54 protein-coding genes (1 of these 54 running past the window's edge) are annotated in these 54,818 nt (G+C 68.1%); 32 read left to right on the top strand and 22 right to left on the bottom strand.

Annotation, left to right across the window (positions count from 1 at the left end):
• Positions 1-507, top strand: the 3' portion of a protein-coding gene (locus tag BLV60_RS28600) for a Bug family tripartite tricarboxylate transporter substrate binding protein (protein ID WP_093058686.1). 501 nt of this gene lie to the left of the window's left edge; the window shows 507 of its 1,008 coding nt (coding positions 502-1,008); its start codon lies beyond the left edge, outside the window; it ends in the stop codon at positions 505-507.
• A 12-nt stretch (positions 508-519) separates the two neighbouring features.
• Here BLV60_RS28600 and BLV60_RS28595 read toward each other — a convergent pair whose 3' ends face one another.
• Complete coding sequence (locus BLV60_RS28595) at positions 520-1,212, bottom strand: ArsR/SmtB family transcription factor (RefSeq protein ID WP_093058685.1); 693 nt, start codon at positions 1,210-1,212, stop codon at positions 520-522.
• An 82-nt stretch (positions 1,213-1,294) separates the two neighbouring features.
• Between BLV60_RS28595 and BLV60_RS28590 the strand changes: the two genes are divergently transcribed.
• Complete coding sequence (locus BLV60_RS28590) at positions 1,295-2,473, top strand: cytochrome P450 (protein ID WP_256329621.1); 1,179 nt, start codon at positions 1,295-1,297, stop codon at positions 2,471-2,473.
• Here the strand turns inward: BLV60_RS28590 and BLV60_RS28585 are convergent.
• Positions 2,431-3,423 carry a pyridoxamine 5'-phosphate oxidase family protein gene (locus BLV60_RS28585; protein ID WP_093058684.1) on the bottom strand — a complete coding sequence of 331 codons (993 nt, stop codon included), beginning with the start codon at positions 3,421-3,423 and terminating at the stop codon, positions 2,431-2,433. The two genes, BLV60_RS28590 and BLV60_RS28585, sit on opposite strands and share 43 nt — an antisense overlap.
• Entirely contained in the window at positions 3,420-4,079 is a 660-nt protein-coding gene (locus BLV60_RS28580) for a glutathione S-transferase family protein (protein ID WP_093058683.1), read from the bottom strand. Before BLV60_RS28580 ends, BLV60_RS28585 begins: the two co-directional genes overlap by 4 nt.
• 117 nt (positions 4,080-4,196) lie before the next feature.
• Between BLV60_RS28580 and BLV60_RS28575 the strand changes: the two genes are divergently transcribed.
• The gene (locus tag BLV60_RS28575) at positions 4,197-5,087 is read left to right on the top strand and encodes a LysR family transcriptional regulator (protein WP_093058682.1); all 891 of its coding nucleotides are present in this window, start codon (positions 4,197-4,199) and stop codon (positions 5,085-5,087) included.
• A 2-nt stretch (positions 5,088-5,089) separates the two neighbouring features.
• Here the strand turns inward: BLV60_RS28575 and BLV60_RS28570 are convergent, their stop codons facing one another.
• From BLV60_RS28570 to BLV60_RS28560, 3 genes are read right to left on the bottom strand one after another with little or no spacing between them, the layout of a single operon-like run.
• Positions 5,090-5,689, bottom strand: coding sequence for a hypothetical protein (locus tag BLV60_RS28570; protein ID WP_256329620.1), 600 nt, complete (start codon positions 5,687-5,689; stop codon positions 5,090-5,092).
• Positions 5,686-6,309, bottom strand: a complete 624-nt coding sequence (locus BLV60_RS28565) for a hypothetical protein (protein WP_256216967.1) — start codon at positions 6,307-6,309, stop codon at positions 5,686-5,688. Before BLV60_RS28565 ends, BLV60_RS28570 begins: the two co-directional genes overlap by 4 nt.
• A gap of 50 nt (positions 6,310-6,359) precedes the next feature.
• Entirely contained in the window at positions 6,360-7,202 is an 843-nt protein-coding gene (locus BLV60_RS28560; RefSeq protein WP_093058680.1) for a hypothetical protein, read from the bottom strand.
• A 126-nt stretch (positions 7,203-7,328) separates the two neighbouring features.
• Between BLV60_RS28560 and BLV60_RS28555 the strand changes: the two genes are divergently transcribed.
• Positions 7,329-8,276 (top strand): ATP-binding cassette domain-containing protein, encoded by a 948-nt coding sequence (locus BLV60_RS28555; protein WP_176928985.1) that lies wholly within the window; start codon positions 7,329-7,331, stop codon positions 8,274-8,276.
• A 3-nt stretch (positions 8,277-8,279) separates the two neighbouring features.
• Positions 8,280-9,125, top strand: coding sequence for an ABC transporter permease (locus BLV60_RS28550; RefSeq protein WP_093058678.1), 846 nt, complete (start codon positions 8,280-8,282; stop codon positions 9,123-9,125).
• Here BLV60_RS28550 and BLV60_RS28545 read toward each other — a convergent pair.
• Positions 9,115-10,167, bottom strand: coding sequence for a MerR family transcriptional regulator (locus tag BLV60_RS28545; protein WP_093058677.1), 1,053 nt, complete (start codon positions 10,165-10,167; stop codon positions 9,115-9,117). The genes BLV60_RS28550 and BLV60_RS28545 overlap by 11 nt on opposite strands.
• A gap of 194 nt (positions 10,168-10,361) precedes the next feature.
• Between BLV60_RS28545 and BLV60_RS28540 the strand changes: the two genes are divergently transcribed.
• The 4 genes from BLV60_RS28540 (at position 10,362) to BLV60_RS28525 (ending at position 13,687) form a co-directional block, all read left to right on the top strand.
• The gene (locus BLV60_RS28540) at positions 10,362-10,817 is read left to right on the top strand and encodes a MarR family winged helix-turn-helix transcriptional regulator (protein ID WP_093058676.1); all 456 of its coding nucleotides are present in this window, start codon (positions 10,362-10,364) and stop codon (positions 10,815-10,817) included.
• Between the two features lie 100 nt (positions 10,818-10,917).
• Positions 10,918-11,343, top strand: a complete 426-nt coding sequence (locus BLV60_RS28535; RefSeq protein ID WP_093058675.1) for an organic hydroperoxide resistance protein — start codon at positions 10,918-10,920, stop codon at positions 11,341-11,343.
• A 160-nt stretch (positions 11,344-11,503) separates the two neighbouring features.
• Entirely contained in the window at positions 11,504-12,619 is a 1,116-nt protein-coding gene (locus BLV60_RS28530) for a DUF2855 family protein (RefSeq protein WP_176928983.1), read from the top strand.
• 33 nt (positions 12,620-12,652) lie between these two features.
• A complete protein-coding gene (locus BLV60_RS28525; RefSeq protein ID WP_093058673.1) occupies positions 12,653-13,687 on the top strand; it encodes a serine/threonine protein kinase in 1,035 nt (344 codons plus the stop codon).
• On the opposite strand, the gene BLV60_RS28520 is transcribed toward BLV60_RS28525, so the two are convergent.
• Positions 13,684-14,664 carry a LysR family transcriptional regulator gene (locus tag BLV60_RS28520; RefSeq protein ID WP_093058672.1) on the bottom strand — a complete coding sequence of 327 codons (981 nt, stop codon included), beginning with the start codon at positions 14,662-14,664 and terminating at the stop codon, positions 13,684-13,686. The two genes, BLV60_RS28525 and BLV60_RS28520, sit on opposite strands and share 4 nt — an antisense overlap.
• 101 nt (positions 14,665-14,765) lie before the next feature.
• Between BLV60_RS28520 and BLV60_RS28515 the strand changes: the two genes are divergently transcribed.
• The 3 genes from BLV60_RS28515 to BLV60_RS28505 all read left to right on the top strand — a co-directional run bounded on the left by BLV60_RS28515 (position 14,766) and on the right by BLV60_RS28505 (position 18,904).
• On the top strand, positions 14,766-16,460 hold the full coding sequence (locus BLV60_RS28515; RefSeq protein ID WP_093058731.1) for an acyl-CoA dehydrogenase family protein: 1,695 nt from the start codon (positions 14,766-14,768) through the stop codon (positions 16,458-16,460).
• Positions 16,461-16,496: 36 nt separating this feature from the next.
• The gene (locus BLV60_RS28510; protein ID WP_093058671.1) at positions 16,497-17,474 is read left to right on the top strand and encodes a Bug family tripartite tricarboxylate transporter substrate binding protein; all 978 of its coding nucleotides are present in this window, start codon (positions 16,497-16,499) and stop codon (positions 17,472-17,474) included.
• A gap of 287 nt (positions 17,475-17,761) precedes the next feature.
• Positions 17,762-18,904 carry a CaiB/BaiF CoA transferase family protein gene (locus BLV60_RS28505; RefSeq protein WP_093058730.1) on the top strand — a complete coding sequence of 381 codons (1,143 nt, stop codon included), beginning with the start codon at positions 17,762-17,764 and terminating at the stop codon, positions 18,902-18,904.
• Here the strand turns inward: BLV60_RS28505 and BLV60_RS28500 are convergent.
• Positions 18,890-20,233, bottom strand: coding sequence for a UDP-glucose dehydrogenase family protein (locus BLV60_RS28500; protein ID WP_093058729.1), 1,344 nt, complete (start codon positions 20,231-20,233; stop codon positions 18,890-18,892). The two genes, BLV60_RS28505 and BLV60_RS28500, sit on opposite strands and share 15 nt — an antisense overlap.
• Positions 20,234-20,329: 96 nt before the next feature.
• On the opposite strand from BLV60_RS28500, the gene BLV60_RS28495 reads away from it, so the two are divergent.
• From BLV60_RS28495 to BLV60_RS28480, 4 genes are read left to right on the top strand one after another with little or no spacing between them, the layout of a single operon-like run.
• A complete protein-coding gene (locus BLV60_RS28495) occupies positions 20,330-21,355 on the top strand; it encodes a glycosyltransferase family 2 protein (protein WP_093058670.1) in 1,026 nt (341 codons plus the stop codon).
• 49 nt (positions 21,356-21,404) lie between these two features.
• A complete protein-coding gene (locus BLV60_RS28490; protein ID WP_093058669.1) occupies positions 21,405-22,418 on the top strand; it encodes a hypothetical protein in 1,014 nt (337 codons plus the stop codon).
• Complete coding sequence (locus tag BLV60_RS28485) at positions 22,408-23,181, top strand: hypothetical protein (protein ID WP_093058668.1); 774 nt, start codon at positions 22,408-22,410, stop codon at positions 23,179-23,181. The genes BLV60_RS28490 and BLV60_RS28485 overlap by 11 nt, the downstream gene beginning before the upstream one ends.
• Positions 23,182-23,184: 3 nt before the next feature.
• Positions 23,185-24,303 (top strand): glycosyltransferase family protein, encoded by a 1,119-nt coding sequence (locus BLV60_RS28480; RefSeq protein WP_093058667.1) that lies wholly within the window; start codon positions 23,185-23,187, stop codon positions 24,301-24,303.
• Here the strand turns inward: BLV60_RS28480 and BLV60_RS28475 are convergent.
• From BLV60_RS28475 to htpG, 4 genes are all read right to left on the bottom strand, one after another.
• Entirely contained in the window at positions 24,293-25,948 is a 1,656-nt protein-coding gene (locus BLV60_RS28475; RefSeq protein ID WP_093058666.1) for a hypothetical protein, read from the bottom strand. The two genes, BLV60_RS28480 and BLV60_RS28475, sit on opposite strands and share 11 nt — an antisense overlap.
• A 138-nt stretch (positions 25,949-26,086) precedes the next feature.
• The gene (locus tag BLV60_RS28470) at positions 26,087-27,073 is read right to left on the bottom strand and encodes a Bug family tripartite tricarboxylate transporter substrate binding protein (protein ID WP_093058665.1); all 987 of its coding nucleotides are present in this window, start codon (positions 27,071-27,073) and stop codon (positions 26,087-26,089) included.
• A gap of 74 nt (positions 27,074-27,147) precedes the next feature.
• Entirely contained in the window at positions 27,148-27,816 is a 669-nt protein-coding gene (locus BLV60_RS28465; protein ID WP_093058664.1) for a hypothetical protein, read from the bottom strand.
• Positions 27,813-29,849 carry a molecular chaperone HtpG gene (gene htpG / locus BLV60_RS28460; protein ID WP_093058728.1) on the bottom strand — a complete coding sequence of 679 codons (2,037 nt, stop codon included), beginning with the start codon at positions 29,847-29,849 and terminating at the stop codon, positions 27,813-27,815. The genes BLV60_RS28465 and htpG overlap by 4 nt, the downstream gene beginning before the upstream one ends.
• A gap of 283 nt (positions 29,850-30,132) precedes the next feature.
• Between htpG and BLV60_RS28455 the strand changes: the two genes are divergently transcribed.
• From BLV60_RS28455 to BLV60_RS28425, 7 genes are all read left to right on the top strand, one after another.
• Positions 30,133-32,400 (top strand): SdrD B-like domain-containing protein, encoded by a 2,268-nt coding sequence (locus BLV60_RS28455; protein ID WP_093058663.1) that lies wholly within the window; start codon positions 30,133-30,135, stop codon positions 32,398-32,400.
• Between the two features lie 59 nt (positions 32,401-32,459).
• Complete coding sequence (locus BLV60_RS28450; protein WP_093058662.1) at positions 32,460-33,065, top strand: hypothetical protein; 606 nt, start codon at positions 32,460-32,462, stop codon at positions 33,063-33,065.
• Positions 33,065-33,709 (top strand): hypothetical protein, encoded by a 645-nt coding sequence (locus BLV60_RS28445; protein ID WP_093058661.1) that lies wholly within the window; start codon positions 33,065-33,067, stop codon positions 33,707-33,709. Before BLV60_RS28450 ends, BLV60_RS28445 begins: the two co-directional genes overlap by 1 nt.
• Positions 33,706-34,200 carry a hypothetical protein gene (locus tag BLV60_RS28440; protein ID WP_093058660.1) on the top strand — a complete coding sequence of 165 codons (495 nt, stop codon included), beginning with the start codon at positions 33,706-33,708 and terminating at the stop codon, positions 34,198-34,200. The genes BLV60_RS28445 and BLV60_RS28440 overlap by 4 nt, the downstream gene beginning before the upstream one ends.
• Positions 34,197-35,009, top strand: coding sequence for a COG1470 family protein (locus BLV60_RS28435; RefSeq protein WP_093058659.1), 813 nt, complete (start codon positions 34,197-34,199; stop codon positions 35,007-35,009). Before BLV60_RS28440 ends, BLV60_RS28435 begins: the two co-directional genes overlap by 4 nt.
• Positions 35,006-35,668 carry a hypothetical protein gene (locus BLV60_RS28430; protein ID WP_256329619.1) on the top strand — a complete coding sequence of 221 codons (663 nt, stop codon included), beginning with the start codon at positions 35,006-35,008 and terminating at the stop codon, positions 35,666-35,668. Before BLV60_RS28435 ends, BLV60_RS28430 begins: the two co-directional genes overlap by 4 nt.
• A 93-nt stretch (positions 35,669-35,761) precedes the next feature.
• On the top strand, positions 35,762-36,301 hold the full coding sequence (locus BLV60_RS28425) for a DUF3761 domain-containing protein (protein ID WP_093058657.1): 540 nt from the start codon (positions 35,762-35,764) through the stop codon (positions 36,299-36,301).
• Between the two features lie 109 nt (positions 36,302-36,410).
• On the opposite strand, the gene BLV60_RS28420 is transcribed toward BLV60_RS28425, so the two are convergent.
• Both BLV60_RS28420 and BLV60_RS28415 read right to left on the bottom strand, forming a co-directional pair.
• Positions 36,411-37,451: an ABC transporter substrate-binding protein gene (locus BLV60_RS28420; RefSeq protein ID WP_093058656.1), complete on the bottom strand. Its 1,041-nt coding sequence runs from the start codon at positions 37,449-37,451 to the stop codon at positions 36,411-36,413.
• A 48-nt stretch (positions 37,452-37,499) separates the two neighbouring features.
• Positions 37,500-38,411 (bottom strand): LysR family transcriptional regulator, encoded by a 912-nt coding sequence (locus BLV60_RS28415; protein WP_093058655.1) that lies wholly within the window; start codon positions 38,409-38,411, stop codon positions 37,500-37,502.
• A 110-nt stretch (positions 38,412-38,521) separates the two neighbouring features.
• Between BLV60_RS28415 and BLV60_RS28410 the strand changes: the two genes are divergently transcribed.
• The gene (locus BLV60_RS28410; RefSeq protein ID WP_093058654.1) at positions 38,522-39,532 is read left to right on the top strand and encodes a zinc-dependent alcohol dehydrogenase family protein; all 1,011 of its coding nucleotides are present in this window, start codon (positions 38,522-38,524) and stop codon (positions 39,530-39,532) included.
• Between the two features lie 164 nt (positions 39,533-39,696).
• Positions 39,697-40,404 (top strand): aquaporin Z, encoded by a 708-nt coding sequence (aqpZ, locus tag BLV60_RS28405; RefSeq protein WP_093058653.1) that lies wholly within the window; start codon positions 39,697-39,699, stop codon positions 40,402-40,404.
• A gap of 38 nt (positions 40,405-40,442) precedes the next feature.
• Here the strand turns inward: aqpZ and BLV60_RS28400 are convergent, their stop codons facing one another.
• The 5 genes from BLV60_RS28400 to BLV60_RS28380 form a co-directional block, all read right to left on the bottom strand.
• Complete coding sequence (locus tag BLV60_RS28400; RefSeq protein ID WP_093058652.1) at positions 40,443-40,781, bottom strand: hypothetical protein; 339 nt, start codon at positions 40,779-40,781, stop codon at positions 40,443-40,445.
• 188 nt (positions 40,782-40,969) lie between these two features.
• Positions 40,970-42,352 carry a sensor histidine kinase gene (locus tag BLV60_RS28395; protein ID WP_093058651.1) on the bottom strand — a complete coding sequence of 461 codons (1,383 nt, stop codon included), beginning with the start codon at positions 42,350-42,352 and terminating at the stop codon, positions 40,970-40,972.
• The gene (locus BLV60_RS28390) at positions 42,349-43,005 is read right to left on the bottom strand and encodes a response regulator (protein ID WP_093058650.1); all 657 of its coding nucleotides are present in this window, start codon (positions 43,003-43,005) and stop codon (positions 42,349-42,351) included. The genes BLV60_RS28395 and BLV60_RS28390 overlap by 4 nt, the downstream gene beginning before the upstream one ends.
• Before the next feature lie 142 nt (positions 43,006-43,147).
• A complete protein-coding gene (locus tag BLV60_RS28385; RefSeq protein ID WP_093058649.1) occupies positions 43,148-44,266 on the bottom strand; it encodes a winged helix DNA-binding domain-containing protein in 1,119 nt (372 codons plus the stop codon).
• A complete protein-coding gene (locus BLV60_RS28380) occupies positions 44,233-45,066 on the bottom strand; it encodes a pseudouridine synthase (RefSeq protein WP_093058648.1) in 834 nt (277 codons plus the stop codon). The genes BLV60_RS28385 and BLV60_RS28380 overlap by 34 nt, the downstream gene beginning before the upstream one ends.
• Before the next feature lie 82 nt (positions 45,067-45,148).
• Here BLV60_RS28380 and BLV60_RS28375 point away from each other — a divergent pair, with 82 nt between their 5' ends.
• From BLV60_RS28375 to BLV60_RS28345, 7 genes are all read left to right on the top strand, one after another.
• Entirely contained in the window at positions 45,149-46,219 is a 1,071-nt protein-coding gene (locus tag BLV60_RS28375; RefSeq protein WP_093058647.1) for a bifunctional nicotinamide-nucleotide adenylyltransferase/Nudix hydroxylase, read from the top strand.
• A 66-nt stretch (positions 46,220-46,285) separates the two neighbouring features.
• Complete coding sequence (locus tag BLV60_RS28370; protein ID WP_093058646.1) at positions 46,286-47,731, top strand: nicotinate phosphoribosyltransferase; 1,446 nt, start codon at positions 46,286-46,288, stop codon at positions 47,729-47,731.
• Positions 47,732-47,987: 256 nt separating this feature from the next.
• The gene (locus tag BLV60_RS28365; RefSeq protein ID WP_093058645.1) at positions 47,988-49,142 is read left to right on the top strand and encodes an MGDG synthase family glycosyltransferase; all 1,155 of its coding nucleotides are present in this window, start codon (positions 47,988-47,990) and stop codon (positions 49,140-49,142) included.
• Complete coding sequence (locus tag BLV60_RS28360) at positions 49,139-49,642, top strand: hypothetical protein (protein WP_093058644.1); 504 nt, start codon at positions 49,139-49,141, stop codon at positions 49,640-49,642. Before BLV60_RS28365 ends, BLV60_RS28360 begins: the two co-directional genes overlap by 4 nt.
• Positions 49,642-50,214: a dual specificity protein phosphatase family protein gene (locus BLV60_RS28355; protein WP_093058643.1), complete on the top strand. Its 573-nt coding sequence runs from the start codon at positions 49,642-49,644 to the stop codon at positions 50,212-50,214. Before BLV60_RS28360 ends, BLV60_RS28355 begins: the two co-directional genes overlap by 1 nt.
• Before the next feature lie 87 nt (positions 50,215-50,301).
• Positions 50,302-51,432, top strand: coding sequence for a zinc-binding dehydrogenase (locus BLV60_RS28350; protein ID WP_093058642.1), 1,131 nt, complete (start codon positions 50,302-50,304; stop codon positions 51,430-51,432).
• 183 nt (positions 51,433-51,615) lie between these two features.
• A complete protein-coding gene (locus BLV60_RS28345; RefSeq protein ID WP_093058641.1) occupies positions 51,616-52,056 on the top strand; it encodes a hypothetical protein in 441 nt (146 codons plus the stop codon).
• A 19-nt stretch (positions 52,057-52,075) separates the two neighbouring features.
• Here BLV60_RS28345 and kdpE read toward each other — a convergent pair whose 3' ends face one another.
• Both kdpE and BLV60_RS28335 read right to left on the bottom strand, forming a co-directional pair.
• A complete protein-coding gene (gene kdpE / locus BLV60_RS28340; RefSeq protein ID WP_093058640.1) occupies positions 52,076-52,777 on the bottom strand; it encodes a two-component system response regulator KdpE in 702 nt (233 codons plus the stop codon).
• 4 nt (positions 52,778-52,781) lie between these two features.
• On the bottom strand, positions 52,782-54,818 hold a 2,037-nt coding region (locus BLV60_RS28335; protein ID WP_093058639.1), incomplete at its 5' end, for a DUF4118 domain-containing protein.

Genomic DNA, 54,818 nt, shown 5'->3' with positions numbered 1-54,818 from the left:
ACGGTCATCGCGGGCGGCTCGGCCGGCGGCGTGGACCACATGTACGCCGGCATGCTGGCGCGTGTGGCCGGCAACGCGGGGGCTCTGGTCTACCTGCCGCACCCCGGCGGCGCACAGGTGGTCGAGGCGCTCGAAACGGGCAAGGCGGCCGCCGGCATCTCGGGCTACAGCGAATTCAGCGATCACCTGGCCAGCGGCAAGCTGCGCGCCATCGGCGTGTCGTCGAAGCGGCCGTTCCTGGGCATTCCGTCGGTGCGCGAACAGGGCGTGGACGCCGACCTCGCCAACTGGCGCGGCGTGCTCACCGGCAAGAAGGTCCCGGCCGAGCGCAAGGCCGTGCTGCTCGAAGCCGTGCGCCGCGCCACCACGGCCGATGTCTGGCAGAAGACCATCAAGCGCAACAACTGGGACGCGTACTGGATGGCGGGCAAGGACTTCGAGAGCTTCCTCGATCTCGATACGGCGATGGCCGGGCCGCTGATCTATCTGCTCAAGCTGAAGGCCTGATCGCTCGAAGCATCACGCGAAAAGCTCGGGCATTTCGCGCTGCGCCTTCGGCGTGAGCGTGAGCGCCCGCCCGTCGAGCTCCTGCCGCACCCATCCGCGGCGCAACGACAGCTGCAGCCATGCAGCGCCCAGCGCGCCGCCCAGGTGCGGACGGCGCTCGCTCCAGTCGAGGCAGGCGCAGGCGAAGCGGCGGCGCGAGCGCCGCACCGCATCGACCTCCACGCCCAGGCTCTCCAGCGCGATCGCGCCTTCGGACGTGAGTTCGTACGAGCCGCTCTGCAGGCCGCTGAGCCAGCCCTGCGCATGCAGCCTGTCGTGCAGCGCGACACCCGCCGTGCCCGCCATGTGGTCGTAGCAGGTGCGCGCGCTGCGCAGGCGGCTCGGCGTGTTCGGCTTGAACTCTGGCGTGCGCGGCGCGCCGGCCACCACCATCAGGCTTTCGAGCGCGGCGGCGACGTCGTCGTTGGCGAGGCGGAAGTAGCGGTGCTTGCCCTGCACCAGCAGATCGACCAGCCGTTCGTCCTTCAGACGCGCGAGGTGCGCGCTGGCGGTCGATGCGGCCACTTCGGCCACGGTGGCGAGCTCGGTGGCAGTGCGCGCGTGGCCATCCATCAGGCAGCTCAGCATGCGGGCGCGCGCCGGTTCGGCGATGGCGCCGGCCAGGCGGGCCAGCTGGAAATCGGCGGATGAAGCAGTGGTGTCCATGCGCCCATCGTAAGACGGAGCAGCATCCGACACTTCGTTCGCGGACGAAGTGTGGCGGCGGTTTCGATCGCACACTGACGCCATGAACGAAAGCAACAGCCCCACCCTCGCCGAGATGCCCGCCGACCCGGTCGCTGCCGTCACGCATGCCGATCCCTATCCGTACTACGCCGCCCTTCGCGACGGGCCGCCGCTCGCTTGGAACGAGAAGCTGCGCCTCTGGGTCGCGAGCCGCGCAGATGTGATCGAAGAGGTGCTGCTCGCGTACGGTGCATTGCGCGTGCGGCCGACCGCCGAGCCGGTGCCCCGCGCCATCGTGGGCAGTGCGGCCGGCGAGGTTTTCGGCCATCTGGTGCGCATGAACGACGGCGTGGCGCACCAGGCGCATCGGCCCGCTCTGCAACGCGCACTGGCCGGGCTCGACCTGAACGCGGTGCACGCGGCAGCCCTGCAGATAGCGCTGCGGGTTCCGCAGCAGCAGCCGCTGTCCGACACGCTGTTCTCGATGCCCGTGCAGGCAGTCGCGCACCTGCTCGGTTTTGCCGACGACGCGCTGCCGCAGGTGGACCGGTGGATGCGCGACTTCGTGGCCTGCCTGTCGCCGTTGTCCACGCCCGAGCAGTTGCGGCGTGCGAGCGCCGCGGCGGGCGAATTGATGACGCGCTTTGAAGTTCTGGTGACAGGCGAGTCGCCACGGCACGGCACGCTGCTCGCCGCCGTGCTCGCCGAAAGTGCGGGCGACGCAACGCTGTCACGCTCGCTGCTGGCGAACGTGGCTGGCCTGCTATCCCAGACCTGCGATGCAACGGCAGGCCTGGTCGGCAACAGCCTGATCGCGTTGATGCGCGAGCCTTCGCTGCGCACGTCGACCCGTACACGCGACGGCCTGCAGGCAATCGTCGAGGAGACCGCGCGGCACGATCCGTCAGTGCACAACACACGGCGCTTTGCCGCCGAAGCCGTCACCATCGCCGGCACACCGCTGGCCTCAGGCGATACGGTGCTGGTGCTGCTGGCCTCGGCCAATCGCGACCCGGTGTTCAACCCCAATCCCGACAACTTCATGCTCGTGCGCGCCCGTCGCCGCATGCTCGGCTTCGGCCACGGCATGCATGCGTGTCCCGGCCAGGCCTTGGCATGCACGCTGGCAGCGGCCAGCCTCGACGCCCTGCTGCGTCGCGCGCCCGACCTCGATGCTCAGCGCCTGCGCAGCTGGAGCTACCGGCCGTCGGTCAACGGGCGCATTCCCGTGTTCCACTGACCCGTGCCCGCCAGGTGGGGCGACAGTTGCGCGTCGCCCCAGCGCAGCGGCAACGCCGCCGGACGGCGCAGTGCATGCGTGACATGGAAACGCATCAGCCGCTCCGCGCCTTCGAATTCAGCCACCTCGGGCCCGTCCCAAACGATCTCTGCCGTGACTGCTACGTGCAGCAAATCGCCGCTGTCGAAGTCGACGAACAGCAGCCCCGCGCGCGGATGCGCCGCCAGGTTGCCGAGCGTGTTGAAGAAGCGGTTGCCGTTGAAGTCCGGCACGGTGAGCACGTCGTCGCCGTCGATGCGCACGAAGCCAGGGCGACCGCCGCGGTGCGACACATCGACGCCGTGCGAACTCGCGTCGGCCTCGTCACCCGCCGCGACCTCGTTCGGATAGGCGGTGGCGATGAACAACGTGTCGGCACTGCCGATAAGGCGATGCGCCGCCAGGTCGAGCTTGTCGAGCCATTGCGCCTGCGGCGCCGCATCGGCACGCGGCGAAACGAACACCGGTTCGCGCGCCTGGATGTAGCGCGGGCAGTTGCCGAAGCTCTGCTGCACCGCGACCATGAAACCCGCGTCATCGCGCGCCTCGACCGTGCCGTTCATGCGATTGCGCCGCCGCGTATGCGGCTGGATGCCGAGCAGGCCCAGTGTGGCGCCCTGCTTCAACTGGCCAACGAGCGGATCGCCCGACGCGGGCAGCGCATCGACGCGCAGGTGCGTGGCATCTGGCGAGTGCACGAAGCCGGCAGGTGCCGCGAGCACGCTGGCCCAGGGCTGCAGCTCCGCATCGAGGCTGCCGACCACGAGGAACGGCAGCAGCCCGAAGAACTCGCGGTGCTGGTCGGGCATGTAGTCGCGAATGACGCGCGGCCCGGCCACCTCCATCTGCTCGCGCGAGCCCGCCAGGGCCTGCAACGCCCGCTCGCCCGCGTGGAACGGCGCGGCGATCATGCGGCCGCCGCAAGCCCGATGGGCGTGCGCACCATTGGTACGAAGCCCGGCAAGGCTTCCACGCGCTCGAGCCAGCCGCGCACGTTCGGGTAGGTATCGAGCGCCACGCTACCTTCGGGCGCATGCGCCACATAGGCGTAGTTCGCGATGTCGGCCAGCGTCGCAGCGGGACCGGCAAGGAAGGGCTGCTGCTGCAGGTGCATCTCCATCACCGAGAGCAACGCATGCGAGCGCTTGACGGTCTCCGTCGGGTCGGTGGTGTGGCCGAACAGCGCCATGATCCGCGCGGCCGCCGGGCCGTACGCCAGCGGCCCCGCCGCCACCGAGAACCAGCGCTGCACGCGCGCCGCACCGACGGCATCGCGCGGCATCCAGCGCGCGGGGTCGGACGCATAACGCTCGTTGAGGTAGACCAGGATGGCGTTGGAGTCGGCCAGCGTAAGGTCGCCGTCCTCGATCACCGGCACCTGGCCGAAGGGGTTGCGCGCCAGGAACTCCGGCGCGCGGTTGTCGCGCTTGCGCATGTCGATCTCGACGTTCTCGAAGGGCAGGCCGAGCATCGTGAGGAACAGCCGCACGCGATGCACGTGGCCGGAGAGCGTGGTGCCGTAGAGCTTGATGGGCTGGGCGGGGCGATTGGCGGCTGCGGCGTTCATGGAGGCGTTCCTTTTTCGAGATGGCTGGGACGGTGCCCCGATTCTTCTCTCTTGCGCCGAATGAATGAATAGCCATTCCTGTATTTGACTGCTGCGTTTTCCGGTTTAATCGCCCCCATGGATCGTTTCAAGGCCATGCAGACCTTCGTGCAGATTGCCGACCAGGGCAGCCTGACCCGCGCCGCCGAGGCGCTCGGCACCTCGCTGCCCGCGGTGGTGCGCTCGCTCGCCGCGCTGGAGGCGCACCTGGGCGTGCGCCTGTTCCACCGCACCACGCGCCGCCTTTCGCTCACCGAGGAAGGCCGCCACTACCTGTCGAGCGCACGCGAGGTGCTGCTCGCAGCCGACGCCGCCGACCTCGCGCTGAAGGCCGAGGCGCGCGAGCCGGCGGGCCAGCTCACCATCACCGCGCCGGTGCTCTTCGGCCACATGTACGTGGCGCCGGCCATCGTGCGCTTCATGCAGCGCTACGAAAAAGTGCGCTGCAGCGTGCGGCTGTACGACCGCACCGTGAACCTGCTCGAAGAAGGCATCGACGTGGGCATTCGCATCAGCCCGCTGGAAGATTCGTCGCTGGTGGCGCAGACGCTGGGCACCATCCGCCGCGTGGTGGCCGTGAGCCCCGACTACCTGGCGCGGCACGGCACGCCAACGCATCCGCGCGACCTGAACGGCGCGCCCTGCGTGCGAGGCCGCGTCGACGCGCCGGCGCAGTGGCTGTTCCACGAAGGCGGCAAGACGATCAGCGTCACGCCGAACAACCGCCTGGAGTTCAATCACCTCGCGCCGGCCATCGAGTCGTGCGCGGCGGGCATGGGCTTCGGCACCTTCTTCTCGTACCAGGTGATGCCGCACGTGGCCCAGGGACGGCTGAAGCTGGTGCTGGAAGACTTCGAGCCGCCGCCGCGGCCGGTGAGCGTGATCTATCCCAATGCGCGGCTGCTGCCCGCGCGCACGCGGGCGTTCATCGAGTGGATGAAGATGGAGTTCAGCGGGCTCAGGCTCTAGCTCTAGGTGCAGTTGCCATTGCAGCTGCAGTTGCGGGGCAATTCGCGGCTGTCGAGCAGGCAGATTTCCGAGTCCTGCTTCAGCACCGGCCAGCCGTCGCGCTCGAGCTGTCCGGTCACGGCCGATACGCGCGACGTGAATTCCTCCAGGGATTCGCAGCTGCGCAGCGTCACGAAGCAGGTGCAGGCTTCCTCACGCAGGCTGTCTCGCGACAACTGCGCGCCGTGCGCCTCGCACAGCTGCTGCAGCGCAGACATGTCGCACTGTTGCTGGCGCAGCTTGCCGCGCCACTCGAAATACTGGCCGTCGCAGTCGAGCTGGTCGGCGTCCTGCACAGGCGCATCGACCTTCACGCCCAGCACTGCCATGCCCGCCCGCGCCAGCCATTGCGCCAGCGCCATCGCTTCGGCCTTGGCTTCTTCGAGATCGGCGCGCAACCAGGCGGTAGCCGAGAGCTGCCGATTTCGCTCGCCGCCGTTGTCGCGGTGATGGTCGATCAGCAGCGGCCGCAGCCCGATCTGCTCGCACACCGCGACAAAGAACGGGATCTGCGATTCGTGCGACACATCGCAGGTCAGGTGAAGTTCCAGCCTGCTCTTCATGGCACGACCACCGGCGCAGGCAAAGGTAGGCCATCGCAGAGCGCGGCGGCATCGCTCGCCATGCCGCGCACCGCCTCTTCGAGGCCGAGATTCAGCACCGACATGAACTCGCCATTGGCGCTGGCCCAGTTGGTGCGCGTCCCCATGCCGTGGTACTGGCGCAAGACAGTCTCGCCGCCGGGCAGGCGGTAGTTCACCTTGAGCACGACGTGCGAAACCAGGTTCAGATCGACCGACCACGCGTGGGCCAGGCGCAGGGCCACGTCCGCAGTCACCTGCCTGGCACCGGCGCTCGCGGGCGGTGCGCCCAGCACTGTCTGGAACCCGTAGCGGCTCGTCGACTGCAGCGCGCCGCGCGTCCATCCGGTGGCATCGCCGCTGCGCAGCGACTGCACGGACCGGGGCGTGGCATGCACCGTCGGCAGCATCACGGTGAGGTTGCCGGCATTGGCCTTGTTGCTGCGCGCATCTTCGATCGATGGCAGGTACAGCGTGCAGCCGCGCGCGAGTCGCAGCGACACGGCCGGCACGCTGTTGGGGCGTTCGGCCGGCTCGGGCGCGGGCTCGAAAACCATGGGGAGCGGCTCGCTCTCGGTGACGGCATGCGAGAGAGTGGGCATGGCGCAGAGTATGGCCAGAGTGGTGGCGATGGCAAGTCCTTGGCGTGGCCTCATGGGGCGGTGTTCCTGACCGAATACATGGCGCCGTCCTGGTCGCGGAACAGCACGCGGCCGGGCTGCTCGTCGAAGCTCTGGCCGGCCAGTGTCACCCACGAACCGTTGACATTGAATCGCGCAGTCTTAACGCCACCTGAACGGGCGCCGGCAATGTCGAGCGCGACCGCATGCAGGGTCTGTGCCATCGACTCGCGCATCACGCCGCGCAGCACCTGCCCGTCGTTCGCGGTGAGCCTGCGCAGCACGGCGGCGCGCGCGGTGCCGCCGATGGGCGTCTGGAAGATGGCCGAGGCGCGGTAGCTCGGCTCGCTGCGGCCGTACTGCCAGAGCAGGGCCGAGGTGCGCGTGGTGAAGGCACCGAGGCCTGGCTCCAGCGCGTATTGCAGCAACAGCACCATGTAGGCGGGGCCAGTTTTCGTGGCAGCGATGCGGGCCTCCTGCTCGGCCTTCAGCGGCATCGCCGCGAGCACCTGCGAGGAGCGGATCTTCAGCGGGAACGAGCTCGGCTCGGCAAGCAGCGTGGTCAGCGCCTTGCCCGCCTCCACGCGGTAGTCGTAGTCGAGCAGCGGGCCGACGATGGCCTGCACTTCGGCGCTCATCTCCTTCTGGCGCGTTTGCTGCACCGACGAGTCGATCAGCGCGCCGATCAGCCCGCCGCCGGTGGCCGCGCTCACGCCCGGGGGCTGCGCGGAGAACATGAAGCTCTCCTGCGCGACGACGACGCGTACGTCGACTTCCTGGACCTTGTTGCGGTCCGCAGCCGCCAGGGGCCGATGAAAAGGCGCGCAGGCGCCGAGCAGCAGCGCAGCCGACAGCACCAACCAGAAACGCAGCATCCTTGGGCCTCCCACCGCGCAATGCAACTGGGCGTCGATTGTGAGGCCGCCGGGGCGTGGTTCGACTCGGGTTATCGAGGGCTTGGAGCGCCCGTGATTTTCAGGTGACTGCGTCAGAATGGTTGTGTGCCGTCCACCACCTCTTCCGCTTCACCCCCTCTGTTCCACGCCAGCCATCTGCACAAGCGCTATGGCAACACCACGGTCGTCGACGACCTGTCGTTCGAGATCGCGCCCGGCGAATGCCTGGGCGTGATCGGCCCGAACGGCGCGGGCAAGACCACCACCATCCGCATGTGCCTGGGCCTCACCGCGCCCGACGGTGGTGACATCTCGGCACTCGGGCTGCAGATGCCGCGCGATGCACTGGCCATCAAGGCGCAGCTGGGCGTGGTCACGCAGTTCGACACGCTCGACCCGGATTTCAGCTGCGCCGAGAACCTCGTGGTGTACGGCCGCTACTTCGGCTTCAGCAAGGCGCATGTGCGCGCACGCGTGCCGCAGCTGCTGGAGTTCGCGGCGCTGTCGCACAAGGCCGATGCGAAGCCGGGCGAGCTCTCGGGCGGCATGCGGCGGCGGCTGTCGCTGGCGCGTGCGCTGGTCAACGACCCGAAGCTGCTGCTGCTCGACGAACCGACCACCGGGCTCGACCCGCAGGCGCGGCACCTGATGTGGGAACGGCTGCAGGTGCTGCTGCAGCAGGGGAAGTCGATCTTGCTGACCACGCACTTCATGGACGAGGCCGAGCGCCTGTGCTCGCGCCTGCTGGTGCTCGACCATGGCCGCAAGATCGCCGAAGGCCGCCCACGCGACCTCATTGCCGAGCACCTGGAGCCCGACGTGGTCGAGGTGTATGGCAACGGCGCGCTGTCGCTGGCGGAATCGCCCGAGCTGAAGGCGATGGCGGCACGCGTGGAAGTCAGCGGGGAGACGGTGTTCTTCTACACGCAGGACGCGCGGCGGCTGCTCGATGCGCTGACGCAGCACAGCGGCCTGCGCACCTTTCATCGGCCGGCGAATCTGGAGGACCTCTTCCTCAAGCTCACCGGCCGCCAGATTCGCGAGGACGGCTAGATCATGAACACGACGACAACGACGACCGCACCGATTGCAGCGACCGCGCCTCCTTCGCCTTCAGTATGGCGCCCGCCCGAAATCTCGCTGCGCTGGTGGCCCGTGTTTTTGCGCAACCTGCTGGTGTGGCGCAAGCTCGCCATCCCCAGCCTGATCGGAAACATCGCCGAACCGCTGATCTGGCTCGTGGCCTTCGGCTACGGCATGGGCGCGCTTGTGGGGCAGGTGTCGGTCGACGGCGTGAAGGTGCCCTACATCCTGTTCCTGGCGAGCGGGTCGATCTGCATGAGCGCGATGAACGCGGCGAGCTTCGAGGCGCTGTATTCGGCGTTCTCGCGCATGCACGTGCAGAAGACATGGGACGGCATCATGAACGCACCCGTCGGGCTCGACGACATCGTGATGGCCGAGATGCTGTGGGCGGCGTTCAAGTCGATCTTCACCGTGACGGCCATCTTGTTCGTGATGCTCGGGCTGGGCATCAGCCACAGCCCGAAGCTCATCGTTGCGTGGATGGTGCTGATCGGGGCGGGCATCACCTTCTCGTCGATCGCGCTGATCTTCAATGCGCTGGCGAAGGGCTACGACTTCTTCACGTACTACTTCACGCTGTTCATGACGCCGATGATGTTCCTGAGTGGCGTGTTCTTTCCGCTCGAGCAACTGCCCTCCGCAGTCAAGGCCGTGGCGGCGTGGCTGCCCCTGACGAATGCGGTGGCGCTGGTGCGGCCGCTTTTCATGGACCAGTGGCCGACCGACTGGTGGCTGCATGCGGCGGTGCTGGCGGTATATGCGGTAGTGGCGTTCTGGATTGCGTTGGCGTTGACGCGCAAGCGGTTCAAGGGGTGAGGCTGGGTCTCTTCATCACCTGCAGCTGCATGACTCCCGCGGTCCGGGCTCGCACTTCAGGCGAAGCCAGGCAAGTGGCAACCGCCTCGTAGCCGGGCGCGCCGGGATAGGGCGTCACCTGGGTCGGCGGGCTGTGGTTGGCTGGGCAGAGGATGATGGTTTCGTCCGGGCCGACGGCAGTCAGGTCGAGGATGGCGCAGGAGCGGGTGAGCATGAAGAGGGGCCGCACGCCGGGCCCGCGGCGGCGCAGCCAGGCAATCAATGCCTCCTGGGTTGCGTGATCAAGGCCTTGTTCGATCATGTCGATGACCAGAACGTCCGGCCCGTCGGCCTGCAGCCCCGCGAGCAATGCGATCAAGGCATCCGACGGCGTGGCGCCGTCTTCCACGAGCCAGACCAGGGCTTCGTCGACGCGGGACTTCAGCAGGAAATCACCATCCAGCCGCGACTTTGCTGCTGCCACCTCGTCATCTTCAAGCCTCTCCAGGCCCAGCATGGCGGCGTTGGGCAGTGCATTGGCGAGGCACTGCGCCAGCCGGGTCTTGCCACTGCCTAGCGGACCAATGATGTAGTTCAGGGCGCGGATGTCGCGAAGCTCGAAGAGCTCCCCGCCCCATGGCCACGGCAGTTCGAATGCGATGCGGACCTCTGCAGCGGGGGCCAGCAGGCCTGTGAGTTCGCCGATGCTCGGCGTCCGGCCTTGCGCCAGTTCGCTTCGCAAACCACGGACCTTGTCGACCGTGCGAGCAAGCTGACGAAGCTGCGCTTCCAGCGCTGTCTGGTGCGCCGCCAGCGTTGGCTCCAGTCCCTGGGAATTGCCTTCCAGCGCCCGCTCCACCTGCGCAAGGCTGAAGCCGAGCGCGCGAAGCGCGACGATCTCGGCGGCCCGGGACATCTCCTTCTGGCCATACGCCCGCCACCCCGCCGCGGTACGACCAGGCGCCACCAACCCGCGCTGCTCATAGAGCCGCAAGGCCTTGGCCGAAACACCGAGCCGCCTCGCGGCTTCGGATGGACTGAAAGAGCGAGCGGTGGATTGCATGAAGAGAACCTTTTTCGACGTTCTTCCCTTTTTAAGGGCTGCCCCAGGGGCCGGGTCAACAGGCGGACATGAAAGTTGGATTCACTGGCCTTGCAGGTTCAGAATGCCCGTTCCCGGCAGACTGTAGCCTCCGTTGAAACCAACGCTTGCAAATTAGATTGCACACAATCTAATTGCTCGCTACAATTCAACCCATGCGCTCCAACCCAGTCCCCGCCGACGAAATGCTCAAGCTGGACAACCAGCTGTGTTTCGCCGTGTACTCCGCCTCCCTGGCCATGACGCGGCTCTACAAGCCGGTGCTGGAAAAGCTGCAGCTCACCTACCCCCAATACCTCGTGATGCTCGCCCTCTGGGAGCAAGACGGCCTCATGGTCTCCGAGCTCGGCGAGAAGCTCTCGCTCGACTCGGGCACGCTCACGCCGCTGCTCAAGCGCCTGGAAGCCAACGGCTACGTGGCCCGTGTGCGCGACGTGGCCGACGAGCGCCGCGTGCACATCACGCTGACAGCCGCCGGCCGCAGGCTCAAGAGCCGCGCATCGAACGTGCCGGCCTGCCTGATGGCCGCCACCGAATGCTCGGTGCCCGAACTGATTTCGCTCACCCAGCAGATCCAGACCCTGCGCGACCGCATCAAGAAAGCAGCCTGACGCAGCGCAACATTTTTCTCCCGCTTCGGTCGATCCCATCAAGAGAGAACGAAGCCTTTCACCACCCTCCCTCCACTTCATCATCACCAAAGGAATCACCATGACCACCAAGCTCGACAAAGTTCTCTACACCGCAGAAGCTCACACTGTCGGCGGCCGTGACGGCGCAGGCAAGTCCAGCGATGGCGCCATCGACGTCAAGCTGAGCTCGCCCGGTTCCGGCAAGCCCGGCACCAACCCCGAGCAGCTGTTCGCGGTCGGCTATGCCGCCTGCTTCATCGGCGCGATGAAGGCCGTCGGCCCGAAGATCGGCGTGAAGGTGCCTGAAGACGTCGCCATCGACTCCAGCGTTTCCCTTGGCCCGACGAACGGCGGCGCGGCTTACGGCATCGCCGTGAAGCTGGCGATCACGCTGCCCGGCCTGGATGCAGATGCCAAGCAGAAGCTGGTCGACACCGCTCACCAGGTTTGCCCCTACTCGAACGCCACCCGCGGCAACATCGACGTGGAACTGACGATCGCCTAAAAGCTCGTTGCGCGCGCGAACAAGCGGTCCGGCCACAAGCCGGGCCGCTTTTTTCATGCCCGCCGATGTCTCACGGGTGACGCCAAAACCCGCCGCGAGATAGCGCCTTTCATCAAGCTTGGCTAACGTAGCTGGACACCAACTGCCAGGAGCCTCGCTCATGAGCACCACCAGCTTCCTCATCCGCAAAGACCAGCTCGCCACCACGCGCCTGCACACCGCCACCGACGAAGCGCTCGCCGACGGCCAGGTGCGCGTGCGCATCGACAGCTTTGCGCTCACTTCCAACAACATCACGTATGCCGCCTTCGGCGACGCGATGAGCTACTGGCAGTTCTTCCCGAGCGGCGAAGAGGGCTGGGGCAGCATTCCCGTGTGGGGTTTTGCGAGCGTGGTGCAGTCGCTGCACCCGGGCGTGGCGGTGGGCGAACGGCTCTACGGCTACTGGCCAATGGCTTCAGCCGCGGTGCTGAGCCCCGGGCGGCTCTCGCCCGAGCGCTTCACCGACGTGGCGCCGCACCGCGCAGAGCTGCCCGCCGTCTACAACCAGTACTTCCGCTGCGCGAGCGACGCGCTCTACACGGCCGACACCGAAGACACCCAGGCCCTGCTGCGCCCGCTGTTCATCACCTCGTGGCTGATCGACGACTTCATGGCCGACAACGATTTCTTCGGCGCGAAGACCATGCTGCTGTCGAGCGCATCGAGCAAGACGGCCTACGGCACCGCCTTCCAGCTGCACCAGCGCGAGGGCATCGAGGTGATCGGCCTGACCTCGCCCTCCAACGTGGCCTTCTGCGAAAGCCTCGGCTGCTACGACCGCGTGGTGACCTACGACGCACTCGACACCATCGCGGCCGACACGCCCTGCGTGTACGTCGACTTCGCCGGCAACGGCGCGCTGCGCAACGCCATCCACGAGCGCTTCGCGAACCTCGCGTACAGCAGCTCCATCGGCGGCACGCACGTCGAGCAGCTTGCGACCAAGGGCGCGGGCAAGGACTTGTCGGGCCCGCGCGCCACGCTGTTCTTCGCACCGGCGCAGATCAAGAAGCGCACCACCGAATGGGGCCCCGACGAATTCGGGCGCCGCATGGTCGCAGCCTGGCACAACTTCCTGGCCACCGTCACCGATGCGAAGGCCCCCTGGCTGCACGCCGAACACCACGATGGCGGCGAGGCAGTGCAGGCCGCCTACGCGCAGGTGCTCGCGGGCAAGGGCGACCCGCGCACGGGCCATATCCTTTCTCTTTACAAACAACCTGCAAGCGCGTGAGCCCGCGGGGCGCCGTGTGGCGACAATCGCCGCATGACCCTTTCTTCCGCGGCGCCCGCGAACACACATCCTTACGAGAGCCTCACGCCAGACGTGGTGCTCGACGCGCTCGCGACGCTCGGCCTGTACGGCGACGGCCGGCTCACAGGCCTGAACTCCTATGAAAACCGGGTCTACCAGGTCTACCTGGAGGATCGCAGTGCCGTGGTGGTCAAGTTCTACCGCCCCGGCCGCTGGAGCGAGGCCGAGATCCTCGAAGAGCACGGCTTCTCGCTCGAACTGGCCGCCGGCGAAGTGCCGGCCGTGCCGCCGCTGGCCTTCGAAGGCAAGACGCTGCATCACCACGCCGGCTTCGCCTTCAGCGTGAGCCCCTACCGCGGCGGCCGCGCACCAGAGCTCGACAACTTCGAGGTGCTCGAATGGGTGGGCCGCTTTCTGGCGCGCATCCATACTGTGGGCAGCGCCAAGCCTTTCGAGGCCCGCCCCGCGCTCGACCTGCAGACCTTCGGCCTCGACTCGCGCGACTGGCTGCTGGAGAACGACAAGATTCCGCTCGACATGCAGCGCGACTGGGAAAAGATCTGCAACGAGGCGCTGGACATGGTTCGCGCGACCGCCCTCGCGCTGCAGCCACCGGCCTCCGACTTCAAGCCGCGCAAGCTGCGCCTGCATGGCGACGTGCATCCCGGCAACATCCTGTGGACGCCCACCGACCGCCCCGGCGGCGGCCCGCACTTCGTTGACCTGGACGACGCGCGCACCGGCTTCGCGGTGCAAGACCTGTGGATGCTGCTGTCGGGCGACCGCGCACAGCGCACGTCGCAACTGTCGGGCCTGCTCGACGGCTACGAGCAGTTCCGCGAATTCGACCGCCGCGAGCTGGCGCTGATCGAACCGCTGCGCACGCTGCGGCTCATCCACTACAGCGCCTGGCTGGCGCGGCGCTGGGAAGACCCGATCTTCCCGATCAACTTTCCGTGGTTCGGCTCCAGCGACTACTGGAAGGGGCAGATCCTCGTGCTGGAAGACCAGTGCGAGCAGATGGCCGAAGAGCCCCTTTACGCCTAGAAATGTCGGCCCCCCGGCTTTTCACTCCGCTTCGCTGCGTGTAATTCTCCACCCCCCAAGGAGGAGGCCCGGCCGCCTTGGGGCGGCACGGCGGCGGCCGGCTGCGCGTCGACCACGCCCTGCAGCAGCCGCTCGACCAGCACATTGGCCGGTCCGTTGCGCCAGATGCCATAGGCCTCCGATTGCGCCACCACCCGATCGAGCGGCCTGAACACCGCGCCGCGCAGGGCCGAATGCCGCATCGCCTGCGGTACCAGCGCCACGCCCATGCCCTGCGACACCAGCGAGACCACGGCCAGCCAATGCCGCACCTCGTGCCGCACCTCGGGCAGAAAGCCGGCGTCGGCGCAGATCGACAGGATGCGCTCGTGGTAGTCGGGTGAGGCCTCGCGCGAGAACAGCACGAAGGGCTGCTCGCGCAGGTCGGCCGGGGCCAGCACCCGCTTGCGCGCCAGCGCATGCCCCGCCGGCAGGCAGGCCACGAAGGGTTCCGACAGCAGCAGCCGGTGCTGCAGTTCGAGCGGCACGCGGCGCGTGTGGGCAAAGCCGATGTCCAGCCGGTCGTTCAGCAGCTCGGTGATCTGCACGCCGGAGTTGAGTTCGCTCAGCGTGATGCGCACCGCCGGGTGCTTCGCCTGGAAGGCACGCAGCGCCTGCGGCAGGCCCCGGTACAGCATCGCGCCCACGAAGCCGATGCGCAGCCGCCCTGCCGAGCCCAGCGCCACGTCGCGCGCCTCGATGGCGGCTTCTTCCGCCTGCAGCAGCACGCGCCGCGCCGAGATGCGCAGCGCCTCGCCGGCGGGCGTGAGCCGCACCTCCTTGCTGTTGCGCTCGAACAGCCGCGCGCCCACGTTGTCTTCCAGCTGCCGGATCGCCACCGACAGCGGCGGCTGCGAGATCGACAGGCGCCGCGCCGCCCGCCCGAAGTGCAGTTCTTCGGCGAGCACGGAGAAGTAGCGCAAGTGCCGCAGTTCCATGGATAGTCAGATCGAATCGAACAAGACCAAATCGATATTAGACACGGATCGTCACGGCTTCAACAATGCGCCAAACCAAGGAAACCATGGAGACAAAGCGCATGTCCGCAGAGCACGCCCATCCGATCCCCGATCGCCACGGCCAGAACCTGTTCACCACCGACGCCGAGCTGCACGCGCTGCTCGCGCTCTACCTGCCCGACGACCTGCGCCACCACATGCAGCCGCACTTCGAGCGCCTGGGCGGCCTCGCGGGCGGCCTGCTCGACGAGCTGGCCGGCACCGCCGACCGCAACCCGCCCGTGCTGAAGCAACGCACGCGCACTGGCCTCGACGAGCAGAAGGTCGTGAAGCACCCCGCGTACGTCGAAATGGAACGCCTCGCGCTCAGCGAATTCGGCCTGGCCGCCATCTCGCATCGCGACGACACGCTGGGCTGGAAGGGCAAGATGCCGCCGCTGGTCAAGTACGTGCTGACCTACCTGTTCGTGCAGGCCGAGTTCGGCCTGTGCTGCCCGGTGTCGATGACCGACTCCCTCACGCGCACGCTGAAGAAGTTCGGCAGCCCGGAGCTGCTCGCAAAGTACCTGCCGCGCCTGAGGTCGCTCGACTTCGACGAGTTGGCGCAAGGCGCGATGTTCATGACCGAGCAGGCCGCCGGCTCCGACATTGCCGCCACCGCCACGATGGCGCACCAGGAAGCCGACGGCAGCTGGCGCCTTGCCGGCGACAAGTGGTTCTGCTCCAACCCCGATGCCGACTTCGCGATGGTGCTGGCACGCGCCGACGACGGCTTGCCCGGCATGAAGGGCGTGTCGCTGTTCCTGCTGCCGCGCCGGCTCGAAGATGGCAGCCTCAACCACTACCGAATCATCCGGCTGAAGGACAAGCTGGGCACGCGCTCGATGGCCAGCGGCGAGATCCGCCTCGAAGGCGCGGTCGCGTACCTTGTGGGCGAAGCGTGCCGCGGCTTCGTGCAGATGGCCGACATGGTCAACAACTCGCGCCTGTCGAACGGCGTGCGCGCTGCCGGCCTGATGCGCCGTGCGGTGGCCGAGGCCGAGTTCATTGCATCCGAGCGCCGCGCCTTCGGCCGCACGCTCGACCAGATGCCGCTGATGCAGCGCCAGCTCGACAAGCTGCGCTTGCCGGCCGAACAGGCGCGCACGATGGTGTGCCAGACGGCGCTGGCGCTGGCCCGCTCCGACGCAGCCGAGCCCGACGCGTATGCGCTGCTGCGCATCCTCACGCCGCTCATCAAGTTCCGCGCCTGCCGCGATGCGCGCAAGGTCACGGGCGACGCGATGGAAGTGCGCGGCGGCTGCGGCTACATCGAGGAATGGAGCGATGCGCGCCTCGTGCGCGACGCGCACCTGGGCTCGATCTGGGAAGGCACGAGCAACATCGTGGCGCTGGACGTGATTCGCGCGGTGAAGCGCGAAGGCTCGCTGCCGGTGCTGCGCGCGCACTGCGCGAAGCTGCTGGGCGATGCGGCGCTCGCTCCTGGCTTCGCGAAGGCCTTGCGCGATGCGCTCGACCGCGCCGCCGCGCTGACCGAAACCGCCGCGCGCGAAGGCGGCGACGTGCTCGCGCGGCAGGCCGCATCGGCGCTTTATCACTGCACCAGCGCCATCGCGATGGCCTGGGAGGCCGCACACAGCGGCTCCGCACCGCGCATGCGCTGGGCGCAACTGGTGCTGCTGCATCGCGTGCTGCCGCGCGATCCGCTCTCGCCCGATGCCATGCCCGCGGACTGGAATGCCGCCACCGGTCAATCCGCGACAGTGCCGGCCTGAGCTTCTTTTCCCCTCATACAAAAACGGAGACATCCCTTGAAACGCCTCACCTTCCTGCTGGCCGCCTGCGCCACGCTGCTGACCGCGATGCCCGCAGCACATGCGGCCGACGCCTTCCCCACCAAGCCCCTGATGCTGGTCGTGCCCTTCCCGCCCGGCGGCCCCACCGACGCGATGGCTCGCACGCTGACCGCCGAGATGAAGGACCGCCTCGGCCAGCCCATGATCGTGGAGAACCGCGCAGGCGCCGGCGGCAACATCGGCGCCGAATACGTGGCGCGCGCCGAGGCCGACGGCCACACGCTGCTGTTCGGCACCTCGGGCCCGTTGGCCATCAACGCGAGCCTGTACCGCAAGATCAACTACGACCCGGTGAAGAGCTTCGCGCCGGTGATCCAGGTCGGCTACCTGCCCAACATCCTGGTGGTGAACCCCGCCCTGCCCGTGAAGACCGTGCCGGAACTCGTGGCCTACGCCAAGGCCAACCCCGGCAAGCTCAGCTATGCATCATCGGGCAATGGCGCGTCGTCGCACCTCGCGGGCGTGCTCTTCAACTCGGTGGCCGGCACCGACCTGCAGCACATTCCCTACAAGGGCACCGGCCCTGCGCTCAACGACCTGCTGGGCAACCAGGTCAGTATGACCTTCACCGACATCCTCACCGCGCTGCCCTACGTCAAGGCCGGCAAGCTGCGCCCACTGGGCGTGGCCACCGTCGCGCGCTCGCAAGCGCTGCCCGACGTACCGACGATTTCGGAGCAGGGCTACAAGGGCTACGACGTGAGCGTGTTCTTCGGCATCGTCGCGCCGGCCGGCACGCCAGCCGACCGCGTTAGCAAGCTCAACCATGCCTTCGCCGAAGTGCTGAACTCGCCCAAGGTGAAGCAGATGTTCGCGGCGCAGGGTCTGGAAACACCCACCGATACGTCGCCGCAGAGGCTTGGCCAGTTCATTGGCACGGAGTCTGTGAAGTGGAAGGACGTGGTGAAGAAGTCGGGGGCACAGCTCGATTGATGCCGTCATTCGGGGCGCGCTCACGCCGACGGGGTACCTTGCTCCGCGAATGTCCCCCGGGCTTCGCCCTCCTCCTTTATTTCGCTGCGCAAGGCACCCCATCGACGTGATCGTTCAGGCCACTTGTTGATCGGCCAACACTACAGCCGCGTCCATGTGCGAATGGCATCGGGTGCTCCCCGCAGCGAAATAAAGGAGGAGGCCGCAGGCCGGGGGACATTCGCGGAGGGGAGTACCCGGTGTCATTCGCACGCACCCCGAAAGAACGAACAACCGAAAGCACCGAAATGACACAAGCCCCAAAAGGCGCCCTGGCAGGCATCCGAGTACTAGACATCTCCCGCATCCTCGGCGGCCCCTACTGCGGCCAGATCCTCGGCGATCACGGAGCCGACGTGCTCAAGGTCGAGCCGCCACAGGGCGACGACACGCGCACATGGGGCCCGCCCTTCAGGGAAGGCGTGGCCTCGTACTACCACGGGCTCAACCGCAACAAGCGCGTGCAGCACCTCGACTTCTCGACGGAAGAAGGCCGCACTGCACTGCTCGCGCTGGTGGCCGAAGCCGACGTGCTGATCGAGAACTTCAAGACCGGCACGATGGAACGCTGGGGCATCGGCTACGAGACGCTGTCGCAGCGCTTTCCGCGCCTCGTGTGGTGCCGCGTGTCGGGCTTCGGCGCCGATGGTCCGCTAGGTGCGCTGCCGGGCTATGACGCCGCCGTGCAGGCCATGACCGGCATCATGAGCATCAACGGCGAGGCCGACGGCGGTCCGCTGCGCGTGGGCCTGCCAGTGGTCGACATGGTGACCGGGCTGAACGCGGTCATCGGCGTGCTGCTCGCTCTGCAGGAGCGCCAGCGCAGCGGGCGTGGGCAGTTCGTGGAGGCAGCGCTGTACGACAGCGGCCTGTCGCTGCTGCATCCGCACGCGGCCAACTGGTTCATGGACGGCACCGAGCCGCGCCGCACCGGCAATGCGCATCCGAACATCTATCCGTACGACGCGCTGGCCACCGGCACCGACCCGGTGTTCGTGGCCGTGGGCAACGACCGGCAGTTCGCCAGCCTGTGCCGCTGCATCGGGCTGCCCGATCTGGCGGACGATCCGCTCTACCGCACGGCCGGCGCGCGCTCGGTGCATCGCGACGGACTCAAGCAGCAACTCGAGGCGGCGATGGCGGCCTTCGATGGCCGCGCGCTGGTCGAGCAACTGATGGCGGCCGGCGTGCCCGCCGCGCCAGTGCTGCCAGTCGATGCCGCGCTGCAGCATCCGCACACGCTGCACCGCGAGATGGTGGTGGAGATGCCCGGCGGATATCGCGGCATCGGCGCGCCGGTGAAGCTGAGTCGCACGCCGGCAAGCTACCGGCATGCGCCACTCACGCCGGGCGATGCCTTCCTGCCGCTGGACAACTCAATGGAGCAGTGACGATCGGCCGCGGCCGATACCGTAGTACGCAATGCCCGCGGACTCGACCTCCACGGCGTCGTAGACATTGCGGCCATCGAAGATCGCCGGCGTGCGCAGTGCCTTCGCGATGCCCGCGAAATCGGGCCGCCGGAACTCCTCCCACTCGGTAACGAGCGCCAGCACATCGGCGCCCTGCAGCGCCTCTTGCGCCGTGTCGCACCAGCGCACGTCATCGCGCTCACCGATGAGGCCGCGTGCGTTCGGCATTGCCGCCGGGTCATAGACCTGCACGCGCGCACCGGCGGCCCACAGCCGCCCCAGCAGCACGAGGCTCGGCGCATCGCGCATGTCGTCGGTATCTGGCTTGAAGGCCAGGCCCCACACGGCGATGGTCTTGCCCGCGATGCGGCCTTCGAAGTGGTGCGTCATCAGGTCGAACAGCCGGCTCTTCTGCTCGTGGTTCGTGGCCTCGACCGCCGAGAGGATGCGAAGCGCATGGCCGTCGCGGTCGGCCGCGTACCTCAGCGCCCGCACGTCCTTCGCGAGGCACGAGCCACCATAGCCCGCACCGGCTTGCAGAAAGTCGGGCCCGATGCGCCGGTCAGCGCCGATGCCGCGCCGCACCATCTCGATGTCGGCGCCCGCATGCTCGGCCAGGCGGGCCATCTCGTTCATGAAGCTGATGCGGGTGGCGAGCATGGCGTTGGCCGCGTACTTGGTGAGCTCGGCCGAGCGGCGGTCCATCACCAGCAACTGCCTTGTCGGGTCCTCGATGAAGGGTTCGTAGAGCCGGGTCAGCAGATCGATGGCCCACGGGTTTTCGCTGCCAATCACCACGCGGTCGGGCCGCCGGCAGTCGCGCACGGCCGAGCCTTCGCGCAGGAACTCGGGGTTCGCCGCCACCGCGATGCGAAGCCGCGCGCCGCGTTGCGAAAGCTCGCCGCTCAATACCGCCTCGACCTGGTCGGCAGTGCCCACCGGCGCGGTCGACTTGCACACGACCACCGCCTCGCGGTCGCGGTGCCGCCCGATGCCGGCGGCCACGGCCATCACATGGCGCAGGTCGACGCGGCCTTCGGCGTCGGCGGGCGTGTTCACCACGATGAAGAGCACGTCGCCATGCAGGCAGGCCGTGCGCTCGTCGGCGGTGAACTGCAGCGTTCCGGCGGCCAGGCCAGCGACCACCAGCGCCTCCAGGTCCGGTTCATGCAAGGGCATCAGGCCGCGCTGCAGCCCTTCGATGCGCGCCAAATCCGCGTCCGCGCACAGCACTTCGTGGCCCGCTTCGGCCAGGCAGGCGGCAAAGCTCAGGCCCACGTAGCCGGCGCCGAAGATGCTGACTTTCATGGGCGAGCCCATGGCGCACGGCACTGGTGGCGGGCGCGGTTGTGCGATAAAAGCAGGATGCAAGCCTTCAAAACAATGTCCGGACAGGAAAATTCGATGATGCCCGATCAAGTTGCCGCGCGTTGCGCGCTGGTCCTGGAGACCAACAACCTGCGCGGCGGAGCCGATGCCGAGGCCAAAGCGGGGACCAGCCTGCAGCGCCTCGTCGCCCTGCTGGCGAAGCAGAAACTGCCGCTCACCGCGCTCGCACAGGTGGTCGTCACGCACGACGGGCTGAGCCCGGCCACCTGCGAGGCCGTGAGCAAGCTCGCAGGCTGCCCGGTCGACTTCGTGCGCATCGACGCCGCTACCGGCTACTACGACGCCAAGAACGTCGGCTTCGAGGCCACCGATGCGCAGCGCTGCACGCACGTGGTGTTCGCCGACGCCGACTGCCTGCCCGACGACGACTGGCTGCTGCAGATGCTGCTGCCGTTCACCCGAAGCGACGCGCCCGCCGTGGTGGCTGGCCGCACCAGCTACGCGGCCAACGTGGTCGGCACCGCGCTCACGACCATCGACTTCATGTATTTCCCCAACGCGGACCATGCCGGCGCCACGAGCAACTTCTACGCGAACAACGTGGCCTTCCGCCGCGACGTGTTCGAGCAGCACAGCTACCAGGCGCTCGACGGCGTGTACCGCGCGCACTGCCAGGTGCTGGGCATGCGGCTGAAGGCGGCGGGCGTGCCGATCCACTACGCGGCACAGGCCCACACCGAACACCGCCTGCCCGATACGCGCGCCGAGGCGCTCAAGCTGCGCTGGATGCGCGGGCAGGACACGTACTCGCTCACGCCGCACCTGCTGCGCAGCTACGTATCGCCGCGCTGGCAGTGGCTTGCGAAGAGCGGGCCGATCGGGCCGCTGGCCGTGCTGTTCACCCGGCTGTGGTTCAGCGTGAAGGCGCTCAATCACCAAGACCTGCCGCCGCTGCGCGGGCTGCGCTGGCTCGCGGGCGTGGCGTTGATCCTCGGCTTCTCGGCGGTCGACATGCTGGGTGCGTTCGCGCGCGGCATCGGGTGGCACACCACGGGCAGCACCAACGCCGACGCGCAGGCGCTTTCGTATCACCGGCCCTGAACGCCTTTCGCGCCTTCCTTCTCTTCCAGAAGAACAACAAGACAAGAACATGCCAATTCGCTCTTCATTCATCGCTCGCCAGCTGACGCTCGGCCTCGCGCTCGCCGGCGCCTTCACGCTGGCGAGTGCAGCCGACTTTGTCGGCCGCGGCGTCTTCAACTTCAAGTCCGACGCCGGCTGCCCCTTCGCCGCGCTCGCGGGCCCCGGCAACGACTGCAACCGCCTCGCCCTCGACGACCCCGACACGCGCGCCGCACTCGACAGCGCCGCGCACACCATCCGCTTCGTCAACACGCGCAGCTACAACGAGAAAACCATCGTCGGCGACGTGCTGTTGCAAGGTTCCGGCCGGGCGCGCAGCGGCCAGCGCGTGCCGCTGACCTTTCATGCGCTGGTGAGCCGTTCGGGCAGCGAATGGTCGGTGAGCAGCCACGCCCACTCGCCCATGGGCGGCGAGTTCAGCGACATCCGCATCGACCCGTACCAGATCGTGGCGGTGAACGAGGCGACCACCGACCATGTGCTGCTCACAGCCGACCAGGTCGTCGAGGCGCTGGCCAAGCCTTCGCTGACCGCGCGCCTGGCCAACGTGCTGGTGCAGGTGGAAGACAACCGCACGAATGGCGCAAGGGACGCCGACATCACCATCGGCCTCGGCCTGAGCAAGGCCTCGAAGTCGGTGGCGCGCGCGCGCTTTCATGCGCCGGCCGCCAGGGGGATGCAACTGGCCGAGGCCATGCAGCAGGGCAACTGGACGCTGGAGCTGCAGGCGCTGAGCGGCCAGATCCCGCACCAGGTGGTGCAGCGCGACATGTTCCTGTACGGGCTCGAATCGCAGTCGCTGCTGCAGCCGTTGCTGCAGCGCGGCTTCCGCAAGAACGAGAAGCTCGTGCTCGGCGCCGCCAACGGCAAGGGCTATGTGCGCTACGACGGCCAGCAACGCGAATTCGCGGGTGCCGATGCCGCCGCGCGCGCATTCCTGCAGGACAGCTTCATCGGGCTGGTGCTGGGCTGGCAGCAGCAGACACCACAGACCACGAAGGCCAAGGCCGATGGCCGCTGAGCCAGCCGACGACATCGCAGCCGGTTTCGACTGCCTCTCTGCGCCCACCTTGCGCGGCTGGCCGGCCCTGCAGGCCCGCCTCGTGCACCACGTCAAGCGCGCCGCACTGCGCCAGCTGCATGCGAGCAATGCGGGCGAGATGCTGTTGCTGCGCTTCTATCTGGTGGGCGAGGAATCATCCGAGCAGGCGCTGCAGCGCGAACTGCGCATTGCCCCGCCCGAGTGGCTGGCGCGCCAGCTCGACCAGCACCTGGCCGACGAGCAACACCATGCGCGGCTGTTCGCGCAGGCCATCGTCGAGCGCGGCGGCAACGCGCAGGCGGCAGCTTCACCCGAAGAGGCGCCGCAGCCCGACTGGTTCAGCCGCCGCAAGCTCGCGCGCTGGCAGGCGCTCATTCGCCGCCATGCGCCGCACTTCGCGCACGGCGGGCTGGTGCCGGCCTATGCCATCGGCCTCTCGGCGGAGCAGATGGCCTCGCGCATCCTGCAGCGCCATTGCGCGCTGATCGGCCCGCAACATGCGCTGCACCCGCTGCTGTCGCGCGTGCTGATTGATGAAGACCGCCACATCCGTCTGTGCAGCCACACCTTGCAGCGCTGCGTGGCGACGCACGAACAGGCGCGGCTCGCGCAGCTGATGCGCGAGGTGCGCGACACCGAGCGTGGCTTCGGCGTCACGGGCGCACTAGGCATGTGGATCGCCGGCGTGGCGCTGCGGCTGCGCCCCGGCGCAGCGCGGCCGGTTCAGCAGCACCACGCCTGAGCGATGCCGCCGCGCATCCTCTACCTCGCGACCGCGGACGCGCGCGGCCACCTGATGCGCGCACAGCTGCTCGCGCACGCGCTGCGCGCAGCCGGCGCGCAGGTGCAGGTGCTCACCACCTCGGACGAAGGCGCGCGCTTTCTCGCCGGCTTCGGCATCGATGCGCCAGTGCTCTCGCGCCATTACGCCGTGCAGTTCGACACGCAGCAGAACATGCTGCGCCGCGAGACCGACCGCAACGTGGCGCACTACATGTTCCGCCCCGAACGCATGCTGCGCGACGTGTGGCGGCTGCGCGCACGCTTTCGTGAAGCCGACCTGGTGGTGAACGACTCGTTCCACCCCGCGCTGCTGCTGATGGGCTGGCTGCCGTTCTGGCGGCGCAAGGTCGTGCACGTGTACGGCGCCAGCCTGCGCCGCGCGCTCGAAACCAATTTCAAGGGACGGATGCCCGGCGCGATTGCAAAGCTGTTCGGCGGCATCGTGGCGTGGCAGATCGACCGCAGCCTCGCGCGCATCGAGCACGACTTCGCTTATGGCGAGCCGCAGCACGACGGCCACGGCCGCCACCGGCTGGCCACGCCGGTTGCGGTGGTCGATGCGGTGGACCACAGCGAAGCGGCACCGCGCGCGGCTGCCGTGTACCTCAACCCGCATTTCCAGGAGCCGGCGCTTGCGGACGGCCTCGAACAGGGTCTTGCCGACGCAGGCGTGCCGGTACATCTCGTCGGCGAGGGCTATGCCCATCGGCCGCATTGGCATGCGCGCGACGAGCACTGGATAGAGACGGCAGCGCACAGCGCGTTCATCGTTTCAGCGCCGGGCATGGCGGCGCTGTCTATCGCGGCGGTCTACCGCAAACCGATCCTGCTGCTGCTGACCGACCAGCCGGAGCAGGCGATCAACGCGGGGCGCGCGGCACAGCTTGGTCTGGCGCACCGTGTGGTGGTGTGGCGCGGCGATGCGCCGAAGTTTGCACGGGCGGTTGCCGCCGCGGCCGGCGAATTGCTTGCACTGCCGGCTAGCGTGGCGGATGCCACTGCGGGGCGACAGGGGGCCATCGAACGGCTCCGGCACTGGACTACGCTGCTGTACGGCCTTGCCTCGACAGCTACCCGATAACCCCACGCGCCGTATCGATCAACGCGCGAAATACCCGCGTCATCGCACGCACCGGATGCATCTCGGACCACTGCTTCGCTGTCGTCTTCGGCGGCGCGGAGATCACTCCCCGGCCCATGCGCAGTGACACCTGCAGCTTCCTGATGGTGAAGGCCGGTTGGGTCATGCGGCGCCCCGTGCCGGCGGCCACGACGAACTGCAGCACCAGGCACTTGCGTCCCGCCGTCGGTTCGATCTCGAACACCAGGCTGCGCCGCCGTGCGCCGGTGCCGCGCTGACCCGGCAGCACCGTGCCGTCGAACAAGGCGAGCACGCTGGTGGCCTTGGCGTTGCTGCGGTAGTCGATGCTCACCTCGAGCCGGTACGGCCGCTGGTGCGACAGCACAGGTGACTGCGCCAGCGAAGGCAAGGGAATGACGAGGCAGGCCAGTTCGCCCTCGCTGCGCGCGCCATCGCCGTCGAAGCCCGCCCAGCCGTGACTGAGCCAGCTCATCGCGGGGCTGCCGGGATGGAACAGGTAGGAACGGCCCATCTGCAGCTCGGCCACTTCGGGCAGGCCTTGTGTCTGGTCGTCGAGGCCCCAGCGCGTGAGGAAGGCGCGGTCGATCGCCGCTTCGGGCCAGGCCGTGAGGCTCGGCTTGGCATTGTTGTTGTCGTCGGCGCCGCAGGCCGCGGCCATGAAATCCATCGCGCCCAACGCGGCGCCCACTGGGATCCAGTCAGAGCAGGCCTCGGGCAGCAACCCGGCCGCATTGCGGTCGGCGCGGATCAGCGCGTGCGCGGGCTTGCGAAAGTAGCGCGCCTCGGTCAGCACGCTCGACGACAGGCTGGCAGCGAAATGCACGTTTGCCGCGGACAGCAGCGCGTACGTGTTCTCCTTTGTCCACGCCACATTGGGAATGGCGCGTGCGATGGGCGCCAGGTCGTGCAGCGCATTCTCATAAGGGTGCGGCTTGATGACCAGCAAGTCGACGCTGTTCGCCAGCTCGCGCAGCGGTGCAATCACGCTGGCCGGGTGCATGGTGCGCCCACCGCTGACCAGCGACAGGTCGACCAGGCTCTGGCCGAAGAACAGGCCTACGCGCAGCCGCGGATCGAACAGCGAGGCCGCGCCGTGGCGCGCGAAGCGGCCCTTGAGCGCGCTCGCGTGGTTCCAGAACAGCTCTTCGTCCACGCGACGCGACAGCAGCGCGGCTTCGATCACGGGGTCATTGGTGCGCGCGCAGAAGTGCAGATGCTCGGTGAAGCGGCGCGGATCGATCTCGATGTCGAGGTAGCTCGCGCCGCTGCGGTCTATGCACTGCTGCAGCGCGGGCGTGAGGCCCCAGCCGATCACGAGGCAGCCGGGGTCGAACATCGGCAGGCCCTCGCGCCCGGCCAGCGGCAACAGGTTGGCGATGCAGGCGCGCGCCCAGCCGGCCGGGGTGCAGGGCAGCTCCAGCCGGTCCATCAGGCGCTCGACGTCGATGCGGCCGCCTTCCGACAGCGGCGTGATCTCGCGCACCGGCAGGCCCAGGCGTCCCAGCGCGGTGTCGAAGAAGCCCCGGAGGAAGCGCCGGTTGGCGGCGTGATACTGCAGCCCGTTGGCTGGAGAGCGGAAGAAGTCGTCCGCAAAAATGACGTGGTGGAACCGGCTCGTGGTCATGGGTCTCGGGAGGACCGGCCTGCCCCTTGCGACCCGCCTCGCCGACCTTTTCTGTGCGATGCGCCAATCTAGGCAGCGACTCTTAGTTCAAAGTGAGGAAGGCTCGGCACATGCGCAAAGTTGCCGTAAAGGACCGGCTCAGTCGAGCGAGAGATTGAGATCGCGGATCAGCGGATGCCAGCGCGCCGATTCACCCTGCAGCAGCGCCGCGAACTGCGAAGGCGCATCGCCCACCGGCTCGACACCGAACTCGGCAAGCTTGCGCAGCACGGCGGGGTTGTGAATGGCGCTGGCCACTGACTGCTGCAGCCGCGTCACGATCTCGCCCGGGGTGTTGGCGGGCACCACCAGGCCCATGAACGCGGCAGCTTCGACGCGCGGCATGCCTAGCTCGGCAAAGGTGGGTACGTTGGGCAGTTCCTTCAGCCTCTGCGGGTGCGCCACCGCCAGCGCGCGCAGCTTGCCACCCTGGATGAAGCGGCGCGATGCGGCCAGGTCGCACATCAGCACCGGCAACTGGCCGCCGGCCACGTCGGCCAGCGCGGGCGCGGCGCCGCGGTAGGGCACGTGCACCATCTCCAGCCCGGCTTCGCGTTCGAGCAGCTCCATCGCCAGGTGCTGCGGGCTGCCGGTGCCGGCCGAGGCAAAGCTGACCTTGCCAGGAAAGGCGCGCGCATCGTCGATGAAGGCGCGCGCGTCCCTCACACCGCTGGAAGGGCCTACCAGCAGCACCATCGGCAGCCGGCCCAGCAGGGTGACGGGCGCGAAGTCGCGCGAGGGGTTGTAGCTGAGGTTGCGATACAGCGCGGGGTTGAACACCAGCGTGCCGTTGTCGGCCGACAGCAGCGTGTAGCCGTCGGCCGGGGCGCGCGCGGCCTCGATGGCGCCGAGCGCGGTGTTGCCGCCTGCACGGTTCTCGATGATCACCGGCTGGCCTGCGTCGATGGCGAGCTGCGTGCCGATGGTTCGCGCGACGATGTCGGCGCCGGCCCCCGCGGGGTACGGCACGATCCAGCGGATGGGCCTGGCGGGGTACGCGGCCTGCGCCTTCGCTGCGCGGGGCAGTCCCGTGGCCGCGAGGGCGGCTATGGACAAGAGGTGCAGCAGCAGCGGTCGACGGGTCATGGACGACTGTCTCCGGAGGAGATACCAGCCGCGATGTTAGGCCGGGTCGCGTGTTCGTGTGAAAGGCGCGTCGATCAGGGCGCGATGGGGTTTCCGGGCGTGCCGGTTTCGCGGGCCGAGGCCGCGGCGGCAGCCACGGCCGGGGTGCGGTACTTGATGTTCACGGCGGGCGCCGGAGGCTCCGGCGGCGGACGCGTGATCTTGACGAGGGGCGACCGGGCCGGTGCCGCGGTGCGTGCCACCGAGGAGGCAGCGGGTGCCTGGGCCGCAGCAGCAGGAGTGGCGATGGGCGTGAACGGATCGGCAGGTGTCGAATAGCGCACGGGGACAACCGTCGCCGGCGTTCCCGCAGGGGTCGGCGCCGAAGCCACGGGTGCTACAGGTGCCACAGGTGCAGCGGGCGGAGCGACCGCCACAGCAGCGGGAGCCGCAGGCACGGCCTTGGGGTCATAGAGCACAGCGCCCTTGCTGACCCCCGTGGCCACTGGCCCCACGCCGACACCCACGCCGGCCGAGCCCGACACCTGCCCGCCGTTGTTCACGGCCACGCCCGCGCCGAGCGGGCCGAAGCCGGTGTTGAGCCCCACCGAGAAATTGCCGTCCTTGGTGGCGCCCAGCCCCAGCGAGAGCCCGGGCACCAGCGGAATACCGACGTGATAGTGAGAACAGCCGCCCGTCAGAAGCAACAGCAGCGCCGCCGGAACGACGGCTGCTGCACGAGGAACGCGCGGCCGTTCGTTCACACCAGCAGCGCGTTGACGCGCCTCACGTAGGCGGCCGGGTCGGCCGGCAGCCCGCCTTCGGCGAGCAGCGCCTGGTCGAACAGGATGTTCGCGAGATCGTCGAAATGCGACGAGCCTTCGAGCTTCTTCACCAGCGGATGCTCGGCGTTCACTTCGAGCACCGGCTTCAGTTCGGGCGCGGGCTGGCCGGCCTGCTTGAGCATGCGCGCAAGCTGCGTGCTCATGCCGCCGTCCTGCACCACGAGGCAGGCGGGCGAGTCGACCAGGCGGGTGGTCACGCGCACGTCTTCGGCCTTGTCCTTCAGGGCCTCCTTGAGCTTCTCGAGCATGGGCTTGAACGACTCGGCGGCCTCCTCGGCGGCCTTCTTCTCGGCCTCGTCCTGCAGCTTGCCGAGATCGACTGCGCCCTTGGCCACGCTCTGCATCGGGGTGCCGTCGAACTCGCTCAGATAGTTCAGCGCCCACTCGTCGACACGGTCGGTCATGAGCAGCACCTCGATGCCCTTCTTCTTGAAGACTTCGAGCTGCGGGCTGTTCTTGGCGGCGGCGAGGGTGTCGGCCGTGATGTAGTAGATCGCGTCCTGGCCTTCCTTCATGCGCGCCTTGTAGTCGGCAAAGCTCACGCTCACCGCATCGGTGGTGGTGGAGGCGTAGCGCAGCAGCTTGGCGATGCGGTCGCGGTTGCCCATGTCCTCGCCCAGGCCTTCTTTCAGCACCGCGCCGAACTCGGCGTAGAACTTGGCGTACTTGCCGGATTCGTCGGCCGCGGCCACTGCGGCTTCGGCGGCAGTGGGCGTGTTCTTGTCGACGACGTCGGTCACGCCTTCGGTCGGCTCAGGGGCCGGTACCGATTCGCCCGAGCCCACGTCGATCTTGCCCTCGCCGCTCTCGGGCGCGGTCTTCTGCTTCTTCGCCAAGTCTTCGAGCATGCCGAGCACGCGCTTGGTGCTGCCTTCGCGGATCGCCTTCACGTCGCGGCTTTCCTGCAGCAGCTCGCGGCTCACGTTCAGCGGCAGGTCGGCCGAGTCGATCACGCCCTTGACGAAGCGCAGGTAGCTGGGCATCAGCGCCTCGGCATCGTCCATGATGAAGACGCGCTTCACGTAGAGCTTCACGCCCGCGCTCTTCTCGCGGTTCCACAGGTCGAACGGTGCCTTGGCCGGGATGTACAGCAGCTGCGTGTACTCGGTGCTGCCTTCGACGCGGTTGTGGCTCCAGGCGAGCGGGGCCTCGTAGTCGTGGCTGATGCTCTTGTAGAACTCTTCGTACTGCTCGGTGGTGATGTCCTTCTTGGGGCGGCTCCACAGGGCGTTGGCCTTGTTGACGGTTTCCCACTCGCCGGTCTTCACCATGTCGCCGGGCTGGTCGTTCTCGCCGTCCTTCCACTCTTCCTTTTCCATCAGGATGGGCAGGGAGATGTGGTCGGAGTACTTGCCGACGATCTGCTTGATCTTCCAGGCGTTGAGGTATTCGTCAGCGTCGTCGCGCAGGTGCAGCGTGATGCTGGTGCCGCGCTCTGCGCGCGTGATGTCGGCTACCTCGAAGTCACCGGCGCCGCCGCTGGCCCAGCGCACGCCCTGGTCGGCCGGCAGGCCCGCGCGGCGCGATTCGACGGTGATCTTGTCGGCCACGATGAAGCCCGAATAGAAGCCCACGCCGAACTGGCCGATGAGCTGTGCGTCGGCCTTCTGGTCGCCGCTGAGCTTGCTCATGAAGTCTTTTGTGCCGCTCTTGGCGATGGTGCCGAGGTTGTCGATGGCCTCCTGGCGCGACAGGCCGATGCCCTTGTCGGTGATGGTGATGGTGCGCGCGGCCTTGTCGAAGCTCAGGCGCACGTCGAGCTCTGGCTGGTCTTCATACAGCTCGGGGTGGTCGAGCGCCTCGAAGCGCAGCTTGTCGCACGCGTCCGATGCGTTCGAGATCAGCTCGCGCAGGAAGATTTCCTTGTTCGAATACAGCGCATGCGTGACGAGGTGCAGCAGTTGCGCGACTTCAGCCTGGAAGGGGAGTTTGGTTTTGGAGGAATCAGCCATGGAAAGAGAAATATCGAAGCCAAAAAATTCTATGCCGGGCACGGCGTCCATGCGGTGACGCTGTGCCAACTTCTTCAAATGGGTGGTCTTTCGACCTCATCAAGAGGCGAATGGGGTCGAAAGGCTCCATTTTGCGCACCCCTGAAGGCGTAAGACCAACGTTCTCGCCCGGGGAAGCCTTCCGGGCCACGAAATATTAACGGTCGTCAACACTTCTGAAATATCCTGCGCTGATCCGGAACAGGGCCGCAACACCCGGGAGACAAAACAGGGATGTCGCCAGATGATTCGAACAACGCCGTGGACCGTACCTGGTCCCGTCGGAGCCCTGTGGCATCCGAGGGGCGTGCTCGCGTGGCTCGAATGCACGACCGCCCTGGCATGGCTGTCCTGCGCGCAGGCGCAGGCCGAGCCCCAGAAACCCCAGGCCGTGGCTGACGCACGCATAGAAACCCTCGACCGTGCACAGGCGGAGCAGGCGCGGCTGAAGGCGCTCGTCGACTCCGCGCCCAAGGCCTACGAAGACCGCTTCGAGACTCTCGATGCCGACACCGCGGCGGCCGACGCAACGCCCGAAGCCGAGCAGCCGCAAGGCTACCGCGCCTGGCTGGTGGAAAGCCGCATCGGCTTCGGCGACGCCACGACCACCGGTTACGGCCGCCAGCGCGCGACCGAGTTCGGCCAGCGCTTCGAGTACCGGCGCGAGACCCTCAACTACGGCGAGTTCGTGCTGCAGGCCGACGGCCGCCACCTGGGCGGCGACAACAGCGCGAGCGGCATCGGCATCGGCTCGCTGGGCTACGCGCGCGAGGCCACCAGCGGCCGCTTCACGCTGCGCAACCTCGGCTTTCCGCTGACCACGCAGACCTTCGCCGACACCGCCGTGGGCGACATCTACAGCGAAGTCACCGATGGCCTGGCGCGCAACTACAGGCTCACGCTGGGCTCGTCCACGGTGCGCGGCGCTTCGACGCGCATCTTCAACACCGATCTCGACGTGCGCGCCGGCATCGGCCAGCGCGGCAACCTCACTGGCGGGCCGTACCCCGGCTTCGAGAAGAGCCAGGGCACGCTCGGCTGGCTCGGCACCACGCTGCGCCTGGGCGATCCATGGTTCGCCTCGTTCCAGCTCGACCAGGCGCGCGATATTCCGGCCTACTACATCGACCCCATCACGGCGATGGGAATCGGCCGCAAGGACGTCACGAGCTGGGCAACGTCGCTCGGCTACGGCCGCGAGGTGGTGCGCGACGGCGACTTCAAGGCACGCGCCACGCTGGTGGGCAGCCGCGTGAACTCGCCCACGCCGGGTGTGGCAACCGGCAACTCGCAGGGCCTCTTCATCGAGGCGAGCGCGCGCACCGGCCTGTACCGCCATGAATTCGGCATCTACACCGCGCGGCCCAACCTGTACTTCGGCGACTACGCGCTGGCGACCGGCACGCGCGGCGCGTACTGGCGCGTGGACCGCAACACCAGCCGCATGAGCTGGGGCGCCGGCCTGGACTACGAGCGCGCGGCGCCGGACACCAGCTTCCATCTCTCGGGCTACCGGCGCTTCGGCGCGAGCGGCAATTTCCAGTACCTGTTCGACCGCTACAACTCCGTCGGCGGCAGCCTGAGCGCGTACCGCACGCGCTACGAAGGGCTGCAAGACGGCAGCACCACAGGCTCCGCCGGCAGCGGCGACGGGCGCAGCCTCTACGGCAGCGCCTTCTACCAGACCCGCTTCTTCGACTGGCCGCGCAGCCGCTTCACGCTGACGGTGCGGCGCAACGAGCTGATCGTGCTCGGCGACAGCGCCGCCACCGGCCAGGAAGTGCAGTGGGAGCAGGACTGGATCGGCGGGCGCTACGAGACGATGCGCCCCGAGCTCACCACCACCCTCGGCCATGCGCGCGACAGCAGCGGCGGCACCACCCGCAGCTACCCGACGGCGGGCCTGCAATTCCGCTACTGGATCGACAGCGGCTTCAACGTCGGCGGCAACCTGCGCTACACCTCGCAAAGCGGCGGCCTCTACACCAGCCGCGGCCTGTCGGGCTCGCTCATGGCCGAGAAGGAGCTGGGCGCGGGCTGGCGCGTGGGCTTCATGGCCAACTTCAACCAGGCGCGCGCCTCGCTGCTGCCGACCTCTTACTCCGCACCCAATCTCTATCGCAGTAATGAGAAGACCGCCTACATCTATCTGCGCTGGGAGGGCAGCGCCGGCACGGCCTACCGGGCGGCGGGCATGCGCGGCGAGGGTGCGGGCGGCGGCAGCGTGTCGGGCCGCGTGTTCTACGACGCCAACCGCGACGGCGAGCAGCAGTCGGGCGAAGGCGGCGTGGCCGGCGTCGAGGTGCTGCTCGACGGCCGCTACCGCGCCATCACCGACCGCGACGGGCGCTTCGAATTTCCGCTGGTGACCACCGGCCGGCATCAACTGACGCTCACGCTCGAAAGCGTACCGCTGCCCTGGGGCGTGGCCGGCGACAGCGGAACGAGCGTGAACGTGCCGCTGCGTGGCCAGGCCACTGCCGCGATTCCCGTGGTCAAGGTGGGCGAATGAACCACGACACCGACCCTCCGATTTCTTCTTTCAACTGCGTCCAACCCCAAGGAGTTTCCATGACCCGAACACCCATTGCCCGCCTCGCGCTGGCCGCTTCGCTCACGGGCCTCGCCCTTGCCGGAGGACCCGCCATGGCCGAGAGCCAGTACGGCTCCGGCACGGGCACGATCACGGCGCAGGCCAAGGTGAACCTGAGCGTGACGGTGCCCAAGCTGATCCTGCTGCGCGTCGGTTCGACCAACACCACGGTCGACACGGTGACCTGGACTTCAGCCCTCAGCATTCCGGGCGTGCCCACCACGCCGGTGGTGGGCAACAACACCAACGTGGACTGGAACGGCGCGGCGCCCACCGTCACGACCACGTCCGCCGCGAGCACGCTCACCGTGTACGCCTGGACCAACGCCGGCGCCGGCACCATCAACTGCGCCATGGGCGCCTGGGCGCCCCTCACGGGCGGCCCGACGAACGCGGACTTCACCGTCACCGCAACGGGCACGCTGCCTCATCCGGGCGCCAACCTCGGCGCCTGCGCCTCGACCTCGTTCCCCTCGAACGCGGTCGCCACCGGCACCTGGGCCTACTCGCTGGGTGGCACGCCCGCCGGCTGGGCTGCGAACACGTACACGAACACCATCACGTACACAGCCCAGGGCATCTGATGACGCGCAGCCGCCGATGCCAGGCGATCGCCACGACGGCGCTCATGGCGGCGGCGAGCCTCGCCCCGCCCGCCCACGCCGTCATCACCACGGTGACCGACACGGGCAACAGCTACGGCCTGACCCTGCGCGTGGGATCGCCCGGTGCGACCATCGACACGGTGGCCTTCAGCGTGACCGGCGCCAACGCCGGGCTGACCCCCACGGCAGTGACCGGCACGCCGACCATCGACGTCTGGGTGATGCCGGTGCGCCCCATAGCCAACACCACGGTGGCACGGCCGGTGACGCTGCGCGTCGATTCCTCCATCGCGCTGACCTGCCAGTCGGGCGGCTGCGGCGCCACGACCATTCCCTTCAGCAAGATCAGCTGGGTGGCCACGAACAACAGCAACGCCGCCTCGGGCGACATCCAGAACGGCCGCTTCACCGCCGCCGCCAACCAGTCGATCGCGAGCTACGACGCGAACGCCACCTTCTGCGTCGGCCCGCTCGGCCTGCCCTGTGTCCTGGGCGTCGGCACCTGGACCTACCTGTCGCGCAACGTGACTGCCACGCGGCTGCAGTTCTCCTACGACAACGACGTGGTGTACCCGGGCGGCAACTACAAGGGCACCGTGCGCTTCACGGCCTCGATGGAATGACCTCCCCGCGCCTTCGCCGATGGCCAGCCGCTGCACTGCTGCTCTGCGGTGCAGCGCTCGCCCCCGCGTGGGCGGCGGTCGCCCGGCTCGACGACTCGGCCTCCCCGCGCGCGCAGATGCGCAGCGATTTCAGCAACGCCCAGGGGATGGACGGCAACATGGTCGTGCTGCCCCTCGGGCGCATCGAGTACCGGCTGGCCACCGCCCCCCATGTGGGCCGGCGCGCGCGCATCTTCTATGTGATTCCGTCGATGGTCGCGGGCCTGCGCTCGCCGGCCGGAATGCAGGTGCAATGGCGCGGCAACGGCGCCTTCGCAAGCGGCAGCGGCCGGCCCGGCGACCGGGTGCAGGTGTGGAACGGCGTGGTCCAGGCGCCCTGGATGAACGAGACCTTCGAGTTGACGCTGCGCGTCGACCCCCGCGAGCTGCGCATGCCTTCGGGCTCGGCGCTGAGCTTCGAATCGTTCTTCGAAATCGAAACCCTGCCATGAACGTTTTTCTCTCTCCCTCTTCTCTCGTCCTCCTGCTGCTGGCAATGGCCGGCGCCGCAACAGCCGCGCCCTTCGAGCTGGCCGTCACGCCGTCGCGCTTCGAACTCTCGGGCAAGGCCGGCACGCGCCTGGGGCAGTCGCTCGACATCCACAACCTGGCGCCGACCGCCACCGAGGTGACGATGCGCACCATCGACTGGAGCTATTCGGCCGAAGGCAACATCGGCTACCACGACGAGCTGCTGCCCGGCAGCTGCAGGCCGTGGGTGGTGCTGGAGCGGCGCAGCGTTTCGGTGCCGGCGCGCAGCAAGAAGGCGTTCCGCTTCCAGGTCGATCCGCCGGCCGACGCGCCACGCGGCGAGTGCCGCTTCATGATCGCCATCGAGGGCACGGAGCCCGCGCAGCAGACCATCATCCAGAGCGGCGGCGCCAGCCTGAGCCTGCCGGTCACGGGCCGCATCGCGGTGGCGGTGTACGTCATGCTCAACGGCGCCGAGCCCAAGCTCGAAATCAAGCAGATCGCCAGCGGAGAAACAAACGGCGCACGCCGCACGCTGGTGACCGTGAGCAACACGGGCGACGCGCACGGCCGGCTCGAAGGCAGCCTGGACGCCACCGACAGCAAGGGCCGCGCGTTCGAGCTGGTGCCCGAAGGCACCCCCATCCTGCCGGGCCAGACACGCACGCTGGCACTGGTGCCCAAGGGCGAGAGCGGCCAGCCCGCGCCGCAGCCTGCCTACCCGGTCAAGGCCAGCGGTACGCTGGACTGGGACAAGGGCAGCTTCAAGGTGGACATGGAGCTCAAGTGACGCACCGTATGGGCCCCCTGGCAGGCACGTTCTCGGGCCTGCTCGCCACGGCCGTCGGCATGGCGCCGGTGGGGGCCACGCACGCCGCGTCGAGCACCGTAGGCCCGAGCGCCTCGGTGCCGTTGACCACCGGGTTGGTGAACCTCGACTTCACGATCGCCATCGACAAGTTCATCTTCTTTCGCATCGGCGACGGCGCGTGGCCCACGCCGGGCGGCACCACGAGCACGGTGAGCTTCGTGCTGACGCCGTCGATCCCGGGCGGGCCCACCACGCCGGTCGCGGGCAACAACACGCCCGTGAACTGGAGCGGCGCGGCGCCGACCTTCAGCGTCACGCCGAGCGGCAACGCGCTGCCGGTCGAGGTGCGCAGCAATGCGGGGCAGGTCACGCTGCGGGCAGCCGCGACCGCGCCGCTCACGAGCGGGGCAAACACGATCCCGCTGTCGGAGATCACGATCGCCAGCAGCGACAGCAACCTGCCCGCGCCGCCGATTCCCAACTCGGGCACGGGCACCACGGTCAATGTCGTGGGCACCAGCTTCGCCAACCTCGTCACCCAGCGCACCGCGACCTGGACCTTCTCGTACGCAAACCTGGCCAGCCGCACCGCCGGCACCTACACCGGGCAAGTCACCTTCACGGCCAGTTCGCCCTGATTGGCTCTTTCCGGCGTGCAAGTCAGCTGGCGCTGGGATCGCTCGCCAAAGCTGCGCGGTGGATCTTTTCCTTCACCCCTCCAGGAGCTTTGCATGAACAACAAGAAATCCCGCGTGCTGTGCGTCGCAGCCTTCCTCGGGCTCGCCTCGCTCGGCGCGCAGGCACAGGTTCCGGCCGATGCGCCCGCCGGCACCACCGTGCAATGCAAGGACGGCAGCTACGCATCGCCCGACACCAAGTCCGGCGCCTGCCGTGGTCACAAGGGCATCAAGACCTGGTTCGGCAAGGCCGCGCCGGCTGCTGCCGGTGCTGCGGCGGCAACTGCGCCGGCCGCAGCGGCTGCGCCCACACCCGCACCCGCGGTCGAGACCCAATCGGCGAAGGTCGACAAGACCGGCGTGGCGCCGAGCACCGGCACGGCCACCAGGACGCCGGGCTCGCCCGACCTCACGAAGATGGCGGCCGCGCCCGGTGGCGGCGCAGGCAAGGTGTGGGCGAACGACGAGACCAAGGTCTATCACTGCATGGGCGACCGCTACTACGGCAAGACCAAGAAGGGCGAGTACCTGAGCGAGGCCGATGCCAAAGCCAAGGGCATGCACGCCTCGCACAACAAGGCCTGCACGTCCTGAAGGGCTCCTTCCAGAAACACCGCGGAACCGGCTTTGCCGGGCCGCTGGTGTTGCCCCCGGTAGGGGGTTGGCGCAGCGACACGAAGTGCGCGAAGCCTGGGGGCGAGCCCTACCTCGGCTGTGACTCCACTTCTCGCGTCCAGCGGTCGATCAGGCGCTTGCGCTCGGCCGCCTTGCCGTACTTCTCGAAGTCGTACTTGATGAGCTTCACGTCGGCCATCGACGGGATGCGCGGGTCGGGTTTGAAGGTCTTGTTGGCCGGCGACTGCAGGCTGCCCGACTGCCCGCCGATGGCTTGGCCCGCGGGGCTCATGAGCCAGTCGTAGTAGCGCCTGGCGTTCTCCTTGTTGCGCGCGCCTTTCACGAGGGCGATGCCGCCGATCTCGTAGCCCGTGCCTTCGCAGGGCGCGGCCGTCTTCACGGGAAATTTGTCGTAGCGCCAGCGCTCGAAGCCGAAGATGAAGCTCACGCCGATGGCCACTTCGCCCTTGGCCACGTTGGGCGCCTGGGCCTGGCCGCTGCGGGTGTAGCTGGTGACGTTCCGGTGCAGCTTCTTCAGGTACTCGAAGGCCGCTTCTTCACCCATCTGCTGCACCAGGCCCGCGATGATGGTGTAGGCCGTGCCGCTGGATGCCGGGTGCGAGATCTCGATCTCGCCCCTGTATTCGGGTTTGATCAGGTCGGCCCAGCACCTGGGCTCGTGCAGCTTCTTTTTCTTGAGCAGGTCGGTGTTGAAGCCGAAGCCGATGGCACTGGTGTAGAAGCCGCCCACCATGTTCTGCGACAGCGCGTACTGGCGCACCGCCCAGTCGTGCAGGTCGTTGATGTAGGCCGGGCGGTAGGGTTCGAGCAGGCCCTGCTCGGCGGCCTGCAGGAACGGGTCGCCGGTGCCACCCCACCAGATGTCGGTCTTGGGGTTGGCGGCTTCCGCGCGCAGCTGCGCGCCGATTTCACCTGTGCCCTTGTGGGCCTGCTGAACCTTGATGCCGGTCTCGCGCGTGAATGCGGTGGCCGCCGCCTCGCACCAGCCCGCGTCGGTGCTGCACAGCGCGTTGACGGTGCCCTGCGCCGCGGTGTTCGACACCCCCAGCAGGGCCGCCGTGGCAATGCATGCGGCGGTGGCGATGTGTCGGACGGCAAAAGGATGCATGCGCGGATCTCCTCGTTCGTTGTTTGAACGCGCAGGATAGCGTCCGCTTCAGCGCGCGGCCAGCAGCGGCGGCAGGTGCTCGGCGAGCCAGTCGATCACCACCCGCGTCTTCAGCGGCAGGTAGCGGCTGCGCGAGCGGATCACGTGCAGCGCGAAGCCGAAGGGCCGCGGCTCGTCGAACACGCGCACCAGCGTGCCTGCCGCGAGCGCATCGGCCGCGAGCCAGGCCGGCAGGCGCGCGAGGCCCATGCCGCCGATGGCTGCTTCGAGCAGCACCTCGGCGCTGTCGCAGCGCAGCCGCGAAGGCAGCGTCACGTCGACAAGACGGCCCTCGGTGTCGTGGAAGCGCCAGGACGAGATCTGGCCGTCGCGTGCATAGAGCACGGCCTCGTGCGGCCCCTTCAGGTCGTCGATGCTCGCGGGATGCCCATGTTCGGCCAGGTAGGCGGGCGAGGCGCACAGCGCCATCCATTGCATGCCGACCGGCCGGGCGGCCAGTTCCGCGCTGTCGGCGAGTTCGCCGCTGCGGATGGCCAGGTCGAGCCCCTCTTCCACGAGATCCACGCGCCGGTCGTTGAACGAGAGTTCGAGCGACAGCTGCGGATGCCGGCGCGCCAGCGCCAGCAGCAGCGGTCCTACCTTCAGCCGGCCCAGCATTGCCGGCATGCTCAGACGCACGAGGCCCGAGGCGGTGCTGCGCGCGGCGTCGGTCACGGCTTCGGCCGCCTCGAGCTCGGCCAGCACGCGGCGGCAGCGCTCGTAGTAGCCGTGGCCTTCCTCGGTGAGGCTCTGGCTGCGCGTGGTGCGCAAAAAGAGCCGCGTGTTCAGGCGCGCTTCGAGCCGCGCGATGCTCTTGGCGACGGCCGAGCGCGTGACATGCAGGCGCTGCGCGGCCAGCGCGAAGCTGCCCGCCTCCGCCGCCGCGACGAATTCCTCGATGCCTTGCAGACGTTGGCCCATTGGAGACTTTCAAGCACCAGTGAAAGGAAAATTATCCACCACCGGGTATCTGGCATCGTCAATAGCATGAAGGCTCCTCTTTTTTCTTTTTCCTTTCGCGGAATCTTTTCATGCAGGAACCTCGAACGCTGCGCCGCTGGCAGCTCCCCACGCTCGGCCGCGCCCACCTCGAACAGGCCGAAGCGCCACTGCCCGTGCCGGGCGCCAACCAGATCCTCGTGAAGGTCGGCGCGGTGTCGCTCAACTACCGCGACCTGCTGATGATTCGCGGCGGCATGGGCATGGCGCTGGACCTGCCCTTCACGCCCGGCTCCGACATGGCGGGCACCGTGGCGGCCATCGGCCCCGGCGTGACGCGCTTCGCCGTCGGCGACCGGGTCGTCAACACCTTCTGGGGCGGCTGGATCGACAGCCACTGGCACGCGGAGGCCACGCTCCTTGGCGGACCCGGCCCCGGCATGCTCGCCTCGCATGTGCTGCTCGACGCCGCCTGGGCCGTGGCCGCGCCCACGACGCTGAGCCTGGCCGAAGCCAGCACGCTGCCGTGCGCAGGCCTCACCGCGTGGTTCGCGCTCGCCGAGACCGGTGCGCTGCGCGCGGGCGAGACGGTGCTGATCCACGGCACCGGCGGCGTCGCGCTGTTCGGCCTGCAGATCGCGCGGCTGCATGGCGCGCAGGCCATCGTGGTCACAGGCAGCGAAGACAAGCGCGCACATGCTCTGGCACTCGGCGCCACGCACGTGCTGGCGCGCGACGGCGACTGGCCCGCCGAAGTGCGCCGGCTCACGCAACGCCGCGGCGCCGACCACGTGCTCGAACTCGCGAGCGGCCCCAACCTCGACCGCTCGCTGCAGGCCGTGAGGCAGGGCGGGCGCGTGTCGATCATCGGCATGCTCGGGGGCGAGACGCTGAGCGCGTCGTTCTACGCGATGGTGCTGGGCCGCGTGACGGTGCAGGGCATCGGCGTGGGCCACCGTCGCGCGCTCGAAGACTTGGTGCGCGCCGTCGATGCGAATGCGCTCAAGCCGGTGATTGCCGCGCAGTACGGCTTCGATGCGCTGCCCGCCGCGCTCGATCATCTCGAGCGCGGTGCGTTCGGAAAGATCGTCGTGACGCTCTGAACGAAGACGCAACGCAGTTGCGGCGCTGCACAAAAGCCGCGCCATCCGTGAACAGGTTCCGTTAGTACGAATTACACGCTCGACGCCCCCTCCTGGCGTTCCTAGAATCCGCCCGCGCACGGCCTCGTGCATTGCGCGCTTTCTCAACTTCAGGATGGAGAGTTATGGAACACAGTACCTACAAAAAATGGTCGGCCGAGTTCATTGGTACTTTCTGGCTCACGCTCGGAGGCTGCGGAAGCGCAGTTCTGGCAGCGGCCTTTCCGGGTGTCGGCATCGGCCTGCTCGGGGTCTCGCTGGCCTTCGGTCTCACGGTGGTGACGGGCGCCTATGCACTGGGCCCGATCTCGGGCGGGCACTTCAACCCGGCCGTGTCGATCGGCCTTGCGGCCGCGGGCCGCTTCAAGGCCTCGCAGCTCGCGGGCTACATCGTGGCGCAGGTGCTCGGCGCCATCGCGGCGGCGGGTGTGCTGTACCTCATCGCCACGGGCAAGCCGGGCGCTGACATCGGCGGCTTCGCCACAAACGGCTACGGCGAGCACTCGCCCGGCAAGTACGGCATGACGGCCGCATTGCTGTGCGAAGTGGTGATGACTGCCGTGTTCCTGATCGTGATCCTCGGCTCCACCGCCAAGCGCGCGGCCGGCGGCTTCGCGGGTCTTGCGATCGGCCTGTGCCTCACGCTGATCCACCTGATCTCGATCCCTGTGACCAACACTTCGGTGAACCCGGCGCGCAGCACGGGCCCGGCCCTGTTCGGGCCGTCCTATGCGGTGTCGGAACTGTGGCTGTTCTGGGCGGCGCCCATTGCGGGGGCCATCATCGGCGCGGTGATCTACCGCGCCCTGCTCAGCAACGGCAACGACGACTGATCGCTGTTCGCCGTCATCACCGGCAGCGCAGCTTCAGTTCAGCTGCCGCTGCCCGACTTCACCATCGGCAGTGAAGTCGATTGCCCGATCGGCTCGGTGCCGGTCGGGTGCGACGCCCCATAGGCGCCGGCCTGGATGTCGGCCACCGGCAGCGTCGAGCTCATCGCGGGTGCGCTGGTCGACTGGCCCATTGGCTCGGTGCCGCTCGGACGGGCCGCGGCCATCGCGCCGGCCTGGACGTCCGGGTTCGCGGGCGAATTCATCTGCAGCGGATGGAAATCCGAACCATCGGTGGTTTCGGCCGATGCGGTGACGGCGCCCATGGCTGCCAGCGCAGCAAAGGAACCGACGGCGAGAAGCTTGAAGGAAGTGCGCATGACGTGTTCTCCTGATTGCAGGTTGTCCCCGGTCACGTGCCATCGCGCGAACTGCGCGTGGCAGGACCTGAGTGCACTCTAGGCACGCAGACTGAGGTGAATGTGAGGGAAGAGTTACGCACGCGTGAGCAGCACGCTTTTTCCTGAAACTTTGGACCGCAGGTGCCTCGCTTGCCGGCAGGCCTTCGCTACACCGGCAGCACGGGCAGATGCACGCGCGCCATCAGCCCCGGCCCACCGATGCGATTGCGCAGCTCGATGCGCAGGCCGTGCCGCTCGGCCGCCGTACGCGCAATCGCCAGCCCCAGCCCGCTGCCGCCCGCCACAGCGCCGGGCACGCGGAAGAAGCGATCGAACACGCGGCCGATGACGGCCTGCGGAATGCCGGGGCCGTTGTCGAGCACATCGACCACCGCGTGGCCATCGACCTCGTGCAGCTTCACGTCGACCACGCCGCCTTCGGGCGCGTAGCGCAGCGCGTTGTCGATCAGGTTGTCGAACACGCTGCGCAGTTCGGCCGCGGGCGCGAACACCACCGCGGCAATGCTGCCCTCAAAGCCGATGTCCACGCGCCGCGCATCGGCCAGCACCATCAGCTGGCTCACGCTCTCGCGCAGCAGCACTTCGATGTCGACGCGCTCGCGCGCATTGCCGAGGCTCTGCGGCGCGTCCTGCCGCGAGAGATGCAGCAATTGCTCGATCAGGTGCTGCGCGCGCGTGACGCCGGCCTCAAGCTGGTTGAAACGCTCGGTGGCCTCGCCTGCCGGCACGTGCGCGCGCAGGTTCTCGATCTGCAGGCCGATGGCGGCCATCGGCGTGCGCAGCTCGTGGGCCGCGTCCTGCACGAAGCGCCGCTGCGTGGCGAAGGCATTGCGCACGCGTGTCAGCAGGTTGTTGAAGGCGCCCACCAGCGGCGCGATTTCGTCGGGCACGCGCGCGAGCGACAGCTCGGTGGGGCTGCGCTCGTCCTGCGAGGCCACGTCGCGCGCCACCGCGCGCAGCGAGCGCGAAGCCGCCGACACGATGATCCACAGGATCAGCAGCGCCAGCGGCAGCAGCAGCGCGATCGGCAGGCCTTCGAACATTGCGCGGCGCAGGGCGCGGCGGCGGCGGTAGTCCTCGTTCTGCAGCACCTGCACGCGCGGCTGGTCGGCACGCGGGCCGGGCTTCGCGGTGAACACGCGCCAGTCGGAACCCGCATGCGTGCCCGTGTTCACGTCGCTGAAGCCGGGTTGGGGTTGCAGTGGCACCGTCAGTACGGGCCATGAGGTGGCGCGCAGCGTCTGGCCGTCGGCACTCCAGATCTGCACGATGAAAGCGCCGCGCGAGAAGGCGGCCTCGCCGTCCATCGGGTGCGGCAGCTTCTGCGGATCGCTGCCTTCGTACGACTCGGCCACCAGGCGCATCTGGTCGTCCAGCGCGTTGTGCACGAGGTTGCCGTAGGCCTCGAAGGAGAACCACGCCGTGAGCACGGCCGCGCCCAGGTGCAGCGTGATGAGCCACAGCAGCAGTTGCGTGCGCAGCGAACGTGGCCGCCACCAGCGGCCGCCGCTGCGCGGAGCTCCGGTCATGCAGCTACGCGCCAGCCCAGGCCGCGTACGTTGCGGATCGCGTCCGCACCGAGCTTGCGGCGCATGCCGTGGATCAGCACGTCGATTGCGTTGCTGGTGACTTCCTCGCCCCAGCCGTAGATGCGGTTTTCGAGTTGCTCGCGCGAAAGAATGGCGCCGGGCCGCTCCAGCAGCGCATGCAGCAGCGCGAACTCGCGCGCGGTGAGCGCCTCGCGCGCGCCGTTGACCACCACTTCGCGCGTGGTGAGGTCGAGCTGCAACGAGCCGCTGCCGACCAGCGAATGCGCGGCGCCGTCGCGGCGGCGCACCACGGCGCGCATGCGCGCGAGCAGCTCGCGGAATTCGAAAGGCTTGAGCAGGTAGTCGTCGGCGCCGAGGTCGAGGCTGTGGATGCGGTCGTCGAGGCCGTCGCGCGCGGTGAGTACCAGCACCGGGGTGGCATCGCCGCGCTCGCGCGCGCGGCGCAGCACTTCGGTGCCGTCCTGCCTGGGCAGGCCAAGGTCGAGCAGCACGCAGGTGTAGCCGCCGTCACCCAGCGCGCTTTGCGCCAGTTCGCCGTCGCGCACCCAGTCCGCGGACCAGCCCGCGCCCTCGAGCGCCTGCTTCAGGCTGCGCCCGATCATTTCATCGTCTTCCACCAGTAGAACGCGCATCGCGGCGACTCCTTCGGCCGCAAGGTAGCACGCGACCGGGATGATCGGAAGTGTCTGCGCCGTGGCGCAGCGTAGAAACGAATACTTAGGGCACGCTTAGACGGCGGGTGCGCCACGGGGTCATGGCCTGGTCATGGCCCGTTCAAGGCAAACGCACGGCATGGCGTTCGCCCTCGCCGTCCGAGGCAAAGGCCAGCAGATCGAGGGCTTCTTTCTCGACGCCGACGCGGTCGGCCTTCGACCAGCGCGTGAACGGCTCCAGCACCACGGTGGCAGTGTTCTTCGCGCGCTCGATCTTCCAGACGCCCGCCACGAAGCCGTCGAGCAGCACCGTGCCACGCACGATGCCGTTGACGGTGAACACGCGAGCACGGTGCGCCTCGCTCAGCACGCGGCTGCGGTCGGCGTGCGAGAGCAGCAGGTTGTCCCACTCGGCCACGAGGCGCGGCGGCGCGGGCGTGTCGGCGTCAGGGCGCGGCGCGCGGGGCAGGTCGAACAGTTCCTGGCCGTCTTCGCCGGTGAACACGCGCAACTGCGGCCGCAGGCGCTCGGCCACGGCCTTCCAGCCGGTGAGGCCCGACCAGGCGCCGGCGTCGGCCAGCGTGGCGGGGCCGAAGGCGGCAAGGTAGCGCAGCAGCAGGTCGTCTTGCGTGGCCGGGGTTGCGTCGACGGCCTCCCCCAGCCAATCGCCGAGGGGCTGCAGCAGCGCGCTCTGGTGCGAGTTCCAGGTGCCGGCTGGCGGCAGGTGCACCAGGGGTACGTTGTTGCGGATCAGGCCGGCCAGCGAGACGGTCTCACGGCCCTTCCATCGCACGCCGAGGGCCTGCCCGAGTTCGGCACTGGTGTGCGGCCGTTCGGCGAGCAGCGCACGCCCCGCCTCGACCACCGCCGCGCGGTCGATGCCGTCGAGCGCCTTCTTGTGATTGCCCAGCAGGCCTCGCTGGTGCACGGGCTCCAGCAGCGGACGCCACGCCAGCGCATCGCTCGCGGTCATCAGGTGCAGGGTCGCGCGCATCGTCGACATGCGCACGATGCGGCGCTTCTGCAGTGCTTCGGTCAGCTGCTCGCGCCGGAAACCTTCGAGCCGGCTCCAGAGGCCGATGTAGGGTGGGTTGGGCGCCTGCGCCTGCAGGCCGGCCAAGCGTTCGACGGCCTGCGTCACCGTCAGCCTGCGCCGTGCCAGCAGCATCTGCCGCGCCAGCGTGGCGCGGTTCAGCGCGCGCAGGCTCAGAACTTCTCGTGCGGCCCGAGGTAGCGCCATTGGCCCACTGGCAGGTTGCCGAGCATCACCTTGCCGATGCGCACGCGCTTCAGGCCCACCACCTTCAGGCCGACCAGTTCGCACATGCGGCGGATCTGCCGCTTCTTGCCCTCGGTGAGCACGAAGCGCAGCTGCTCGGGGTTCTGCCATTCGACGCGCGCCGGCTTGAGCGGCTGGCCATCGAGGCTCAGGCCGTGTCGCAGCCTGGCCAGCATGGCCGGCGGAAAGACCGCCTGCACGTTGGTGGTGATGGGGTCGTCGTCGTCCATGCGCACCAGCTGGCCGGTAGGCGCGGGCTGGCCCAGGCCGTGGTAGGCCACGCGCACCAGGTATTCCTTCTCCATCACGGAGTCTTCGCCGATCAACTGGCGCGCGATGCGGCCGTCCTGCGTCATGACCAGCAGGCCGATGGAGTCGATGTCGAGCCGCCCGCACGGCGCCAGGCCGCGCAGCTGCTGGGGACTGAAGAAGAAACGCGCGTTGTCTTCCGTCCAGCGGTTCTGCGGTGTGAAGAGCGTGACCGCCGGCTCGTGGCCGTCCTCGGCCTGCCCGCTCACGTAGCCGATGGGCTTGTTGATGAGGATGGTGACCTGGTTCGCCTGCTGGCCCTTGGCGGCCTTGTCGATCTCGATGCGGTCGGACGGCGTGACCTTCACGCCCATCTCGGCCGGCTTGCCGTTGACCTTCACCCAGCCGTTGGCGATCCACTCGTCGGCCTCGCGGCGCGAGCACATCTTGAGCTCGGCCATGCGCTTGTTGAGGCGAACGGCATCGGTAGGGGGAGAAGAGGGCTCGGTCATCGGAGGCTTGATCAATGTGCGGCACCGATGCTATCCTGAACGCAAGCGCGAGTTGATCGCGCCCTTTTTGGGGGATTCCCAAGTGAGCACACGCAAGTTTCAATACGCCATCGTCATCGGGCGTTTCCAGCCCGTTCATTTCGGACATCAGCGACTCATCGAAGAAGGCCTTCGCGCCGCCGATCGGGTCATCGTGGTGGTCGGCTCCGACCGCAAGCCACGCAGCGTCAAGAACCCCTTTACCTTCGACGAACGCGAACGCATGGTACGCGCCTGCCTGCGCGGCACCGAGCAGATGCGCGTGAGCGTGGTCGGCGTGGGCGACTCGCCCTACAACGACCAGATCTGGATCGCGTCGATCCAGTCGGCGGTCGAACGGCTCATCGTGCAGGACGGCCATGCACCCGCCAAGGCCAAGGTCGCGCTGGTGGGGCACCTGAAGGACGCATCGAGCTACTACCTCAAGCTCTTCCCGCACTGGGAGTTCGTCGGCCAGAACAGCGTGGAAAGCCTCAACGCCACCGACGTGCGCGGCCTCTACTTCGACCCCGAGAACCGCGGCCAGCTCGCACGCGCCGACCTGCCCGACGGCACCGCAGCCTTTCTCGAGCAGTTCACCACCACGGCCGACTACGCCGATCTCTGCGAAGAACGTGCCTTCCTCGTCGACTACCGCGACAAGTACCGCTATGCGGGCAGCGACTTTCCGCCGATCTACACCACCGTCGACGCCATCGTGGTCGAGGCCGGCCACATCCTGCTGGTGCAGCGCAAGTTCCATCCCGGCAAGGGCACCTGGGCGCTGCCCGGCGGCTTCGTCGGTCAGCACGAGCGCCTGCAGGACGCGGCCATCCGCGAGCTGAAGGAAGAAACCCGCCTCAAGGTGCCCGTGCCCGTGCTCAACGGCAGCATGAAGGCCAGCCACGTGTTCGACGCGCCCGACCGCTCGCAGCGCGGCCGCACGATCACGCACGGCTTCTTCTTCGAGCTGGCGCACAACCAGTGGACGGGCCTTTCAGACGTGCGTGCCGACGACGACGCGGCCGAGGTGCGATGGGTGCCGATTGCCGAGTTCCTCGACATGCAGGACCACGTCTACGAAGACCACTTCTTCATCGCGAATCATTTTTTGGGTGGCCTGGGCAAGAACTGAACGACCAGGCTTTGTCAGCAAGAACGGCACCTGGTTGACGGGTGCCAACGTGAAAGGAGCTTTCACATGAACCGCAATCTCACCTCCTCGCCCCTGGGCAACAACCTGCTGCTGCGCACCGACTCCTACAAGGTGTCGCACTGGATGCAATATCCACCCGGCACGCAGACGGTGTACAGCTACATCGAGTCGCGCGGCGGCATCTTCAGCCACTCGCTGTTCTTCGGCCTGCAGGCCTATCTGCGCGAATACCTGCAGACGCCGGTGACGCGCGACGACGTGGAAGAAGCCGCCCTGCTCATGGCCGCGCACGGCGAGCCCTTCAACCGCGAAGGCTGGCTGCGCCTGATCGAGAAGCATGGCGGGCTGATGCCGGTGCGCATCCGCGCGGTGCCTGAAGGCAGCGTGCTGCCGGTGCACAACGTGCTGGCCACCATCGAGAACACGGACCCCGAGTTCTTCTGGGTCACGAGTTTTCTCGAAACCGAGTTGCTGCGCGCGATCTGGTACCCCACCACGGTCGCCACGCTCTCGGCTGCCGCGCGCACAACGCTGCTGCGGTACCTCGAAGCGACCTGCGACGACCCGCAAGGGCAGATCGCCTTCAGGCTGCACGACTTCGGCGCGCGTGGGGTGTCGAGTCTCGAATCGGCCGCGCTCGGCGGCATGGCCCACCTGGTGAACTTCATGGGCACCGACACGCTGGCCGCGCTGGTGGCCGCGCGCCGGTACTACGACTGCGACGTGGCGGGCTTCTCGATTCCCGCGGCCGAGCACAGCACCATCACGGGCTGGGGCCGCGAGCATGAAGCCGACGCGTACAGCAACATGGTCGAGCAGTTCGGCAAGCCCGGCGCGACCTTCGCGGTGGTGAGCGACAGCTACGACATCTTCAATGCCTGCGCGCGCATCTGGGGCGACGAGCTGAAGGCGAAGGTGGTGGCCTCGGGCGCAACGCTGGTGGTGCGACCCGACTCGGGCGACCCGGCCGAGACCACGCTGAAGGTGGCGCAGATATTGGCCGATCGCTTCGGCACGACGACGAATGCCAAGGGCTTTCGGGTGCTGAACAACGTGCGCATCATCCAGGGCGACGGTGTGAACCTCGACTCGCTGCGGCTGTGCCTGTCGAACTTCTTCCACAACGGTTTCTCGACGGAGAACATCTCCTTCGGCATGGGTGGCGGGCTGCTGCAGCAGGTCAATCGCGACACGATGCAGTGGGCGATGAAGTGCTCGGCCATGCAGGTGAACGGCGAATGGCGTGACGTGTACAAGTCGCCGGTGGGTGATGTGAGCAAGGCCTCGAAGAAGGGTCGGCTTGCGCTGGTGCGCGATGCGAACGGCGTCGAGAACACCGTGCGTGAAGAGACGCTTGCGGCAGGTCAGGTCGACCTGCTGCAGACGGTGTTCGAGAACGGGCGCATTGTCGAGAGCACCACGTTCGATGCAATACGCGAGCGGGCTGCCATCGGGGTGAATCAGTTCGTCACCTCTCGCGCGCCGCTCTGAGGCGGTTCGGGTCGCTCCTTCGGGGTGCGTGCGAATGACACCGGGTACTCCCCTCCGCGAATGTCCCCCGGCCTGCGGCCTCCTCCTTTATTTCGCTGCGGGGAGCACCCGGTGCCATTCGCACATGGGCGCAGCGCTTGTGCCGGCCGATCAACCGCTGTGCTGAACGAGCACGCCGTCGGCGTGATCGCGCCTCAGGCTCCCCAAGGGGCAGTGCCACAAGGCATAGCCATAATCCGCCCAGACCGCCGAATCCATGACCAAACTCCTGATCCTCAGCGTGAGCGCCGGCAACGGCCACGTGCGTGCAGCACAGGCGCTTGCCGCCACCGCCCAGAACCTAGTCCCGCCCTGCACGGCGGTCCACATCGACGCGATGGCCCATGTGGCCAGCGGCTTCCGCAAGGTCTATACCGACTGGTACATCCAGCTCGTGAACCGCGCACCCGAGCTGTGGTCGTACCTGCACCAGCGCACCGACACCACGCCGCACCACGCGCCCTCGCAGCGCCTGCGCCGCGGCATCGAGCGGCTGAGCACCGGCGCACTGGTGCGCGAAATCCGCCGCGAAAAGCCCGATGCCGTGGTCTGCACGCACTTCCTGCCGGCCGAACTGCTGATGCGCGAACGCAACCGCGGCCGCATCGAATATCCCGTGTGGCTGCAGATCACCGACTATGACCTGCACAACATGTGGCTGGTGCCGGGCATGGCGGGCTACCTTGCTGCGACGGAAGAGGTGGCTTTCCGCCTGCGGGCGCGGGGCATTCCGGCGGAGCGGATCCACGTCACCGGCATTCCGGTGATGCCGGCTTTTTCCGAACCCGATGTGCCGGCGCTGGCGCGCAATGCCTGCGCGGCGGAACTAGGCCTCGATCCTTCGCGCCCCGTGCTGCTGATGGCGTCGGGCGGTGCCGGCGTCGGCGACCTGCCGAACATGGTCGAGCGCGTGCTCGGCCTGGGCGGCCATGACGGAAAGGAAGGCAACTTCCAGGTGATCGCCGTGGCGGGCCGCAACGTGGAAGCGCACGGCAAGCTCGAAGCGCTGGCCAGGCGCTATCCGGGCCGCGTGGTGGCCATCGGCTTCACCAACGAAATGCACAAGATGATGGCCGCGTCCGACCTCGTGGTGACCAAGCCCGGCGGCCTCACGGTCTCGGAATGCCTGGCGCTGGGCAAGCCGATGCTGCTGATCTCGCCGATTCCCGGGCAGGAAGAACACAACGCCGGCTTCCTGATGGAAGAAGGCGCGGCCTGGCTGGCCTACGACGCCATCGGCCTCGACTACAAGGTGGCGCGCCTGATGGCCGACCCCGCCAAGCTCGCGACCATGGCTGCGCGCAGCCGGGCGCTGGGCAAGCCGCAGGCGGCGCGCGCGGTGCTGCAACACGTGCTGGGTGCCAGGGCGTGAGCGGCGCCGTCGAAAAGACGAGCGTGGCCCGCACGCTCGGTTATCTCGCCTGGGTGGTCGTCATGGCCTTCTTCTTCGCCAATGCCGAGATCCAGATCGAAGGCGGCGCGGGCTGGGCCACGTCGCTGCCGACCTGGCGCATCGAGAACAGCATCTGGCTCGACATCTTCTGGGGCGGCCGCGCGATGACGGGCTATCACGCCTGGGTGTTCACCTTCATGGCGCTGGTGTTCTTCTCGCCGCTGGCATTCAACGGGCGCTGGACCTGGCGCGACGTGGGGCTGGCGGGGGCGGGCCTCATCGTTTTCTGGGTCTGCGAAGACTTCAGCTGGTTCCTCATCAACCCGGCCTTCGGCTGGGCGCGCTTCAACCCGGTCGATGCGTTCTGGCACAAGCACTGGATGTGGGGTGCGCCGGTCGACTACTGGGGCGGCCTCGCGGCGGCGGCGCTGATACTGGCAACGCGGCACTGGCCTCGCCAGAAGCAACGACAGCAATGATGAAGAAGAAGCACGGCAAGGCAGCAGCAGCGGCCGAAGAAGGCATCGCCGACCCGCGCCCCGGCCACTGGGCCGATCCGCTGGACGCATTGCAAGTCGAGAACCTGCACCGCATCACGCCCACGCTGTACCGCAGCGCGCAGCCGCGGCGCGCCAACATGGCGGCGCTGCAATCGCTGGGCATCCACACGGTGGTGAGCCTGCGCTCCTTCAACGACGACAGGAAGGTGTTCGCGGGCACCGGCATCCGGCTGGTGCGCGTGCCGATCAACACCTGGTCCATCGACGACGCCAAGGTGCTGCGCGCGTTGCTCGCCATTCGCGAGGCCGAAAAGCACGGCCCGGTGCTCATCCACTGCATGCACGGCGCCGACCGCACCGGCGTGGTCGCGGCGGTGTACCGCATGGCGGTACAAGACTGGGACAAGGACAGCGCGCGCCACGAGATGCTGCGCGGCGGCTACGGCTATCACACGCTGTGGCGCAACATTCCGCGCTACATCGAGCGGCTCGACCCGGTGAAGATGCGCCAGGCGCTGGCCCATGCCCCGGTGGTGCCCGTGGTGTCCTGAAGGCGCCAGCGCCTTTCGTACCCCGCTCCTATACTGGCCGCCCCGTGGCCACAGGCCATCTGCGAACCTTCTGAAAAGGGCTCTTCCATGGCACTGCAAATCCGCTCCCTCATTCGCGCCAGCGGCGAACTCGAACTCTCGCTGCACGACGACCCGATTCCCGAACCGCAGGCCCACGAAGTGGTGATCCGCGTCGAGGCGTCGCCCCTGAACCCGTCGGACCTGGGCCTGCTGTTCGGCGCGGCCGACATGAGCACCGCCAAGGCCTCCGGCACCGCCGATCGCCCCGTCGTCACCGCCACCGTGCCCGAACGTTTGCTTCCCGCGATGGCGGCGCGGCTCGATCAGTCGATGCCGGTCGGCAACGAAGGCGCGGGCGTGGTGGTGAAAGCCGGTTCGTCGCCAGCCGCGCAGGCGCTGCTCGGCAAGACCGTGGCGGCCATCGGCGGCGCGATGTACTCGCAGTACCGCTGCCTTGCCGCCGCGCAGTGCCTGGAACTGCCGGACGGCACCAAGCCAGCCGAAGGCGCCTCGTGCTTCGTCAACCCGCTTACGTCGCTCAGCATGGTCGAGACGATGCGCATGGAAGGCCACAAGGCGCTGGTGCACACGGCTGCTGCTTCAAACCTCGGCCAGATGCTCAACAAGATCTGCCAGAAGGACGGCATCGCCCTCGTCAACATCGTGCGCAAGCAGGAGCAGGAAGACCTGCTGCGCGGCCTGGGCGCGAAGTACGTGTGCAACGCGACCTCGCCCACCTTCCTCGAAGACCTGACGCAGGCGCTGGTCGAGACCGGCGCCACGCTGGCCTTCGACGCCACCGGCGGCGGCAAGCTCGCGGGACAGATCCTCGGCTGCATGGAAGCGGCCATCAACCGCACCGCCAAGGAATACAGCCGCTACGGCTCGACCACGCACAAGCAGGTGTACATCTACGGCGGCCTCGACCGCGCTCCCACGGAATTTGTGCGCAACTTCGGCATGGCTTGGGGCATGGGCGGGTGGCTGCTGTTCCCGTTCCTCGGGAAGCTCGGCGATGCGGGCACCCAGCGTTTGAAGGCTCGTGTCGTTGCGGAGTTGAAGACGACGTTTGCGAGCCACTACACGCGTGAGGTGTCACTGGTCGAGGCGCTGCAGCTCGATGCGATCGGTGTTTATGGGAAGCAGGCTACTGGTGAGAAGTTCTTGCTGAATCCGAACAAGGGCGTTGCGGGCTGAGAAGGTTTTCTGGCGGGGGTGCGATCACGCCGACGGCGTGATCGTTCAGGGCACTCGTTGATCGGCCTGTACAAGCGCTGCGTCCAACCCCTTCCCTCGACGAACGTCATCGATCCGTAAAACTGGCGAAGGGCAAGCAGGGTGTAATCCAGGCTCATCATTCAGCTTGCTGAGGAACAGAAGATGGGAATACTCTCGGATTTCTTCGTCGCCAGCCCCGAAGAGGCATTGCGCTATGCCAACCGGATCGAGGAACCCGATGAGGGCGACGAGATCGAGGAACTGCTGGAGCCGGTCCAGTACAAGCGATTCACCGACATCGAGATCACGACGCTCTGGGCCATCATGGAAGGCGTGGAGTGGGACGTCGACAGGCACATGCTCGAGTACGTCGAACTCGGCGAAGACAACGATGCGTGGCTCAATCGATTTCCCGATGAACTGACGACACTGTTGACCCAAGTCGACTCTGCATCGTTGGCCCCCGTGCTGGAGCGATGGGCAAACACGGAAGAACTCGCGTGCGAGCCCACCGAGCTGCATCCGGTCATGGAAGACCTCCGGAGGCTCGCAGCCGAGGCGCTCGCCAGGAACAAGTCCCTATATCTGTGGGGCTGCCTCTGAGGCATCCCCTTGCGTGCAGCTACACCACCAACCGATACCCCACAGCCGTCTCAGTCAACAGATGCCGGGGCTGCGCCGGATCGGCCTCCAGCTTCTGCCGCAGATGCCCCATGTAGATCCGCAGGTAATGGCTCTGGTCGGAGTGCGACGGCCCCCACACCTCGCGCAGCAGTTGGCGCTGCGTCAGCACGCGCCCCGCGTTCGCGACCAGCATCGACAGCAGGCGGTACTCGGTAGGTGTCAGATGCACCTCGACGCCTGAACGCCGCACGAGGCGTGCGGCGCGGTCGAGCTCGATCTCGCCGAAGCGGAACAGTGCCTCGGGAGGTTCTTCGCTGCCGTTGCCACCTGCCGCTCGCGGACGCCGCAGGTTCGCTCGCACGCGCGCCAGCAACTCCCCCGTGCCGAAGGGCTTGGTCAGATAGTCATCGGCCCCTGCGTCGAGCGCGGCGATCTTGTCGGCTTCGTCGGTGCGCGCGGACAGCACGATGATCGGCACGGCCGACCAACCCCGCACGTCGCGAATCAGCGAGACGCCATCGCCATCGGGCAACCCGAGATCGAGCACCAGCAGATCGGGCTGCCGCGTGCCGGCCGCCGCCAGTCCATCGCGCAACGTGCCAGCCTCATGCACCACCCAGCCTTCGGCCTCAAGCGCGCCGCGTACAAAGCGGCGAATCTGCGGCTCGTCTTCGATCACGATGGCGATGGGGGTTGGCATGGGTTCAGAGTTGGGCTTCTGCCGGTTCGGGAGGCTCGCGGCGGGGCAAAGTGACCGTGAATTCTGCACCGCCGTCGCGCGCATTGCCCGCGGCGATTTCGCCGCCGTGCGCGTTCACCACGGCCTTGCAGATCGCAAGGCCCAAGCCCACGCCGGGCGTGGCCGATTCGACCTCGCCGCGCGTGAACTTGTCGAACAGCTTCTGCTCGTGGCCCAGCAGCGCGGCAGACAGGCCGGGGCCGTGGTCGCGCACCGTCAGCACCAGCGTGCCGGGCTCGGCCCGTGCACCCACCACGATGGGCGGCGCGCCGTACTTGGTGGCGTTCTCCAGCAGGTTGACCAGCACGCGTTCGATCAGCACCGCGTCGAACTCGACCAGCGGCAGCTCGGGGTCGAGCGCGGTCTGAACGACGGTATTGCCGAGCGACGTGCGCGCTGCGCGAATCGCAGAGCCCACCACCTCTTCCACCGACTGCCAGTCGCGTCGCAGGTTCACCGCACCGCCCGCAATGCCGCTTTCGAGCCGCGCCATGTCGAGCAGGTTGTTGACCAGCGCATGCAGTTCGTGCGCCTGCGCGACGATGGCGCGCGCGGTGTTGCCGTGCTCCTCGGGCGGCAGGGTCTGCAGCGATTCAGCCAGCACGATCAGCGCGGTGAGCGGCGTGCGCACGTCGTGCGAGATGGCGCCGAGCAGGGCGTTGCGCAGGCGCTCCGATTCCATCTCGACCACGGCCTGCTGCGCCACCTCGACGTAGTGCACGCGCTCCAGCGCAATCGCGATCTGCCGCGCCAGCGTGTCGAGCTGCTGCGCCTGTTCGGGAATGAGCAGCCAGCGCGGCTGCGCGGGCGACAGTGCGAGCACGCCGCGCACGCGCATCGGCGCCTGCAACGGCACATAGTGCCAGGCCTGCGCCGCCAGCGTGGCGGTCGCAAGGCCGGCGGGCTGGGCGTGTCGGAAGGCCCAGTCGGCCACCTGCGGGTCGAAGCCCTTGGGAGGGTCGGCGGGCAGCATCAGTTGATCGGCCGCGTCGGTCACCAGCACCAGTGCATCGCCGCCGAAGTGACCTTGCACAGCGGCGGTGCCGAGCGTGATCACCTGCGAGCTTTCCAGCGCGGCCGACAGTTCGCGCGTGAGCTCGAACAGCGAACGCGCGCGCCGTTCGCGGCTGGCCGACACGCCGGCCGCGAAGCGCAGCCCCGCCGTAAGCTGCCCCACCAGCAGGCCGACGCCGAGCATGATCGCGAAGGTCAGCACGTACTGCACGTCGCTCACGGCGAACGACAGGCGCGGCGGCACGAAGAAATAGTCGAAGGCCGCGACGTTGAGCAGAGCCGCCAGCGCCGCGGGCCCGCGCCCGAAGCGCATCGCCACGCCCACCACGCCGAGCAGGAACAGCATGACGATGTTCGACAGCTCCAGCACGTGGGCCAGCGGCGTGCAGATCAGCGTGAGCGCGATGCTGGTGGCAGCGGCCCATGCGTAGGCGGGCCAGTGGGTGGGCGCCTTCTCGTGATCGTCGCTGTCGATGCGCATGCCCTCCAGTTGGGTGCGCGACAGGCGGCGCGAGCTTTCCGCGCGGGCCACTTCCATGATGTCGAGCGCGGGTGCGCGTTGGGCCAGCGCACGCGCCAGCGGCTGCACTCCCGCGGGCCACCAGCGGCGCCAGCCGGTGGCCGGTTCGGCGCGCCCCAGCACCAGCGTCGCGCAATTGAGCCGGCGTGCCTGTTCGGCCAGCTGCTCCGCCACGTCGGAGCCGGTGAGCACGGCGGTGGCCGCGCCCAGTTCTTCCGCCAGCTTGAGCACAGCAAGAGTGCGATCGCGCTCCGCCGCGGCCAGCCGCTGCAGCCTGGGCGTTTCGACATACACCGCATGCCAGCGCACATTGAGCTGGCCCGCCAGCCGAGCGGCCGTGCGCACCGTCTGCGCCGCGCCTTCATGCGGGCCGACGCAGGCGAGGATCGCGCCCGAGGTGTTCCAGGCCTGCAGCTCGCGGCCCTGCCCGTTGCCGCCAGCGCCCGATTGCTCCACGCGCCAGCCGCG

Source organism: Variovorax sp. YR634, assembly GCF_900106655.1.
Lineage (GTDB): Bacteria > Pseudomonadota > Gammaproteobacteria > Burkholderiales > Burkholderiaceae_C > Variovorax.
This window is presented reverse-complemented; position numbering and strand designations above follow the sequence as displayed.

Excerpts from the sequence above, each read along its gene's own strand:
- BLV60_RS28595 (WP_093058685.1), bottom strand. The coding sequence starts at position 1,212 with ATGGACACCACTGCTTCATCCGCCGATTTCCAGCTGGCCCGCCTGGCC.
- BLV60_RS28590 (WP_256329621.1), top strand. The coding sequence starts at position 1,295 with ATGAACGAAAGCAACAGCCCCACCCTCGCCGAGATGCCCGCCGACCCG.
- BLV60_RS28585 (WP_093058684.1), bottom strand. The coding sequence starts at position 3,423 with ATGATCGCCGCGCCGTTCCACGCGGGCGAGCGGGCGTTGCAGGCCCTG.
- BLV60_RS28580 (WP_093058683.1), bottom strand. The coding sequence starts at position 4,079 with ATGAACGCCGCAGCCGCCAATCGCCCCGCCCAGCCCATCAAGCTCTAC.
- BLV60_RS28575 (WP_093058682.1), top strand. The coding sequence starts at position 4,197 with ATGGATCGTTTCAAGGCCATGCAGACCTTCGTGCAGATTGCCGACCAG.
- BLV60_RS28570 (WP_256329620.1), bottom strand. The coding sequence starts at position 5,689 with ATGAAGAGCAGGCTGGAACTTCACCTGACCTGCGATGTGTCGCACGAA.
- BLV60_RS28565 (WP_256216967.1), bottom strand. The coding sequence starts at position 6,309 with ATGCCCACTCTCTCGCATGCCGTCACCGAGAGCGAGCCGCTCCCCATG.
- BLV60_RS28560 (WP_093058680.1), bottom strand. The coding sequence starts at position 7,202 with ATGCTGCGTTTCTGGTTGGTGCTGTCGGCTGCGCTGCTGCTCGGCGCC.
- BLV60_RS28550 (WP_093058678.1), top strand. The coding sequence starts at position 8,280 with ATGAACACGACGACAACGACGACCGCACCGATTGCAGCGACCGCGCCT.
- BLV60_RS28545 (WP_093058677.1), bottom strand. The coding sequence starts at position 10,167 with ATGCAATCCACCGCTCGCTCTTTCAGTCCATCCGAAGCCGCGAGGCGG.
- BLV60_RS28540 (WP_093058676.1), top strand. The coding sequence starts at position 10,362 with ATGCGCTCCAACCCAGTCCCCGCCGACGAAATGCTCAAGCTGGACAAC.
- BLV60_RS28535 (WP_093058675.1), top strand. The coding sequence starts at position 10,918 with ATGACCACCAAGCTCGACAAAGTTCTCTACACCGCAGAAGCTCACACT.
- BLV60_RS28530 (WP_176928983.1), top strand. The coding sequence starts at position 11,504 with ATGAGCACCACCAGCTTCCTCATCCGCAAAGACCAGCTCGCCACCACG.
- BLV60_RS28525 (WP_093058673.1), top strand. The coding sequence starts at position 12,653 with ATGACCCTTTCTTCCGCGGCGCCCGCGAACACACATCCTTACGAGAGC.
- BLV60_RS28520 (WP_093058672.1), bottom strand. The coding sequence starts at position 14,664 with ATGGAACTGCGGCACTTGCGCTACTTCTCCGTGCTCGCCGAAGAACTG.
- BLV60_RS28515 (WP_093058731.1), top strand. The coding sequence starts at position 14,766 with ATGTCCGCAGAGCACGCCCATCCGATCCCCGATCGCCACGGCCAGAAC.
- BLV60_RS28505 (WP_093058730.1), top strand. The coding sequence starts at position 17,762 with ATGACACAAGCCCCAAAAGGCGCCCTGGCAGGCATCCGAGTACTAGAC.
- BLV60_RS28500 (WP_093058729.1), bottom strand. The coding sequence starts at position 20,233 with ATGAAAGTCAGCATCTTCGGCGCCGGCTACGTGGGCCTGAGCTTTGCC.
- BLV60_RS28495 (WP_093058670.1), top strand. The coding sequence starts at position 20,330 with ATGATGCCCGATCAAGTTGCCGCGCGTTGCGCGCTGGTCCTGGAGACC.
- BLV60_RS28490 (WP_093058669.1), top strand. The coding sequence starts at position 21,405 with ATGCCAATTCGCTCTTCATTCATCGCTCGCCAGCTGACGCTCGGCCTC.
- BLV60_RS28485 (WP_093058668.1), top strand. The coding sequence starts at position 22,408 with ATGGCCGCTGAGCCAGCCGACGACATCGCAGCCGGTTTCGACTGCCTC.
- BLV60_RS28480 (WP_093058667.1), top strand. The coding sequence starts at position 23,185 with ATGCCGCCGCGCATCCTCTACCTCGCGACCGCGGACGCGCGCGGCCAC.
- BLV60_RS28475 (WP_093058666.1), bottom strand. The coding sequence starts at position 25,948 with ATGACCACGAGCCGGTTCCACCACGTCATTTTTGCGGACGACTTCTTC.
- BLV60_RS28470 (WP_093058665.1), bottom strand. The coding sequence starts at position 27,073 with ATGACCCGTCGACCGCTGCTGCTGCACCTCTTGTCCATAGCCGCCCTC.
- htpG (WP_093058728.1), bottom strand. The coding sequence starts at position 29,849 with ATGGCTGATTCCTCCAAAACCAAACTCCCCTTCCAGGCTGAAGTCGCG.
- BLV60_RS28455 (WP_093058663.1), top strand. The coding sequence starts at position 30,133 with ATGATTCGAACAACGCCGTGGACCGTACCTGGTCCCGTCGGAGCCCTG.
- BLV60_RS28450 (WP_093058662.1), top strand. The coding sequence starts at position 32,460 with ATGACCCGAACACCCATTGCCCGCCTCGCGCTGGCCGCTTCGCTCACG.
- BLV60_RS28445 (WP_093058661.1), top strand. The coding sequence starts at position 33,065 with ATGACGCGCAGCCGCCGATGCCAGGCGATCGCCACGACGGCGCTCATG.
- BLV60_RS28440 (WP_093058660.1), top strand. The coding sequence starts at position 33,706 with ATGACCTCCCCGCGCCTTCGCCGATGGCCAGCCGCTGCACTGCTGCTC.
- BLV60_RS28435 (WP_093058659.1), top strand. The coding sequence starts at position 34,197 with ATGAACGTTTTTCTCTCTCCCTCTTCTCTCGTCCTCCTGCTGCTGGCA.
- BLV60_RS28425 (WP_093058657.1), top strand. The coding sequence starts at position 35,762 with ATGAACAACAAGAAATCCCGCGTGCTGTGCGTCGCAGCCTTCCTCGGG.
- BLV60_RS28420 (WP_093058656.1), bottom strand. The coding sequence starts at position 37,451 with ATGCATCCTTTTGCCGTCCGACACATCGCCACCGCCGCATGCATTGCC.
- BLV60_RS28415 (WP_093058655.1), bottom strand. The coding sequence starts at position 38,411 with ATGGGCCAACGTCTGCAAGGCATCGAGGAATTCGTCGCGGCGGCGGAG.
- BLV60_RS28410 (WP_093058654.1), top strand. The coding sequence starts at position 38,522 with ATGCAGGAACCTCGAACGCTGCGCCGCTGGCAGCTCCCCACGCTCGGC.
- aqpZ (WP_093058653.1), top strand. The coding sequence starts at position 39,697 with ATGGAACACAGTACCTACAAAAAATGGTCGGCCGAGTTCATTGGTACT.
- BLV60_RS28400 (WP_093058652.1), bottom strand. The coding sequence starts at position 40,781 with ATGCGCACTTCCTTCAAGCTTCTCGCCGTCGGTTCCTTTGCTGCGCTG.
- BLV60_RS28395 (WP_093058651.1), bottom strand. The coding sequence starts at position 42,352 with ATGACCGGAGCTCCGCGCAGCGGCGGCCGCTGGTGGCGGCCACGTTCG.
- BLV60_RS28390 (WP_093058650.1), bottom strand. The coding sequence starts at position 43,005 with ATGCGCGTTCTACTGGTGGAAGACGATGAAATGATCGGGCGCAGCCTG.
- BLV60_RS28385 (WP_093058649.1), bottom strand. The coding sequence starts at position 44,266 with ATGGCGCTACCTCGGGCCGCACGAGAAGTTCTGAGCCTGCGCGCGCTG.
- BLV60_RS28380 (WP_093058648.1), bottom strand. The coding sequence starts at position 45,066 with ATGACCGAGCCCTCTTCTCCCCCTACCGATGCCGTTCGCCTCAACAAG.
- BLV60_RS28370 (WP_093058646.1), top strand. The coding sequence starts at position 46,286 with ATGAACCGCAATCTCACCTCCTCGCCCCTGGGCAACAACCTGCTGCTG.
- BLV60_RS28365 (WP_093058645.1), top strand. The coding sequence starts at position 47,988 with ATGACCAAACTCCTGATCCTCAGCGTGAGCGCCGGCAACGGCCACGTG.
- BLV60_RS28355 (WP_093058643.1), top strand. The coding sequence starts at position 49,642 with ATGAAGAAGAAGCACGGCAAGGCAGCAGCAGCGGCCGAAGAAGGCATC.
- BLV60_RS28350 (WP_093058642.1), top strand. The coding sequence starts at position 50,302 with ATGGCACTGCAAATCCGCTCCCTCATTCGCGCCAGCGGCGAACTCGAA.
- BLV60_RS28345 (WP_093058641.1), top strand. The coding sequence starts at position 51,616 with ATGGGAATACTCTCGGATTTCTTCGTCGCCAGCCCCGAAGAGGCATTG.
- kdpE (WP_093058640.1), bottom strand. The coding sequence starts at position 52,777 with ATGCCAACCCCCATCGCCATCGTGATCGAAGACGAGCCGCAGATTCGC.